The sequence below is a fragment of the Microbulbifer maximicatervae (SeqCode) genome (assembly GCF_052467955.1).
Window position 1 is genome coordinate 287,523 of sequence record NZ_CP174329.1, and the last position, 57,671, is coordinate 345,193.

A 57,671-nucleotide genomic window follows, 5' to 3' on the forward strand; every position below is an offset into this window, starting at 1 on the left:
CCAGTAACCGCAGTCCATCCCAGTAGGGGCGGAGCGGCTCCTGCAAGCCCGCCAATAACAATGTTTTGTGGTGTGGCGCGTTTCAGGAACATGGTGTAAATCACCGCATATCCGAGAAGAGATATTAAGGTTAGCCAAGCGGTAAGGGCATTTACAAAAACCAACAGGATAAACATTCCTGTCACACCCAAGATAAGAGCAAAAGCAACCGCTTTAACTGGCTCAACCCGTCCTTTCGCAATCGGGCGATTACTGGTACGAGCCATTTTTGTATCAATATGACGATCAACTAAATGATTTACTGCCGCGGCACTACCCGCACAAAATGCAATTCCCAAATTACCAAATACTAAAATATCTAGCGGCACCATTCCTGGAACAGCTAAAAACATTCCAATAACAGAAGTTAACAGCATAAGCATAACTACTCGAGGCTTAGTAAGCTCATAGTAGTCCCGCCATTGAATTTGATGTATTCCCGTGGAGTTTATGGCCATATTCGCACCTATTTTTATATTTATATACGCTTAGTATCTAATTAAGATTGGATACGGTAGTTAAACCTTCTCCCCGCTCTATTACTTCCACATCGACTACCTCTTGTTTATTTATAATGACGGCATTCATTGTGTATATTCGATAACAAAAAGTTAGCAAACTAAGAAGTAGAAGAGCTGCACCAGCATTGTGTGCCACAGCAATCCCTAATGGTAGAGACATAACAACATTTGCTATTCCCAAGCTGACTTGAAGAAGTAGTACCCCGGTAAGCCATAATGACCAACCTCTCAATCCATATCTCCAAGCTAAAACTGAAAGAATAAGTACAATTGCTGTTGTAATCAGTGCTCCAATACGATGGGCAAGATGTATGGCTGTACGTGCATCATTCTCTAATGCACCACCTAAATAATTTGGGCCAATTTGTTGAAAAATATTAAAGCCTTCTACAAAGTTTGCCTGTGGCCACCATTGGTTATGACAAGTTGGAAAATCTGGACAGGCTAAAGCTGCGTAATTAGAGCTGGTCCAACCGCCGAGTCCAATCTGTAGAATTACTATTGCAACTGCAGTCAGAGCAAGTAGCCGTAATCGCCTTATTCCCGGTAAATACCTCCCATGTAATTGTCTAGGTTTATCAGCCAACCTTTCACAGAGAATCCACAACATAGATAATGTTGCCATTCCACCTAATAGATGAGCAGTAACTACCTGCGGCCAAAGCTTCAAGGTTACCGTCCACATCCCAAAAGCAGCTTGCAGTATAATAATAATTAAAAGAATATGTGTTTGCTTAAAGGTTGGAGCTTGCCGATCTCTCCAAGCAAGATAAGTGAGTGATACAACGAATAAAAGTAAAGTTCCTGCAAAGTATCGATGAACCATTTCCGGCCAAGTTTTACTGACATCTACCGGAGAGTCCGGAAAAATCATATTGGCCGTTTTAATTTCTTTTATATCGTTCGGCCAGGTGAGATGACCATAACAACCAGGCCAGTCTGGACAGCCCAAACCAGCATCCACCAGTCTAGTAAATGCACCTAGAACAACAACTACGACAGCTAGTATACAGGCCGACCAGGTAATGATATGTCGCCAATTCTTAGGGGTTTCTTGTTTAGACACTACTGAAAATCTCCGAATACTAATCTTATTGCTCGTAGGAGTACTTCAATAATCTTTTTATATCTTTAAGTAATTGATTTCCGCTATGCTGCCGATCATAGGCCATCATTGCATAACCCTCCTGATCAACCAGCAATGCCTTGGTTGAAGTCACACCGTCATGATCAGTTTTCTGTACCAACTGCTTAAAGTTTTCATCATCCAAATTCACTATTTTTAGTTTCGGATGCTCAGTTTGTATTTGTTCTTGTCGTTTTTCATCCAAACTATCACCAACCACCAGTAGCCTCTCAACCCTATGAGCTTTTTCCCCCAGCCGAATATGAACCTGCCTACTTATATACAAGAGATCTTCACAATCTTTACCACAATCACTGTCACTTAATATTAGATAGCGCCATTTTGATTCTCCCTCTTGTGCCAGTGATTGCTGTTGTCCTTGAAAGGTGATTTTTATTTCAGTGATATCAAATGGGGGCTGCAATAATTCACCTTGATTAATCGTCTCTTTAGGCATGCCTAAGCCCGTATAGTAAACGACATAGGCAGCTGTAATTGGGAGTACGACGGATGCTAGCACTGAGAGTCCTTGAATGATTTTATTCGCTGGCTTCCTTTTGCTCAGATTTCTTTCAGGTGAAACTGGCTGACTATTTGATTTCATTTTAAAACTCCTTTTTCAAACTTCTACTCAATCTACGACGTAATCTAAAAATAATATTTGTGGCTGAATAAGCCCATAAAAGCCAGACAGCTATTGCCATCGTGAACCACTGGAAAGCATACGCTTGATGTTTTTCAGGGCCACTATTGAAAAAATTCCAATCAGTAATTAAAGCTGCACCTGAATCCGCAAACAAACGGATCGACCATCTATTGTTAACTAAGCCTATAGTCTCAATGAAATTTGAATTTATTTGTTGAATTCTATTATTAAAAACCGGGTCTAGACTAACACTCGAGGAGGATTCAGTATCGATGGGGTATAAGTAGCCCTGAAGTGATTTCACATCAAGTGAAGCTGTTATTTCAGGTAAGCTATCTCGGTCGCCAGTAGAGGGAATCCAACCTCTATTGACAAGCCAATCAGTACTTTCTGTTGAAAATACTTGTAGTACTTCATAGCCAACACGACCGTTTCTGGTTCTGTTATCCAGAAAATATATTTCCTTCTGAAAAACTCCCGCTAAAGTTACAGACGCATACTCTTGATAAGAACTTAGATTTGAGATTTCCTGCGGTTGCAGAGAGAGCCTACTCTCCACCTTTTGCATAAGTTCGACTTTCTGCTTTGCTCTATCAAGCTGCCACAATCCTAAAAAGATAAAAAGGATGAATGCACCCAGAGAAAATATCGTGATGGGCCAATTGCGAATCAGTGGTAAACTGATATCTTTCGCAGAAGCTGATGGAATATCTACTATCATGCGCAACTACATAAATAATGGAAAATAATAAAATGTGGCTAAAGATTGTTATTGTTGTCCTATTCCTTTCCGTACTTGCCAGTCTTTCAAGTGCACTTTTTTTTCTACTTAGAGATATGGGAACACCTCAATCCAAGCGCACACTCTACGCATTAGGTATTAGAATACTCCTAGCGTCACTCTTACTTCTTGCCATTTGGTACGGCTTTGAAAGTGGCATTTTGGCAAAAACGGCACCTTGGGCTGATAAATATTAAGAAAACAAAGGCTTTCTATTAATACGATAGAAAGCCTTGCCCACATTAAGCACCTAGAACATATACAAATATAAACAGCCCGACCCAAACTACATCGACAAAATGCCAATACCAACTTGCTGCTTCAAAGCCAAAGTGATCATCAGGTCTAAAATGATTGGCTATCACAGACCTTAACAACATGATCAACAACATAATTGTACCGAGTGTGACATGGGCACCATGAAATCCGGTCAGCATAAAGAATGTTGTACCATAGATTCCTGACTCAAGTGTTAACCCCAAGTGTTGATAGGCTTCGTAGTATTCTTTACCTTGTAGGAAAATAAACGCCCCACCCAATGCCACAGTGATTGCCAGTAATATATTGAAATTTTTCCTTTGATTCTTTTTCAGGAAAACATGTGCGAAGTGCACAGTTACACTGGAGGTGAGAAGTATGATGGTGTTCCATAGTGGCAAGTGCCATGGGTCTATCACATCTTTAGGCCCCATAAATTTTGCCGTTTCTCCGTTTGCTGCGGCGTCAGGAGTCACATATAGGGGCCAGCTACTTTCGAATCCCTCCCAAAGCATATTGGAAATTCCACGATCACCTTCACCACCTAACCAGGGAACTGTAAAATTGCGTATGTAATAAAGTGCTCCAAAGAATGCAGCAAAAAACATCACCTCAGAAAATATAAACCAGCCCATCCCCCAAACATATGATCTCTTTAACTGTTCACTGTTGAGCCCTGCCATATTCTCCTTGATTACGGCAGCAAACCAAAACCACAAAACTGCGGCCATCGCTAACGCACCGGTGAAGAAAATATAAGAGCTTCCTCCATTAATCCAATTTGCTGCGCCGAACGCTATTAGGAATAGACCTATCGTCGCAAAAATTGGCAGCCTGGATTGTTCGGGCACGTAATAACTGCTTTCACTAGCCATAATTTTTATCCCTCTCGCTCGGGGTCGATATCATTCTTATCGGTTTTATTGGCAAACCTTTCCGTTACATCAAACAACGTATAGGAAAGCGTTACAGTATTAACACTTGCGGGAAGATCTGGATCCACAATAAAACGTAGTGGTAATTCTGCAGTCTCTCCCGCTTTTAATTCTTGCTGGTTGAAGCAAAAACACTCTGTTTTATGAAAGTACTCAGCAGCTTTGAAAGGAACCATACTGGGAATTGCCTGACCAACCATATCCCTAGATGTCTTATTTTCTGCAATAAAAACAGTATCTTTAATTTCTCCAGGGTGTACTTTCAAAGACATTACACTCGGGCGAAATTCCCATGGCATATTTTCATTATTGTTTGCCACAAATTGCACTGTGACCAGCCTATTTTTATCAACCGCAGCTGGCACAGCTTCATAACGACCACCGGTTTTACCATTGAGTCCTGTGATTTCACAGAAGACATCGTAAATAGGCGGCATAATGAAAATTGCAAATACCAGCATGCTGGTCGCCACGGCCAGCAGCTTGAAAGTTACCTTTGCATTTGCTCCAACTTTCATAGGTCAACGTACAACCGGTGGCGTACTAAACGTGTGATATGGGGCCGGGGAAGCAACCGTCCATTCCAGTCCCTCAGGATCATCCCAAACCTGATCAGATGCCTTTTTTCCGCCCATTACAGTTCGTACCACATTAAACAAAAATACTATTTGTGCAGCACCAAACAGGAAGGCACCGATACTGGATATTTGATTGAAATCCGCAAATTGTAGTGCGTAATCAGGTATCCGACGTGGCATACCGGCCAGGCCAACAAAGTGCATTGGGAAGAAAGTTACATTGAGACCAATAAATGCCAGCCAGAAATGTACCTTGCCCATAACTTCGCTATACATATGGCCAGTCCATTTGGGCAACCAATAGTAAACACCAGCAGTAATTGAGAAGATTGCTCCAGGAACCAGTACATAGTGGAAATGGGCAACCACAAAGTACGTATCGTGATATTGGAAGTCTGCAGGCGCAATCGCTAGCATCAGACCAGAGAATCCACCGATGGCGAAAAGAATGATGAATGCAATTGCAAAAAGCATCGGGGTTTCAAATGTCATGGATCCCCGGAACATGGTGGATACCCAGTTAAAGATCTTCACTCCTGTAGGTACAGCGATCAGCATTGTGGCGTACATAAAGAACAGCTCACCAGCAATCGGCATTCCCACGGTAAACATATGGTGCGCCCATACGATAAAGCTCAGGAATGCAATTGCTGCGGTGGCATATACCATGGAGCTGTATCCAAAAAGAGGCTTACGAGCGAAAGTAGGAATAATCGCAGAGATAATGCCAAAGGCCGGCAAAATCATAATGTAGACTTCCGGGTGTCCAAAGAACCAGAACACATGCTGGAATAAAACCGGATCACCGCCACCGGCCGCACTGAAGAAACTTGTGCCAAAATGAATGTCCATCAACATCATGGTCACTACTCCGGCTAACACTGGCATTACAGCAATCAAAAGGTAAGCAGTGATCAGCCAGGTCCATACAAACAACGGCATTTTCATCAAGGTCATACCAGGAGCACGCATATTCAAAATGGTAGCGATAATGTTGATCGCACCCATGATGGACGAGGCACCCATAATATGAATGGCAAAAATGAAGAAGGTTACGCTGGGTGGCGCATATTCCGTTGAAAGTGGCGCATAAAATGTCCAGCCGAAATTAGGCGCTCCCCCTTCCATAAATAAGGTCGATGCCAACATTGCGAAAGCAAAGGGCAAAATCCAAAAACTCCAGTTATTCATTCTTGGCAGTGCCATATCTGGCGCACCAATCATCATTGGTATCATCCAGTTAGCCAACCCCACAAAAGCCGGCATAACTGCACCAAATACCATGATCAGACCATGCATAGTGGTCATTTGATTGAAAAATTCCGGCTGTACAATTTGCAAACCGGGCTCGAATAATTCAGCGCGTATAACCAATGCCATACATCCGCCGAGCAGGAACATCGCAAAACTAAACCACAAATACATAGAGCCTATATCTTTGTGGTTGGTCGTATAGAGCCAACGCTTTATACCGGGCTGAGGACCATGTGCCATTCTTAAATTCCTCCGGGCGCTTACTGCTTATTCTTAAAGTTGAGGATATCTACGGGTTGGACGGTATCACCCATCTCATTGCCGAAAGCGTTTCGCTGGTAAGTAATTACCGCAGCCAGGTCCACTTCTGATAGCTGTTCACCAAAAGCCTGCATTGCGGGGTTTACCGCGGAACCGTCGATAACGATGTCTAAGTGGCCATTGAGGGGACCGGTAGCAATTTTTGATCCAGCAATCGGCGGGAATACTCCGGGTACTCCCTGCCCGTTCGGCTGGTGGCAGGCGGCACATGTGCGTGTATAGACTTTTTCACCCTGAGCAAAAAGCTCTTCGAAGGTAAATGTCTTCGCTGTAAGTTCACGCATTTTTATGGCTTCTGCTGCACGAGAACTCAGCCAGGCATCGTATTCCGCCTGTGGCACTGCCTTCACAACAATAGGCATAAAGCCATGGTCTTTTCCGCACAATTCAGCACACTGCCCGCGATATATTCCCGGCTCCTCAATACGCGTCCAGGCATCATTGATAAAACCGGGGATTGCATCTTTTTTAACGGCTAGATCTGGGACCCACCACGCATGTATCACATCATTGGCAGTAATCAGGAAGCGGATTTTTTTCTTGACAGGAACAACCAGGGGCTCATCGACTTCTAGGAGGTAGTTAGCACCCTTAGGCTGGAGGTTATCAATTTGAGCTTTGGGAGTGGACAAGCTGGAAAAGAATGAAACATCAGTGCCACGATATTCATATTTCCACTTCCACTGATACCCGGTGATTACGATATTGAGATCTTCTTCCTCAGTATCGTAAATATCATAGAGCGTTTTGGTGGCCGGAATCGCCATCAGAATCAGGATGACGGTGGGAATAATAGTCCACACCAGCTCCACAACCGTGCTCTCATGAAATTGGGCCGCTTGGTATCCCTTACTTTTGCGGTGCCGCCACATGCTGTAGAACATGATGCTGAACACCAATGCCCCTATAGCCACACAAATCCAAAAGATCAGCATGTGTAGCTCGTAGGTGGTCTGGGCGACTTCTGTCACCCCCTGGGGCATATTAACCCCCCAGCGCTCAACGTCCTGCTCATTCGCTAACACCGCTTGTGCAGATAGCGAAGTAGCCAGCAAGGCGAACAGCCGATCAAAGCCTTTCAACATCGCCTACAGATCTCCGTGGTTGCGGGTCTCTCAGAGAAACCCGTAATTTTTATTTTGGCCACTGGCCTTCACGGATAAGCGAATTTTACCTGTATCAACTGCCTAACAGGATTAATTCCACACAAAATTTGTGGACATACTGTAGTAACACAAGACTACATACACTGGGCGAGGAGACCACCTCGCGTTACTGCCGTCAGTGCAACTTGTTATTCTTAGTAAAAGATTTTTTACTCCAGATGTCGTCGTCCGGAAAGGTACAACCAACAACCAGTTTCTTTATTTGTCGCAACTACTGCAGGTACAAAAGGAACACATCGACAAGAAAAAGTCAATCGGGATCATTTTTGAATAACGTTGTCGCTTTGTGAAAAAATTCGGTGATTAACAAATAAATTTAACCACTTTGATAGGATACTTTTCCACAAGTAGAAAAAAAGTCGCTCCAAATAGAGACATGGCAATTTATTTGGTGAAAGATGACAACTAATCAAGCATTAATAATGCTGCCACGAGAAGTATAAATCCTCGGGTTCAAGTGCCCCTGATTGCTTTTACACAGATTGACAACGATTTTTAATCTCTAATACTAAATTCTGACTGCTTCACACAACCAAGACAGATTAGTTTCAATAAGCTTGAGGATTGTCAGGCAGATCAATACAGAATCCTGTACTATCTACACTCAATAAAAATGATTTTTCCGCCAAATATTTCGTTTCGATTTTGTAAGCGTTATGAAATGAATTGCTAATAGCAGTATTGGGAGACCGATTTAGGAAAAGTAACTTATCAGCTCTGTACTGACACCATTGGTAGAATCCACCTGCACAGCTTTTCTTTTTCCGATTTCGGCTAGAAGCCAATCTATCCGTTAGTTGTTATGACTTATGCCTTCTTCTACAAAACTTGAATCCCAACCTATGTCTCGCGTCTGGAATCTGGCTTGGCCAATGATACTGAGTAATATTTCAGTGCCCTTACTCGGGATAGTAGATACCGCAATTCTTGGTCACCTCCCATCTGCAGAGTATCTATCCGGTGTAGCTATCGGGGCTAGCGTAATGTCGATGCTTTTATGGGCATTTGGGTTTCTGCGCATGGGTACTACCGGACTGGTGGCTCGGAGTACAGATCTTGGGATTCAATGGTTAGTACGTGCACTAGTATTAGCCATGGGGCTGGGAATCACTCTGTTTATTGTTGCCTCTCCTTTAATCTACTATATCGTTGAGTGGATGAATGCCAGTCAGGAAGCACAACCCCACGCACTGGCCTACCTACAAATACGTCTGTTATCTGCCCCCCTGGCTCTGGCAAACTTTGCCATTCTGGGTTTTTTTATTGGTCGACAAGATAGCCGTGCGCCTCTATATATACTTTTCGCTGCCAATCTACTGAACATAGCCCTCGATTTCCTATTTATTCTTGGCCTGGGCCTAGGGGCAAAAGGTGCAGCAGCGGCAACGGTACTCGCCGATATTTTTGCATTTCTACTGGGTCTATATCTTCTTACCAGGGTTCATGTTGATATCTGGGCCTATATACGCAAAGAAATTGGGCAGAAGAAACTTCTCCCCTGGATCGATTCATCCCCATGGATTAATCTTTTAAAGATAAATACAGACTTATTTATAAGAACCTGTTTGCTCTTGCTAACACTCACTTTTTTTACTGCACAAGGGGCAGCCCAAGGTGATAATGTACTTGCTGCAAATGCTATTCTTATACAGTTATTAATGATGACTTCCTATGCCCTGGATGGTTTTGCTCATGCTACCGAGGCCTTGGTTGGGGAATCCATGGCAAAGAGATCAACGGCTCTATTCAGAAATACCGTTCGCAGTGCAGGTTTGTGGGCCCTGGGAAGCGCTGTCCTGATTACGTTGGTACTAGTTTCAGGGAAACCCTTGATTCTATCCTTATTTACAGATATCAAACCAGTAATCCACCAAGCGGAACAGGTATATTGGTGGCTCTGTGCACTACCTTTATTAGCGGTTTGGAGCTATCAGCTCGATGGTGTTTTTATCGGTGCTGGGAAAAGTCGCGATATGCGTAATACTATGTTTATAGCCTCAGTACTGGTTTTCTTTCCCGCCTGGTGGTTTACAAGGGATTGGGGGAATGCAGGCATATGGTTCAGCTTGTTTTTGTGGATCGGAGCACGATCTTTAGGACTCATAGTATATTTTCAATACTACACTGTAACCAATTCCTGGATACGTAAATTACAGTAAAACTGTGGCAGGATATTTAGAGTTATTTTTTAATGTATAAATAACAGAATATGACAAATTTTGCGATTGAGAAATTAACTATTTCAGTCAGGATTACTCACTATCAAAATAGTAAATCTCTTATGATGCTACAAACACATTTAAAGCTATAATCTCAGGTTGGTAAATAATGAGCGGGCAAAGCAACAAATAATAAAACCCGCTCATATTTTTAATAGCTTGAAGACTGTACCTGTTTTTGCACTAGAATTTGCTTAAAATTTCCATAAAACGCTCCCTCCCCCTGTATAACAGCGCCATATAGGTCTTCAACCCTCTGCTTTAATTCTTGGCTATAAAAATATAGGCTGCCGTTTCGGACACTATAGGACTTTGGATTCTCAGCCATGGTTTTGTAAAAAAGGGATACTCTTTCCAGATAGGTATCTGCCTGCTTTTTGGAAAAATTACCTTGTTGGTAATTATCTAAAACCTGCGAACTGATTTTTTGAAGAGTTAATTCGCGCTCTTTATCTGAAAAACGAAAGGCTTTTAATTGCGTATTGATATCTCGCTTTAGGTCTTTCATATAGCGAGCTGCAGCTTCTGCTGATTCATATAGTGCGTGAATAGTCTTTTCCCGCTTCCGCAGAGCACCGCGATCTTTCAAGGTATATATATTGGAGATTTCCTTTTCGGAGAAATCGCCTAGGGGGCGAAAAATAGTGACATGTTGCAAATTGCTATTCCTTGTGAGCTTGTCACAAATCTTTATTGCATGTCTCCACTTTTCAAAAGATTCTCCTTTAAGGATTTGATCAGGTAAAGCTTTTACAGCTACTCCCAACCTATTTTCCTCTTCAATGTAAAAATCTGGATGGGCTTTCCAGTCATTTGCTTGTAAACGGAATAACGTAAGTATCCCCTGATTCACACAGCTCGCCAATAGGTAGGCAACTTGTTCTCTCTGCTGCTCTGTTTTTTTTCGATGGCGATCAAGGCCATAGAGACCTATGATCGCAACCGCAATAAAAACCACCAGTATAAAAAATATTTTTTTCACTTTTTACGGCTACTTGTGGGTTGGATAAGTTTCACTGGCTCCTCGTGAATATCTTTCTCTGTATCTTGGTTAACACGAGTAGACAGTTCTGTTGGCGCTGACTGCAATCGAATTTCATCCTTAAACCCACAGGCAACACATTCCCTATAATTTTTCCCATCCTTGTGATAGTTAATAATTTTATCCATTTCGCTACAGCGGGGGCACACAGCCCCTGCAATAAAGCGTTTTTTTACGATCTTACCAGACTCAGCCGAATCTTCTTTCTTCATCATGACTACTACTCAATATTTCATGATTGACTTATCCGTTACACAGGACTGATATTCAGCTCTTGCTGCTCGATACCAGAGTGACGCAATAGGGCATCAATTTGCGGCTCTCGTCCACGGAATTGAACAAACAGCTCCAGCGCATCACGGCTACCACCCTGTTCCAAAATACTGTGCAGAAATTTATTTCCCGTCTCTCTATTAAAGATACCATCTCCCTCAAATAGAGAAAAAGCATCTGCCGAAAGCACTTCTGCCCATTTATAGCTGTAATATCCTGCGGCATAACCACCAGCAAAAATATGGCTAAAAGCATTTTGGAAGCGGTTTTCTGCGGCGATAGGCACAACAGCAACCTCTGCTCGTACCTGATCCAGTAAAACCTGAACTTTATCGGCGGTCAATGCCTCTTCGCTGGCATGGAGGCGAAAATCAAAAAGTGCGAACTCCAACTGGCGTACTGTAAACATGGCAGACTGGAAATTTTTCGCTGCCAGCATTTTATTCAGTAAAGCTTCGGGAAGGGCCTCTCCAGTTTCGAAATGTGCAGAAATTATGGAAATAGCCTGGGGTTGCCAACACCAATTTTCCAGAAATTGGCTGGGCATTTCCACCGCATCCCAAGCAACACCATTAATACCAGAAACTGCTGCCACATCAATCTGTGTCAGCATATGGTGGAGGCCATGGCCGAATTCATGGAATAAAGTGGTTACTTCCGTGTGGGTTAAAAGTGAGGGGATATCACCTGCAGCCGGACTGAAATTACATACTAGATAAGCAATAGGCAACTGGAGTCCGTTGAGCGTGTGGCGACGACTACTTACTGTATCCATCCAGGCCCCGCCACGCTTTTTCTCACGCGCGAACGCATCCAAATAGAAACCAGCTATCTTTTCGCCATCTCTCAGCAGCCAAAAGAACTGCACGTCGGCATGCCAAGTAGCAACGCTGGTATCTTCTTCAACTGTGATTCCGAATAATTTATCCACCACAGTAAAGAGGCCGTCAACGACTTTGGCGTAAGGGAAATAGGGCCTCAATTCCTCTTGGCTGATGGCGTATCGCTGCTGTTTGAGCTTTTCTGCGGCCCAGGCCACATCCCATGGTTGCAACTCTTCAATACTGAGTTGGTCTGCAGCAAACGCTTTCAGCTCAGCCATTTCTCGTTGGGCAGCTGGCCTGGCTCGTTCTGCCAGATCCTGTAGAAATTCCAAAACCCGCTCTGTATTTGGAGCCATTTTGCTGGCCAATGACAACTCCGCATAGCTGTTCATTCCCAGTAAACTGGCCTGTTCAGCGCGCAATGCGAGAATTGCCTCCATCACTTCGGAGTTATCGTATTCACCTGCCTGGGGACCAACTTCGGATGCGCGACTAACAAAAGCCAAATGGACATCCCGACGCAGAGATCTATTTTCAGCGTGGGTCATAACAGCGAGAAAGCTGGGCCCCTCTAAGGTAATCAGCCACCCATCGAGGCCTTTTGCCTCAGCTGCATTCCGTGCAGCGGCAAGAGCAGTTTGAGGAAGCCCCTGAAGCTGAGCTTCATCATTTGTATGCCAGGTCCAGGCATTGGTTGCATCGAGGACATTGTTGGCAAATTGGCTGGATAACTCCGCCAAACGCTGACTGTTAACGGCAAACTTTTCACGGGCCTCTCCTTCAAGGCCTACACCACCAAGTTCAAAGTCTCTGACTCCCAGCTCCAAAGACTTCTTGCGTGCCTGTGGCCAGTTTACAAACTCGGGCGACTGCATTAATTGGAGGTACAGGTCGTAAAGTTCACGATTTTGCCCCTGCTTTGTCCAGTAAGCCGTCACTTTGGCTAAAGCGGCCTCATAGGGCGCCCGCCAGGGGCCACTTAGAACGCTATTCAGGTGACTGACTGGGGAGAAGGCTCGATTTAGCTGGTCTTCCGCCTGCTCCAGAGGCACCAGCGTATTATCCCAGCTGGGGGTCTCCAATCCCTGTTGAAGGGTTTGCTCACACGTTTTAATCAGTTCGGCGATGGCGGGTTCCACCTGCTCGGGCTCGAGATTATCAAAAGGCGGCAGCAGCGGGATATTCAACAGTGGATTGGACATATAAGACTCTGTGCTCGAATTAGGATAAAGCTATGATAGAGGATTCATTGTACAGGAGCTTATTTATGTCCCCACTGCGCAGCCACGATGATTCCCACGGCGAGAAGTTTCCAGAACTTGGCGACAGCGTATATATCGATCCGCAATCCGCAGTCATTGGTGACGTTACCCTGGGGGATGATTGCTCCGTATGGCCCATGGCCGTTGTGCGCGGTGATATGCATAAGATCCGCATCGGCGCGCGAACCAGTGTACAGGATGGGGCTGTTCTCCATATCACCCATGCGGGACCATTCAACGCCGACGGTTGGCCGCTGACCATTGGCGAAGATGTCACTATCGGTCATAAAGCCTGCCTGCACGGTTGTACCATCGGCAACCGGATCTTAATTGGTATCGGATCTATTGTTCTCGACGGAGCCATTATTGAGGACGATGTCGTACTGGCAGCCGGAGCACTGGTTCCGCCCGGTAAAACCCTGGAGAGTGGTTATCTCTACGTAGGCGCCCCCTGCAAAAAGGCGCGCCCCCTGTCTGACAAGGAAAAGGCTTTCTTTAAGTATTCCGCTGAAAACTACGTGAAACTGAAAGATCAGTATCTCCTTAAGCAGCAACCATAGTCACAGCCGGCTCCCCGCTATGCTTAACCTGAATATGGACCAGCTGCATATTTTTGTGCGCTCCTGTGAAGTCGGATCTTTTTCGGCGGTTGCTCGCGAAGTGGGCCGGGCTCAGTCTTCTGTAAGCAGCTTGATTCAAAATCTTGAACTCGACCTGGGGCTGACTCTATTTAACCGCGAAGGGAAATATCCCCAACCCACCGCCGCCGCTTTGGCATTACTACCATTAGCACGTCAATCGTTGGGGCAGTTGCAGCGCTTCCAACAAGCGGCAATTTCCTTCCAGCGGGGAGAGGAGCCCCAGCTCAATATATTATTTGAAGAGCTGGTAATGCCAGATCGACTCAACGATATGCTGGTAACTTTCAGCGAGCGCTTTCCGCATACTGAGCTTCAGCTCGGCAGTGTTACTGGGGAGGAAGCAGTCCAGCAGGTGACACTGGGTGAAGCCGATTTTGCCTTTGTCACCTCAAGGGATTCCTATCCCAGCTCGCTGGATACCAGTAACCTGGGACAACAGCGGGTACTTAGCCTGGCCTGCCCGGAACATCCCCTTGCCCAGAAAAAACAATCCTCATTGAATGAAGCGGCCCAGCACCGACAGATCACCACAGCACCAGAATCCCAAAGGTACCGTTGGCAGCTCTCTGCACAGACTTGGCGGAGTGATTCTCTGCTACAGGCCCTGGATCTGGCATGTAAGGGGGTTGGGTGGGTCAATGCGCCCTACGAACTGGCCCGGCCCTTTTTAAAAAGCGGCAGGTTGGTTGAGCTCAACTTAACCGGTTCTCTCAATACCTGGAGCCTCGGTGTGGATCTGCTCTGGTCCAAGCAGACGCCACAAGGCTTAGCTGCGCAATGGTTTGCCCGAGAGGCCCGGCGACTCTACGGTAACTTTTACAGCCCACCTATCGAAATATCCGATAGAAACTAATTTTTACCTATCAGGCTTTTACATAAGACTTGGCGTTGTAGGCCGATGGTCTGTGACTCAATCCGACTTGATTAGGAGCCAAACTATGTCGAAAGAGCAATACCTCCAGGAAATGGAGGCCTTCTCCCAAAAATACCGCTATGACATGGACTACTTGCGCGAGTTTCTTCAGGGCTCTCCTGAAGGCTTTGAAAAATTTAGAAATTTTCAGCCCCTATCCATGCACAGGGAGTTTTTACCTATTGATGTTTTTTGGGTGAGTAAGATAGCGGCAATGCAAGTAGCTGATTGCGGCATGTGCCTGCAACTGAATGTGCGTATGGCCCTAGAGGCTGGTGTTGAACCCCACTTGGTGAAAGCTTGTATCCAAGGCGGCAGCGGCCTGCCTGAGAACTTGCAGGACATTTTTGATTTTGCAACAGCCGTGGCCAGCTACAAAACGATCGATCCTGTTCTCAATGAACGGATAGGTGCACAACTGGATAACCGACAGAGAATCGAGCTGGGGGTCAGCGTCGCTACCGCGTCGGTCTTCCCCACAATCAAGCGGGCTATGGGATATACCCAAAGCTGCAGCCTGGTTGAGATCGAATTTAAACAGTGATGTGGCAGGCCTTGGCAACCAAGGCCTCCTCACTATTTACCCTGTAGCCGCAGCAGTGCCGATGCACCTATGCCGCCAATGGCACAAGCTAGAACGATAACCAGGGGCGTCATTTGTCCCAGTACCAGAGCACCGTAGTCATAACCTCTCTGCGGCAGAAGATACAACAGCATCAACCCTGCCGGCACCAGGGATAAGAGGAAGCCCCTTATTAACCAGGCGTTGCGCAAAGGCAACAAAAACAGCAGCCCGAAAACTCCACCCCAAACTACGCGCTGGTACAGGTAGGCATTGCTCAGGGATGGCGCCAAATCTACCCCTAGAAACTGGGTGAAGCCATACCGCCCCATGGCCCATAGCCCCACGGCATAGCAGAGCCCACCGAAACACCCCACAGCAAAACAAATCGACAGGTTTCGCACAATATCACGCACAACGCTTTCTCTCTTTTAATTATCGGTTGTCTGATTGAGGGCCCGGCGCAACTTGGCCATGATCGGCGCTGTTTCAGGACGTACACCACGCCACAGTAAAAATGACTCAGCGGCCTGCTCTACCAACATCCCAAGGCCATCAGCACTCTCTGCGCCCTGTCCACGCGCCCATTGTAAAAAAGGCGTTGGCTCGGCGGCGTACATCATGTCGTAAGCTTTACCATGACTGGCGACACAGCCTTCAGGAAGCGGCGGCAGCACACCGCCAAGGCTTGCGGAACTCGCATTGATAATCAGGTCGTAGCAGCCTCTCAATTCCTCCAGGCCGCCACCACTTAATTCGCCCAACTGGGAAAATTCTGCCGCAAGCTGTACCGCTTTTTCTGAGGTGCGGTTGGCAATATGTAAATGTGCTGGTTTTTCCGCAAGGATTGGCAGCAATGCTCCCCGGGCGGCTCCGCCAGCTCCCAGTAAGAGAACTTTCCGATCCTTAATTTCCCAGCCCAAGTTGGTACAAATATCAAATACCAGGCCGGTCCCGTCGGTGTTGTCGCCGAGAATCTTTCCACCTTCGGCCAGTGCCAAGGTATTCACCGCTCCCACTGACGCAGCCCGCTCGGTCAAGTTATCCGCCATCTCAAATGCTTGCAGCTTGAAGGGCACCGTCACATTGAGGCCACAACCACCCTCAGCAAAAAATGTTCGCGCGTAATCAACAAAGCCATCCAGAGGGGCAAGCAGTTTCCTGTAATCGATATCCTCGCCTGTTTGCGCGACAAAGGCTCGGTGTATCTCCGGTGAGAGGGAGTGCTCTATAGGGTTACCCACCACCGCATAGCGGTCACTCATGATTCCGCCCTTTTGCGCTCTCTCGCTGCCTCACGAATCTTGGCACTTTCATCGACAATTATTAAACCGTCAATTTTGAGGCCGTCGGCAGCTTCGGTGACTAAATAGCGGGTTTGTGAGCTGTACAGCTCTACCGCCTTTTCTTCCCCCTGCGGGTGTAACAAGGTCCAGCGCAAGCTCGCAAGGGTGCTGTAATTATTCAGCTCTATCACCTCGGTAACAGTGCCGAGAATCTGACAGACACCAAGGCGTCGATAAGCATTGAGGAGCTTAACCACCTGTTGGATAAACTCATCCCGTTCTACGGTGAGCTTTACGCCATCTTCCCGGTAGTAGTGCAGTGGGAAACGATAAAAGTCAGCAATCTGCTCAACATCTCCCGTTTCAAAATGCCGCCTGTAATCGAGAAACAGGGAGTTGATTCCTTCCAATCGCGATGGGTGCACAACAAACCTCCATTGTGACAAATTGCTTGGCTATACCCAGTCTCTGTGTGGCAGAAAATCAGTGTATAGCTTCTCTTCCGCAGATCCCGGCTCTGGTTGCCAGTCATACTTCCAACTCACCAGTGACGGCAAGGACATCAGAATGGATTCTGTACGCCCACCACTTTGCAATCCGAACAGAGTGCCACGATCAAAGACCAGGTTGAATTCCACATAGCGCCCACGGCGGTAGAGTTGGAATTCACGCTCGCGCTCACCGTAAGCAGTCTCTTTGCGCTTCTGCACAATGGGTAGATAAGCCTCCAAGTAACTATCGCCAACAGCGCGCATAAGCGCAAAAGCGTTGTCGTAGCCACCTTCGTTAAAATCATCGAAAAAGAGCCCGCCGACTCCCCGAGCTTCATCTCGGTGCTTCAGGTAGAAATATTTGTCACACCACTGCTTAAAGCGAGGGTATACCTCGCTGCCAAAAGGCTCACAGGCCTGCTTGGCCGTTTGGTGCCAATGTACGACATCCTCGTGATAGCCGTAATACGGGGTCAAATCATAGCCACCACCAAACCACCAGATGGGCTCAGCTCCTGGCTTTTTCGCCACAAATAGACGCACGTTTGCATGGCTAGTAGGCACGTAGGGATTGCGCGGATGAATTACGAGGGAGACGCCCATCGCCTCAAAAGAGCAACCGGCCAGTTCGGGGCGATTAGCTGTGGCTGACGGAGGAAGTCCATCCCCATAGACATGGGAAAAGTTCACGCCCCCCTTTTCAATCAGGTTGCCCTCTTCCAATACCCGGGTTCGACCACCACCGCCACCGGGCCTTTCCCAATTATCTTCGCGAAATGGTTGGCCGTCTTGTTCACTCAGGGCATCACAAATGCGGTCTTGTAGGCCGAGGAGATAGGCCTTTACTTCCTTGGTATCGATATCACTCATAGGCGAAAACTACGTCACTGTTTTGAAATTAAGCACCCGCCCTCAGTACGCGGCCACTTTGCAGATCGCGTATTTCACTGGGGGCGCTGCGGCCACCGGTTGAGCCGCCACCGACAAAGTCGAGATCGCGGCCGAAATAGCGCAGTACCTGGTATTTATTGCGGGCGGGTTGAGACCCGGCCGGGTTTGCTGAAGTGGATACGATAGCACCGCCAAAGGCGCGTGTTAACGCAGCGGTAAACGGATGATCGGTGCAGCGCAGGGCTACAGATTTATGCACCCCACAGACCCAGGAAGGAATCAGGTCCCGATGGGGTACAAGCCAGGTAACCGGGCCCGGCCAGCTGCGATCCAACTGTTCCTTTTGTCCATCACTGAGATCGCTGAGGAGGGGGGCAAAATGTGTTCTATCACCGGAGACCAGGATCAAACCCTTCTCAAGTGGGCGATGCTTGAGTTGTAGCAAGCGTCTGACAGCCAGCAGGTTATTGGGGTCGCAAGCCAAGCCCCATACAGATTCAGTGGGATGGGCAATAACACCACCCGCTGCCAGGGCGCGGGCAGCCTGTTTTACGGAAAGCGGTGAGTACTTCATTTTAACGCTAGTCTTACTTCCCTTTACGCAATTGCAAATCTTGTTTATAGGGAATGTCGAATGTCTCCAGAGCAACTTCCACTACAGGCAGATGGGAGTCCGAATCCATTGAAGTCGCAACACAAGGCTCACTCAATTCAACTCTCTTTACTATCGAAGCGGAAGGATGCTGGCAATCTAGCGGATTGCATTGATTGACACAAGATATTGCTTTATGCCCTAGCCAAGTTGCTCAAAAAACATCCATTCGCTTTTTTTCCAAGCTTAAGTACTTCATGGTTCTCGCTGGCATATTGGCGCCTAACCCTCAATTCAGCCACCACCAGCTTCCCAGCACTATCAGTCGCCGGCGCTCCCGAAATCTAGTCCTCTCCAGCTCGGGGATACCTAACGATTTTAGCTTCCTCCTATACTGGTCTTGATCTCGACTATTCTCAGATAGCGCCAAAGCCTTCTTAAAACTACGCTGATAACCCTTGGCTCCGGACTTTAGACGCGCCATTCCCAGTAGAAAATGAAAACGATGGTCTTCCTTCTTTATCGAAATTGCATCTTCAGCCTTATTGGCCGCCAATTCATACAACTCATCTTCGTAAGCTGTAAGCGCTTGACCGTACCAATAGTAGGGGTCCTCCTGTCTATAATCATGTAGTTTTACTGACAGAACATTTGCCATTTGAAGGTCACCCTGAGCCCGGAGAACTTTCTCCAGATTGCTCAACGAAACCAAGTTTGCTCCATCAAGCTTCAACGCTATAGCGTAAGAACTAATTGCTTGTTTGACCAAACTCGCTGAACGATATATGGCCCCCAAATTATTCCAAAGATCGGCTTCCTCTGGCGCCAGTAAAATTGACTTTCGAATATAAAGAAAGGCATTTTTAAAATCTCGATCTACAAGAAACTCCATAGCCAGGTTACTATAGAACTTTGCAAAAGCTTCCTTATCTTCCAACTCTTTTTGATGATATTCTGGATTGTAATCCGTAAAGTTAAAATCCAATATGCGTTGTCTACTACCAGTATCAGCTACAACATTAATGTGCTGGTAAATAAAGGTCTGTTGGCTCTCCAAATATCTCACTTCTGGAACAAAAACCTCATTGAATTTAGCATCCACTCCAAGTCCACGAATCATTGCAACTAAAAAGGCACTAAAGGCCATGCAATTTCCTCTCTGCTGATCAAAAACTTGTGCAGCATTGAGCGTGGCATCTGCATCGTAGAGAATTGAAAAATATTGACTCTGCAATTTATTTATCAGAGCATCCAACCTATCACTTTTTTTTCTGGTACTTATCGATTTTAAAAACAACCTCATATCATTATTCAATGCCAGGATATCAATATCAGGCAAATCAGAGTTACTTATAGAGGAACGCCAAAAATATGTCCCACTAAGCAACTGTTCTTCTGAAAATTCTTGAGAAATAGATATATCTGTTTTTTTTATTTGTGTAGAGCAGCCTCCCAAAACTAGAAAAATAAGGGATAAAGCTACTATGATCTTTTTCATAAGCATGCCTTTAATACAGTATTAAATACCAATCCATCAGGATATATTTTTAACACAAAAGACAAGCAAATGAATTACGTATCAAAACACCAGATTCAATTGCTGACCATCGCTAACTTGACGCCCGCGGCATAGTCCGGATGCACCTTGGAAAAGTGTGCCAATTGTCGCTGAATTATTTCATCCGGTACACCCGCCATCGCTTCTGCAATATTGTTATATAAGCGCTGTTTTTGTTCATCGTTGAACAAGTCAAAGAGCGCTCGAACCTGACTGTAATCATCATTGCCTTTGCGGTGGTCATATCTATCTGCCGCACCGGATATTGGTAACGGGGGTTCTTTCGCTTTTGGGTCCTCCTCTGCTCCAGAAAAACTATTCGGCTCATAAAAGGCATCCGGATTGCCACTGCGGATACCCGTGCTATTCATTTCACCATCCCGATAGTAATTATGGACAGGACAGCGCGGTGCATTCACTGGAAGACTCTCATAGTGAGTTCCCAAGCGGTGACGATGTGCATCGGCATAAGAGAATATACGCGCCTGCAGCATCTTATCCGGTGAGAAACTGATACCTGGCACGATATTGGATGGAGAGAAAGCTGCCTGCTCGATTTCTGCAAAATAGTCTTGCGGGTTGCGATTCAACTCCATGGTTCCCACCTCGATAGGTGGATAATCACCATGAGGCCATACCTTGGTGAGGTCAAAGGGGTTGTAGTTTGTTTTGCCGAGGTCTGCTGCGGGCATGACTTGAATCTGGAATGTCCACTTCGGGCATTCTCCGTTTTCTATTGCGCTGTACATCGCCTCCTGGTAACTCTCCCGGGAGCGCCCAATCACAGTTTCAGCTTCCGAATTGGTGAAGTACCTATGTCCCTGCTGGGTCTTGAAATGGAATTTCACCCAGAAACGCTCCCCATTGTGATTCCACAGGGAGAAGGTATGGGAGCCATAACCATTCATATGCAACGGAGATATGGGCAAACCGCGATCGGAGAACAGTATGGTCACCTGGTGGAGGCTTTCAGGGCTCAACGACCAGAAATCCCACATGGCTGTGGGGGAGCGCAAGTGAGTTCGTGGATGCCGTTTTTGTGTGTGGATAAAGTCTGGAAATTTGTAGGGGTCTCGTACAAAAAAGACTGGCGTATTGTTGCCGACCAAATCCCAATTGCCCTCCTCCGTATAAAACTTCAGTGCAAAACCACGCACATCCCGCTCCGCATCAGCTGCACCCAACTCACCGGCCACAGTTGAAAAACGGGCCAACAGTGGGGTCTCTGCCCCCGGCTGCAAAACCTGGGCACAGGTGTAGTTAGAAATATCACCAGTTACCCTCAAAACCCCATAGGCGCCCCAACCTTTGGCATGTACCGCCCGCTCAGGTATGCGCTCACGATTTTGATGCGCCAGTTTTTCGATAAGTTGATAATCTTGAATCAAAAGGGGGCCATCTGGCCCCGCTGAAAGGCTATTTTGATTATCGGGAACCGGAGCGCCGGCATCAGTGGTGAGTTTGGGTTTATCCGCCATAATTAGACTCCACTTTTGGAATCCACTGAGTATTAGCGCTGTCCCAGAACTGCGCGAATTGATCGGCGGCTACACCATCAAACAAGGGGACTCTTACTAATTCTTTCCGTAATTTCCGAGCAAGACCTTTAGAGACTCACTGGCTCCGCAGGGGTTTTAGCCAGTTTTTTCCCTTCCGTATAACGGCTGCTCTTCATTGTTAGCTGGTAAGACCCTGTGAGTTGCTCCACCAAGCCCTCTAACTCCAACTCCATCAATGCAGCCATCAATTCACCCGCCTCAACCCCGGTATCACGAGACAATAGCTCGATACTCCGAGGCCCTCCGACAAGCGCTCTGATGATATGTTGCTGAAGCTCGGGCAGTGGTTTAGCAGGGGGGAGATCACTGGATGTGGGCTCTGCAAGTAAACCGCCCAGCTGGCGAGCTACATCTGCGCTGGTTTCAACCAGTGTCGCACCTTCTTTAATCAGGTGGTGGCAACCCCTGGCCATTGGGTTGTGAATAGAACCTGGAATCGCAAAAACCTCACGATTCTGCTCCAGTGCTAAACGCGCCGTAATCAGAGAGCCTGAGCGCATCGCTGCTTCTACCAGTAATACCCCCATTGAAAGGCCACTGATAATCCGGTTCCTCCGCGGGAAGTTCTTCGCTTCAGCACTGCTGCCTATGGGCAATTCGCTGACCAAAGCACCGCCTGCAGCAAGAATGTCCTCCGCCAGGGGGCGATTATGTTTTGGATAAATACAGTCGACTCCACTACCCAAAACTGCGACCGTGGAGCCCGCTACCTGCAGCGCCCCTCTGTGAGCAGCGGCATCTACGCCCAGAGCCAGCCCGGAAGTGATAGCAAATCCGGAACCGGCCAATTCCGCGGCGAAGGCCCGGGCATTATCCAGACCCGCCACTGTGGCCCGACGGGCACCCACCATCGCTACCTGCGGTAGATTTAGAGCGCTTCTTTCACCACGAATATAGAGCACAGGCGGGGGGCGTGAAGTCTCCGATAACAGGGCGGGATAATCGGGATCGCTGTGACAAATCAGCTGCACGCCCAGGTCTGCGCAACGGGCCCGCTCGCACTTAACCCAATCGATGAGTTCACTGGCGGCAGATCGGCTGGAAAACCCCCGCCACTGGGTTTGGGCCCGCGGTGATAACTTTTCCAGAAGAGGTTGAGGAAACTGGTGGAGAGCCTCTTCGGCAGTGGCAAAGTACTCCAGTAATTGCCAGTAGCGAGCTGGGCCAATTCCCTCAAGACGCAGCAACGCCATAGTAGCGGTCAATGCATCCATGCGACTTACCATTTTCTGTTTTGAAGGTTGTGCGGCAGGGCAAACAGCAACACCTGCCGCGAGATTTTCTGGGATCGCTTAGGGGTTGCGCACCATATCCATCACTGCCAGCGGGCGACGGGCATCCAGTACCAGGGCTAGGCTCATTTTTTCAAAGGTGCGGAATACCATCAACTCACCAGCGCGGGTATCTGGGAGCTTCACCACGTCACCAGCAATACGGTCGCGTACTGTTGAACCCGCTTTGTATATCGCTAGGACGTTGCCGGGTTGCAAGCCGTCTCTGTCTCCCGAATTCAAGATAACAACATCAAACTTACCAATTTGGTTTACCCCTTCATCAACACCTACAATCACCCCATCAACCGTGACACCCGGTGCGCTAGGGTGGAACAGCGCATCAATTGAGCGCTCTTCTACGGGCATCAACCGATCTTCAAGACGAACCTCACGAGAAGTGTTACGCACGCCCATTGTCGCTATAGAAAAATTCGAGTTGTTATCCGGATTGCTATCTGGGTCCAGCTGCAACAGGTCTAAAGTACCTATGCCAAGTGCCTGACGCCCGAGGACTTCACCAGATACTGGGTCAGTATAAATAGGACCAGGGCGATAGAGCCCGTACGAAGGTAAAGGCGCCGCAAAATCACCGCGAGCGTAGAGGATATCTCCAGCACCCATCAAAATATGATTTTCTGACCCAGAAACTACATAGGGAGTCCCCTCAAAAGCACCGGGCTCTACTATACGAGTCCGCGATAAAAAAGCATTGATCGCATCCAGCGGAATCGCCGGAATTGCATCCTCAACTGCCTGGCGGCGGATCGAGGGCGACAGGCGGTTGCCATCAACCCCCGGCGACAGTTGATACGCCCGGGGGCCGCGTTGCAGCTGTAGCTGTGGTTGGCCGTCTATATAAACAAGGCGCAGGCTATCTCCTGGATAAATCAGGTGGGGGTTTTCCACCTGTGGGTTCACTTGCCAAATCTCCGGCCAGTACCAGGGTTGCACCAGAAACTGACTGGAAATATCCCAGAGCGTATCGCCCTTTTGCACCACATAAGCGTCGGGGTGACTGGGGTTCAGGCGAACCTGATCCTGTGCTTCGACACCAAGGGCAACCGCTAACAACGAGATCGCGGCCAGGATAATTTTTTTCATGGAAGCATTCCTATGCTCTTTATCGCTATAATTCTCAGCGCCGGGCCACTCCCGTGAAGGGAGCGAGACCGGACCCGGGCGCATAGCGCCAGCAAAAACAGGGGTCCACTCGGTAAATTTTGAGCGCGATCATAATGTTATCAGCGCACGTTCAACGAATACTAGAAGTTTGTCACAGGTGTTATGGCTAAACTCGAGATACTGGAATTTCCCGATCCGCGCCTGCGCGAGATCGCTAAACCCGTCGCTGAAGTGACCGACGCCCACCGCCAATTGCTCGACGACATGTTTGAAACCATGTACGCCGCGCCCGGTATCGGCCTCGCCGCTATCCAAGTCAATGCGCAGGAGCGCATTGTGGTAGTGGATATATCCGAAGACGGCAATGAACCTTACGGGTTTATCAATCCCGAAATCGAAGTGCTGGACCCGGAGATCCATCAGTACGACGAGGGCTGCTTGTCAGTGCCCGGTTTCTATGAAACGGTGGAGCGCCCGCGCAAAGTGCGTGTAAAGGCCCTGGACCGCAATGGCGAACCTTTTGCCCTGGAGGCCGAGGGATTGCTGGCGGTCTGTATCCAACATGAAGTCGATCATTTGGATGGTAAGCTCTTCGTGGATTATATCTCCCCGCTGAAGCGCAACCGCATCCGCTCCAAGCTGGAAAAGTCCCAGCGCCGCCGCGCCTGATCTGCGCCAGCCGCAGGAGCCTGGAGCTGCCGCCTTACGGCAGCTCTCCCACCCCCATTACCTGAGAGCAAGTCAGTGAATATTATTTTTGCCGGCACGCCGGACTTTGCCGCTGTGCACCTGCAAGCGCTGCTCGACAGCGAGCACAATGTCATTGCCGTTTACACCCAACCGGATAGGCCGGCTGGGCGCGGTAAGAAATTGCTCGCCAGCCCAGTGAAACAGCTGGCACTCTCCCACAATATCCCGGTGTACCAACCCCTGAGCCTGCGCGATGAGACGGCCCAGGCTGAACTCGCTGCCCTTGAAGCGGATATTATGGTGGTGGTGGCCTACGGCCTGATACTGCCGCAGGTAGTGCTGGATACCCCGCGTCTGGGCTGTATCAATGTGCATGCCTCCCTGTTGCCGCGCTGGCGCGGTGCCGCACCGATCCAACGCGCGGTGGAAGCGGGTGACAATGAAAGTGGCGTCGCCATTATGCAAATGGAGGCGGGCCTGGATACTGGCCCTGTTTTAGTCGAGAGCCGCTGCGCCATTACCGAGTCCGATAGCGGTGGCAGTTTGCACGACAAGCTGGCGGAACTCGGCGGCCCATCCCTCCTCCAGGCCTTGGCTCTACTGGAAAGTGGCAGTGCCAACCCTCAGGTACAAGACGATACGCAGGCTAACTACGCCAACAAAATTACCAAGGAAGAGGCGCAGATTGACTGGCAGCGCCCCGCTGCTGAACTGCATCGATTGATACGCGCTTTTAACCCCTTCCCAGTGTGCTGGAGCACTTATCGGGACAAGAAGGGCGAGCAGCGCCTGCGTATCTATAGCGCAGCCATCGAACAGGGCTGCCACAGTGATCAGCCCGGTACCATTATCTCCAGTGACGACGAAGGTATTTTAGTGGCCTGCGGCCGCGAGGCCCTGCGCCTCCAATTAATACAGCTACCGGGTAAAAAAGCGCTTCCCGCAGCAGAAATTTTGAAAGGCTACCGGGAGCAGTTCGCCCCGGGTACCAAACTGGGATAATTATGAGCAGAGATGTACGCGCCGAGGCCGCCCGAGTTATCGCCTCACTGCTGGAAGAACGTGGCTCGTTGGCAAGACTTCTGCCTGCCGCCGAGGACAAAGTCGAGGAGCGCGACCGCCCTCTGTTGCGGGAGCTCTGTTACGGCAGTGCCCGCACGGCACCGCGCCTGCAATTGATCGCCGCCAAGTTGCTGCGTAAAAAAGTCTCGGATATTGAGATCAATGCACTGATCCTGCTGGGCATTTACCAGCTCGAGTACACTCGCATACCCGATCACGCCGCCATATCTGCAACCGTCAATGCCGCACGCAGCCTCGGTCTGGACAGAGCGACCGGGCTGATCAATGGGGTGCTGCGCAACGCCCTGCGCAACAGTGAGCAGCTTCAGCGCAAACTGTCCGGCAATCCACAGTTCAGCTCTATGCACCCGGCCTGGTTACAGCAGCGGATTAAAGCCGCCTGGCCTGAGAAGGCGTCAGACATCTTCCGCGCCAACAATGCCAACCCACCCATGACCTTGCGGGTAAATACTGCCAAGATCTCGCGCGCGGACTATTTACAACAGCTCGATGAAGCCGGCCTCTCCGCCGAGCCCTGTACTATTTCCCCGGTCGGTATCACGCTGGTTGAGCCGGTTTCAGTCACAGTGCTACCGGGCTTTGCCGAGGGCTTGGCCAGTGTGCAAGATGAGTCCGCGCAACTAGCGGCGCTGCTGTTACAGCCGAAGGAAAATGCCCGGGTGTTGGACGCGTGTGCGGCACCTGGAGGCAAGAGTTGCCACTTATTGGAGCAGGAATCCAGCATTCAGTTGAGCGCGTTGGATATTGAGGAGGACCGCCTGGTGCGGGTCGAGGAAAACCTCGAGCGCAACGGGCAGAGTGCCGAGCTTATCTGTGCCGATGCCACGTCTCCGAATGAGTGGTGGGACGGGCAGCAATACGACCAGATACTACTGGACGCACCCTGTTCGGCAACCGGGGTAATTCGCCGCAACCCGGATATCAAACTTTTGCGCCGGGAAGAAGACATTGCCGAGTTAGTGGCTTTGCAGGGCAAGATCCTGCGCGCTCTGTGGCCCCTGGTTAAACCGGGTGGGCAGTTGCTTTACGCCACCTGTTCCAGCCTGCCGACGGAAAACAGCGAAGTCGTCGCAGCGTTCATTGCGGAGACAGAGGATGCGAGCGACAATACCCCTGAACTGCTAAACGATAAGCCCTGGGGCGAGAAACAAGTTGCCGGTATGCAGCTTCTACCCCAAACCGGCGGCGGTGACGGTTTCTACTACGCTCTGCTGAGCAAAGCTGAATAACGACGTCGCTAGTCGCGAGTCTCATCCGATATGAAAATTGTCATTCTCGGCGCCGGCCAGGTGGGCGGCTCTCTAGCGGAGGCCCTGGCCTCCGAGCGCAATGATATTGTCCTGGTGGACAGCGACGAGAAAACCCTGCGCGAACTGCGCGACCGCATCGATATCGGCGTGGTACTGGGCCACGCCTCTCACCCGGATATTCTGATGGAAGCCGGGATTGAGGATGCGGATATCCTGGTTGCAGTCACCAATAACGATGAGACCAATATGGCGGCCTGCCAGATTGCGCACTCTCTTTTTCGCGTACCCACCAAAATCGCCCGGGTACGGGCCTCTTCCTACCTGCAATACCCGGAATTATTCGATACCCAGGCCATCCCTATCGATGTACTGATCAGCCCGGAGCAACTGGTTTCAGAGTATATCTCCCGCCTGATGGAACACCCCGGAGCCTTGCAGGTGTTGGATTTTGCCGGTGGTCGGGTACAGCTGGTAACGGTTTTAGCCGTTCAGGGCGGGCCTCTGGTTGGGCACCAACTGCGCTATTTGCGCGAGCATATGCCCAAGGTAGATACCCGGGTTGCTGCGATTTATCGTCGCAACCGGCCAATTATTCCCCAGGGTGATACGGTGATTGAAGCCGGCGATGAGGTGTTCTTTATTGCCGCACGAGCAGATATTCGCGCGGTAATGAGCGAACTGCGTCGACTGGAACACGGTTATAAACGAGTAGTGATCGCCGGCGGTGGCAATATTGGTTTGCGCCTGGCCACTCGGCTTGAGAATCGCTATTCGGTAAAAATTATTGAGCAGAGCCACGAGCGCTGTGTCTTTCTATCCGAGGAGCTGTCTCACACCATTATCCTGCACGGCAGCGCCTCCGATCAGGAGCTGCTGCTGGAAGAGAGCATCGAAGATACCGATGTTTTTCTTGCCCTTACCAATGACGACGAGGCTAATATCATGTCGTCACTATTGGCCAAACGTCTGGGCGCACGCAAAGTGATGACCCTGATCAATAACCGCGCTTATGTGGACCTGGTACAGGGCGGTGAAATCGATATTGCCATCTCACCGCAGCAAAATACGATTGGCAGCCTGCTCACCCATGTGCGCCGAGGAGATATGGTCAACGTCCACTCCCTGCGTCGAGGTGCAGCTGAAGCCATTGAGGTTATCGCCCACGGTGACGAGCGCACTTCCAAGGTAGTGGGGCGCAAGATCGAAGATATCGACTTGCCCGAGGGCGCCTCGATTGGCGCCATCGTACGGGAAACGGAAAATGGCAGCGAAGTTTTGATGGCACACGATGATGTCATTGTGCAGAGCGATGACCACGTGATTGTCTTCCTTATCGACCGCCGCCAGACTCGCCATGTTGAACAACTGTTCCAAGTTGGTTTTGGCTTTTTCTGAGCAAATAATATTTTCGTTTTCCGGCGATAACGGTCTCCGCCGTCCAGATAACATTGCAACAAATAACGATAGGCTGATAGGCGCCAATGCGAATTGCGGTAATTGCGCGAGTTTTTGGAATTCTCTTGACGGTGTTCAGCCTGACTCTGCTGCCGCCGATTGGCGTATCCCTGTGGTATGAAGATGGTACTCACAGCGCATTTGTCGCAGCCTTTGTCATCACTCTGATCACCGGCCTGTTCATGTGGCTGCCAGTGCACGATTTGCGCGAAGACCTGCGCACCCGGGACGGGTTCGTAGTGACATCTTTGTTCTGGCTGGTACTGGGCAGCTTCGGTGCCCTGCCCTTTATTATCAGCCCACAGCCTGACTTGAGTATCACCGACTCTATTTTTGAATCCATCTCGGGGCTAACAACCACCGGCGCCACGGTGATTACCGGGTTGGACTCACTGCCTCCTGCCATTCTCTACTACCGCCAGCAGTTGCAGTGGTTTGGCGGTATCGGCGTAATTGTTATCGCCCTGGCCATCCTGCCGATGCTGGGTATCGGTGGTATGCAGCTGTATAAGGCAGAAATTCCCGGCCCGGTAAAAGATACCAAATTGACTCCGCGTATTGCCGAGACAGCACGGGCACTAATTGTTATTTATGTGATTCTTACAATCCTCTGCGGCATCGGCTACTGGTGGGCCGGCATGACGGTATTCGACGCCGTTGGCCATGCGTTTTCCACCGTGGCCAATGGAGGCTTCTCCACCCACGATGCCAGTATGGGTTTCTACGCCCACAACCGCGCGATCATGATTATTTGTATCGTGTTTATGTTTACTGCTGCCATTAACTTCGGTCTGCATTTCTTCGCATTTCGCAACAGGACCCTCAGCCACTATTGGCGCGACTCAGAATTCCGCTTCTACGTTATGTTGATTCTCGGTGCCGGCCTGTTGATCAGCTGTTACCTGTGGATATTGAATATCTTCTCCCCCGGCAACAGCCTGCTACACGGTTTCTTCCAGGTGGTCTCGATCAGCACCACTGCCGGATTCGCCTCGGAAAATTTCTCAGCCTGGCCAGTATTCTTACCCTACGTCCTCTTGCTGTTAGGTATTCTCGGTGCCTGCGCCGGCTCAACCTCGGGGGGCATTAAGGCGGTGCGCGGTATGCTGATTATGAAGTCCGGTATGCGCGAGCTGAATCGCCTGGTACACCCCAATGCGGTTATCCCTATCAAGATCAACCGGAAAATTGTCCCCGATCGAGTTACCGACGCTGTGTGGGGCTTCTTTGCGGTCTATGTTTCATCCTTTTTTATCCTCGCCATTATCGTCATCGCCACCGGTGAGGACTTTGTCACCTCCGTTACTACAGTAGCCTCCTGCCTGAGTAATATCGGACCCGCCCTCGGCGAAGCCGCTGCCCACTATGGTGCGGTTAATGAAGTCGCCAAATGGTTTCTTATCCTGGCGATGTTGATGGGACGCCTGGAAATTTTTACCCTGCTAGTACTACTTACCCCGGCTTTTTGGCGCCACTAACGACACAAGATGTCATGGCCACGCTAACGCGTGGCAATATTTTTTAATTTCTGCCACAGTTGCTGTTTACAGGAAGTAACTAATAAAAACAGGCTGTATGAGCAGAGATACTAGTGCGCTGCTCGGTCAACTCAAAATTGATCGGGAAACAGCGCCCGAACCCAGTTCCCCATCGCGCAAAGTTATATTGGCGGCATCTGTCGGCCTAGTTACTGGCATAGTTATAGGCCTTGCCGGCGCTTCTCTATTTGCAGAAGACAGTACACCAGTGCTCCCCCAAAGTAGCGAACCTCAAGCCAAGACTCTCAGCTTGATTCCCAGGGAGGAAAAATTTCACGAGACCATTCTTAATGCTTCCGGCTATATCACACCGAGGCGCATGGCTACGGTCTCTGCTGAAGTAATGGGCCTGATCAGTAGTGTGGATGTCGAAGAGGGAATGCAGGTCGAGGAGGGGCAGGTTCTGGCCCGCTTGGATGATGCCAAAGCGCGGGTCGCGCTGGATTTTGCCCAGGCACAAATTCAAGTGCTTCAAGCCAAGGAAGCGAGTATTCACGCGAAGTTAAAAGAGGCTGAACGCCAATATCGGCGTTTTGCCGGACTTCGAGACAAAAATTATTCCAGCAAAGCGCAGCTCACCCAAAGTGAATCCTCGGTAGAGGGGTTACGGGCAGACTTAAAAAGTGCCCGCGCCAATATTCAAGTCGCCATTCTTGAAGCTGAGAGGCAGCGAGAACGCCTGGCAGATCATATTATCCGCGCGCCTTTTGCCGGCGTAGTCACGACAAAAAATGCACAACCTGGCGAGATAGTTGCCCCCAGCTCTGCCGGCGGAGGTTTTACCCGTACTGGAATCTGTACCATCGTGGATATGAATTCACTCGAAATCGAAGTGGATGTGAACGAGGCCTTTATCGGCCGGGTCGCCAAGGGACAGAAAGTTAACGCCAACCTGGATGCCTACCCGAACTGGGACATTCCAGCTACCGTTATCGCCATCATTCCAACGGCCGATCGAGCCAAGGCAACTGTTCGAGTGCGAATAGCTATCGATGACAAAGATGCTCGAATCCTGCCGGATATGGGCGTTAAGGTGGGCTTCCTCGCAGGCGAGGCCGCAGCTCCTTAGCAAACACCAATAAAAACACAACAATATTTATAAGAGGGAATTTGAGATGTCAGAGGAAGTGTTGTTTCAGCTGAAGGATGTCAGCAAAAGTTTTACCAAGGGCAAAGAGACCATTTCCATTTTTGAATCCCTGAATATGGAAATTGATCGCGGTGATTTCGTTGCCATTATGGGGCCTTCGGGCTCCGGTAAAACAACGCTGTTAAATATGTTGGGCGGCGTCGATCAACCCAGCGGTGGAGAGATATGGTTTGACAGCGAGCGCATTGACTCCCTCAATGAAGGCGCCCTAACCCGCTGGCGAGCGAGAAATATTGGTTTCATTTTCCAATTTTACAATTTAATGCCGATGCTCAATGCCCAGCGCAATGTAGAGCTGCCGCTACTGCTGACAAATCTCTCCAAATCTCAACGCCGCCACAATGTGGAAACCGCACTGGCCCTGGTGGGGTTAAGTGATCGGGCAAAACATATGCCCAGTGAAATGTCCGGCGGGCAACAACAGCGTGTTGCCATCGCTCGCGCCATCGTTTCCGATCCAAAACTGATTCTGTGTGATGAGCCCACTGGTGACCTGGATCGTGCCACAGCAGATGAAATACTGGAAATGCTGCAATTGTTAAACCGCGATCACGGCAAAACCATCGTGATGGTTACCCATGATCCCGCGGCTGCAAGATACGCCAAGCGCACCCTGCATCTGGATAAAGGGCAATTTGTGCAGAGGGAAATAGTGGCATGAGTGATTTTTATTTGGTTTTTAAAAATATGACAAGGAAGCCCTTGCGGCTATTCCTTACTTGCTTTGCTATTTTTATCGCCTTCTTGATTTTCGGTTCGGTTACCAGCCTCAAGTCCGCATTAAATTCCAGCGTGGAATTATCCGCTGATAATCGTCTGGTGGTATTCAATAGAATTAACTTTACCCAGTCACTACCCATTGCCTATGTGCAAAAGGTTGCAGCCGTCGAGGGAGTGAAACATGTAACTCATCTCAACTGGTTTGGCGGTTATTTTCAGGAACCCAGCCGGCAGGTCGTTTCAATGGCTGTAGATCCAGAATCCTATTTAAAAGTCTATGAAGAAATTGTTATTCCCGAGGAACAAAAGCAGGCTTGGTTTAACAATAGGCAAGGGGCCTTGGTTGGGGAAAAACTCGCGCAGATTTACGGCTGGAAAGTGGGCGATAGGATTCCTTTATCCTCCAATATTTTTTCGCATAAAGATGGTGGCTACACCTGGGAATTTGTGATTTCCGGGATTTTTAAAGGGGATACGGAACAGTACGATACACGCCAATTATTGTTTCATTATAAATATTTTATGGAGACACAGACTTTCGGTGGCGACTGGATTGGCTGGATGGCACTAACAACCGATGATCCCGCCATCAATGAAAACGTCGCAAAAACTATCGATGACAATTTTGCCAACTCGCAGAGTGAAACCGATACCAGTACCGAGAAAGCCTTTAATAAAGCCTTTATTGAACAAATCGGAAATATTGGCTTAATTATTTTTTCTGTGGTGTTTACTGCCTTTTTCACCATATTGGTAGTGGTTGGCAACACTATGGCGCTAGCTATTCGCGAGCGTACCGGAGAAATTGCCGTATTAAAAACCCTGGGTTTTTCCAGCACCCGTATTTTCCGAATGGTGCTGTCGGAGTCCCTGTTAATTGCCTTTGTCGGCGGCCTTTCCGGCCTGGCCGCAGCCTGGCTGCTGGTCGAAGGGGTAAAAACCTTCCTTGCCCGCTTTTTGCCCAACTTGATTTTGGATGGGGATATCGCCCTGCAAGCCATTCTATTTATGTTGTTGTTGGGTCTGATTACCGGGCTGATGCCAGCCTTTCAGGCTCTGCGACTTAACATAGTAACTGCATTTAACCGACAACAATAAACTGGTGCCCCACTGAAACTACACAATGGTTTTCACTGGGGAAACCTTAAAGGAGAAGAAATTATGGGTTCTCTTATTGCACAAATTGTTTCGGTAACCCTGATGAATCTGGGCAGCCTGCGCCGGCGCCTGTGGATGTCACTGGCCATGGTATTTGCCTCGGCAGTTGTCGTCGCAATCCTGCTGGCGTTTCTCGCTATGGCCAAGGGCTTTGAGGCAACCATGAGTGGGGCCGGCTCCAGCCAGATCGCAATCCTGATGCGAGAGGGGTCTGCCAGTGAAATCAACTCTGTAATCCTGCAGGACCAGGTCAACCTGATTGCGGAATCGGCCGGTGTTGCCAGGGATACGAACGGCCCGCTGGTATCACCGGAGCTCTACGTTATTGTCGATGGCCTGAAGAAATCCACCGGCACCGAAGCCAATATCCCCCTGCGCGGTCTCAATGAAACCGGCATGGCCATGCGCAATAACATGCGTATGGTGGAGGGGCGAATGTTTACTCCCGGCACTAACGAAATGATTGTTGGTGAAGGGGTATTGCGTGAATTTAATGGTTTCGAAATCGGTAAAGAAGTGCGTTTTGGCAAAAACTTGTGGACAGTTGTTGGGGTCTTTTCCACAGGGGGTAATATATTTGAGAGCGAGCTGTGGGCAGATATCAAAATTATCCAAAGTCACTACAACCGCGGCAACAGCTACCAGTCAATCCGTTTGCAATTGGAGAATAACGGCGATCTCAAGCCCATTCAGGAAACCATCAAACGCGAGCCCCGCCTGAACCTGGAAGCGCAAACCGAACAGGAGTACTTCGCCAGCCAGGGTAAACAGCTGCAATATATCGCTACTTTTGGCTGGATCATCAGCTCTGTGATGGCGCTAGGCGCACTGGCCGGAGCTCTCAACACCATGTATACCTCGGTAGCGGACCGGGCTCGTGAAATCGCCACGCTGCGCGCGTTGGGATTCAGCAACTTCTCCGCGTTCTGCGGCACTATTGCTGAGGCAATGGTTTTAGCCGTTGCCGGCGGGCTTTTGGGTTCCCTAGCTGCTTACCTGTTTTTCGACGGTCTCAACACCTCAACTCTGGGAGGCAGTTTTACCCAGGTGGTGTTCAGTTTTGAGATGTCCCCAGACCTGTTTGTGCAGGGCGCCGTATTGGCGCTGGTGATCGGTTTTATCAGCGGCTTCTTCCCAGCCTGGCGCGCGGCACGCATGCCGGTTGTGGTCGCTTTCCGGCACGCGACTTAAATAATTTTATGGGGGGGGCTTCTATGAAGAGCCCCTACTTTTTCTTGCGGTAAATTTTACTCTTGCCTTCCGGCTGTTTCCTGAAGCGCTTGTATTCCCACTGATACTGCTCTGGTGCCTGGGCAATACAGGCCTCCACTCCCCGATTCATCGCCGCCAGGGAAACTTTCTGCTCATCGCTATAAATGGCCTTTTCCGCAGGAACAAATACCAGCTCAAATCCACCTTCAACGCGCTTGCCGAAACCAAACACCACATGGCAGTTGGTGCGCTGAATCAAGTTGTGGGCGAGGGTCATCGTCAGGGCCGGGCGGCCAAAGAAAGGAGCAAAATCACCGCCCATATCCGGCTCCTGATCGGGAAGTATCAGGGCAAAATTACCGGCTTTGAGAGCCTTAAGTAGCGAGCGAACCCCATGTACGTTGGTGGGAACCATCTTGCCACCGGTCACTTCCCGCCCATTGCGAATAACCGGGTCCAAGGCTTCAATTTTGGGAGGCTGGTATAGCACTGTGCAGGGAGCCAGGGTGCCTACATGCAAGCCAAAAATTTCCCAATTGCCCGTATGCGGCATCAGTACAATTGTGCCGGTCCTGCCTTCTTCACTCCCGTCGAGCAAGTGCTGGTTGCGCACTCCCACAATCGCATTCTTACTTTTGGCCCAGGGGGTGTTCCATAGGGCCGCCATCTCAAAGCCGGTCATTGCAGTACTGATCACGCTCTCTCTGGCGAGCCGTTCGCGCTGCTTTGGGTCCATGGCCGGATAGCACAACTCCAGGTTTATACGGCTCAGACGCAGCCCCTCGGAGCGCGTCCACACAGCAATTTTGCCAACGAGTAAACCAAGGCGTCCCGACCAAGACAACGGCAGTTTGCCAATGATTTTCAGTGCCCCTACTGCAAGGCGCCCTTTAATATCCACTGAATTACTTCCTATCCACAAAAGCCATTTTGAGACGGCTATCTAGTTCGAGAATGAACATTGACACCTCCGAAGCGGCTATAGCGCTTTAAGCACAGGAGCCGCTGCCGCTATAATTGCGTCCCTTTGCCCACAGCAGATACTGATCCGGAGATAGCGGTGTCCAAGCAATACGATCTCAGTACCTTTCAGGGACTCATTTTTGCCCTGCAGGATTATTGGGCGCGCCAAGGGTGCGTCATTCTACAGCCTCTGGATATGGAAGTGGGCGCCGGCACCTTTCATCCAGCGACCTTCCTCCGTGCCATAGGCCCGGAAAACTGGAATGCGGCCTATGTACAGCCCTGCCGCCGCCCTACCGATGGCCGCTACGGCGAGAACCCCAACCGCCTTCAGCACTACTACCAATACCAGGTAGTAATGAAACCATCCCCGGACAATATCCAGGAATTGTACCTCGATAGCCTTCGCGCCATGGGCGTAGATCCCGCTGTCCACGATATTCGCTTTGTTGAGGACAACTGGGAATCCCCAACCCTGGGCGCCTGGGGCCTCGGCTGGGAAGTTTGGCTGAATGGTATGGAAGTTACCCAGTTCACCTACTTCCAGCAGGTTGGCGGCCTCGAGTGCTACCCAGTTACCGGCGAGATCACCTACGGTCTTGAGCGTATCGCCATGTATCTGCAAGGTGTCGAGTCTATCTACGATTTAGTGTGGACCCGCAACCCGGATGGCAGCCCCGTCACCTACGGCGACGTTTTCCATCAGAACGAAGTGGAAATGTCCCACTACAACTTTGAACACGCCGATGTGGAGTTCCTGTTCGCGACCTTCGATCACTGCGAGCGCGAGAGCACACGCCTGATTGAGCTCGGCCTGCCGCTCCCCGCTTACGAGCAAGTTATGAAGGCCTCCCACGCCTTCAACCTTCTGGATGCGCGCCACGCCATCTCAGTGACTGAGCGCCAGCGCTATATCCTGCGCGTACGAACCCTGGCCCGCGCCGTGGCACAGGCTTACTACGATGCGCGCCGCGCCTTAGGCTTCCCCATGGCAGATGAAGCACTGCGGGCAGATATTTTGGCGGAAGACATCGAGCAAGAGGAGAAGCAGTAATGGCTCAGGATTTTCTGGTAGAGCTGGGCACCGAAGAGCTGCCGCCCAAGGCGTTACACAAATTAATGAGCGCTTTCGCCGATGGTATTACCCAGGGCCTCAAAGGCGCCGAGTTGTCTTTTGGCGAAGTTAAAGCCTACGCAGCCCCCCGTCGCCTGGCCGTAGCAGTATTCGGTTTGGCAGATAAGCAGCAAGACAAACAAATTGAAAAGCTGGGCCCGGCTGTCAAAGCCGCTTTCGATAAAGAGGGTAAGCCCAGTAAAGCCGCTGAGGGGTTCGCCCGCAGCAACGGCGTAGCTGTTGAAGAGCTGGGACGCAAAGAGACCGACAAAGGCGAGCGCCTGGCCTTTATCAGCGAGCAAAAAGGCGCTGAAACCGAATCCCTGTTAGCGGGCATTGTCGAGAAAGCATTGGCTCAACTGCCAATTCCCAAGCGTATGCGCTGGGGGGCGCGCCGCGAGGAGTTCGTGCGCCCGGTGCACTGGCTCGTCATGCTGTTTGGCAACAAGGTAGTCAACGGTGAAGTACTCGGCTTAAAAGCCGGTAACACCAGCCGTGGTCATCGCTTCCACTGCAATCGCGAGCTGGAGATCCACTCCGCCCACGACTATGCACAGGTTCTGCGCGAACCCGGCTACGTAATGGCTGACTTCGCCGAGCGCCGCGAAGCCATTCGCGCCCAGGTGATCGCCGAAGCCAACAACGTCAATGGTGAAGCGGTCATCGATGACGATCTGCTCGACGAAGTGACTGCACTGGTTGAATGGCCTGTCGCCCTCACCGGTCGCTTCGAAGAGCGCTTCCTGGAAGTACCCGCTGAAGCCCTGATCTCCTCCATGAAGGAGCACCAGAAATATTTCCATGTGGTAGATGAAGATGGCCAATTGCTGCCTTTCTTTATCACCGTGTCCAATATCGAGAGCCAGGATGCCGCCCAGGTTATCCACGGCAATGAGCGTGTAATCCGTCCGCGCCTGGCGGATGCCGCCTTCTTCTTTGAGACCGACAAGAAGACCAGCCTGGAATCACGCCGCGAGAAACTGCGCCAAATCGTGTTCCAGCAGCACCTGGGTAGCGTCTACGACAAGACTGAACGGGTAGCCGCCCTGGCCCGCACCATCGCTGAGAAAACCGGAAGCAACGGCGATTGGGCCGAGCGCGCCGGCCGCCTGTGCAAGTCGGACCTGGTTACCGAGATGGTGTTCGAGTTTGCCGATATGCAGGGCATCGCCGGCTACTACTACGCCGAAAATGACGGCGAGCCGTTGGATGTGGCCAAGGCCATGTACGAGCAGTATATGCCCAAGTTTGCCGGTGATGAGCTGCCCGCCAGCGATACCGGCACTGTAATCGCCCTGGCGGATCGCCTAGATACTTTGGTCGGCATCTTCGGCATAGGCCAACCCCCCAGCGGCTCTCGCGACCCCTTCGCCCTGCGCCGCGCCAGTCTGGGTATCATCCGCATCCTCGTAGAAAAGCGTCTCGACCTGGACCTGCGCGAGTTGCTGGAATTGGCCCGCGACAACTACCCACGCACCGCCCTGGGTGAATATGACAAGGTGGTGGAGCAAACTCTGCAGTATGTACTGGAGCGCTTCCGCGCCCGCTACGAAGATCAGGGTATCGCCACCGAAGTATTTATGTCCGTTGCCGCGCGCAAGCTGTCGCGTCCACTCGATATCGACAACCGCGTGCACGCGGTCAACGCGTTTAGCCAGCTGCCGGAGTCCGGTGCTTTGGCCGCCGCCAACAAGCGCGTTTCCAATATCCTCGCCAAGTTAGACACTGCTGTACCCAGCAGTGTCGATGAAGCTCTGTTGCAGGAAGAGGCGGAAAAGGCTCTGTTCGCCGCAGTACAGGTTGCCCGCACAGAAGTCGAACCTCTGTATAGCGATGCGCTCTTCGCCGAGGGTCTGGCCGGTCTGGCCGGCCTGCGTGAAACCGTAGACAGCTTCTTCGACCATGTAATGGTAATGAGTGACGATGAGCAACTGCGCAACAACCGCCTGGCCCTATTGGCCCAGCTGCGCGCACTGTTCCTCGAAGTTGCCGATATTTCCCTGCTGGTTCCTGCCAAGTAATGACTTGCAGAGGCGGGGTGTTAAACCCCCGCCTCGCAAATCAGGGAGATAAGAATATGGCAATTATCATTCTCGGCCGCGACGGGGTGATCAACGAAAACCCCGATAAATTCGTCAAATCCGCCGACGAATGGCAGCCCCTGCCCGGCAGTATTGAAGCGCTGGCAGCGCTCAGTCAGGCCGGCCATCAACTGGTGATAGCCACCAATCAGAGCGGCCTAGCGCTGGGCCAATTTGACCTGGATGACCTGGAAGAAATGCACGCTAAAATGCGTACTCAGGTGGAGGATGCCGGTGGCGAAATCGCCGCTATTTTCTACTGTCCCCACGGCCCTGAAGATAATTGCCGCTGCCGCAAACCCCTAGCGGGTCTGCTGGATGCCATCGAGGCTGAATTTGATACCAGCCTGCACGACTGTTATTTGGTCGGAGACAAGCTGGCAGATCTTTATCTGGCGTTGGAGAAGGGGTGTAAACCCGTTCTGGTAAAAACCGGTGCAGGTGATCAGACGTTACAGCACCTGATCGAGCAGCCCGACCCCCGCCTGGCTAACACTTCAGTATTTGTTGATCTTTCGCATTTTTCTCAGTTTTTATTATCCTCCTAAACCGCTCCCTCTCTCTTTTCGCTAGATGATTCGAGCGTCCAATATCTAACCTGGCGCACTATTTTTGCGATCAGTTGTTCACCCAGGCGCCAACTTATTGAGCTGTATGGCGCATTCCTTTAAAAGCAACTAGCGGGAGGGCGAGCCCATTGTTGTATCAGCGATTCGTGCCAAGCCAGGGATGGGTGAGGCTTGAATGACGCTCTGAACATTCCTGTCGGGGAAAAGGAGTAATGCCCCCAGCGACGAGCTCTTTTAAGCCTTTTGTTGCCGCCTGCACAAAACAATAAAAGGGATACTCCAATGAAAAGACAAATTCTTACTGCCCTGACAGCCGGTATGTTGTTATCCAACAGCCTATTTGCTGAGTCAGCCACAAGTAAGTTTGCCCCCAGTCAGGAAAAACCAAAAAAAGTTTATATTGTTCAATTAGATAGCGAGCCTCTGTCTTCCTATAGCGGTACCATCCCCGGTTTGTCGGCCACCAAACCGTCCAACCGTGGCAAACTCGATCCCCAAAGCAGCAGCTACCGGCACTATTCCAATTTCCTTCGGTCGCGGCGGGAACAAGTTCTATCCACCGTTCCCAGCGCACGCACTGTTCATGAATACGACACCGCTTTTAATGGCTTCGCCGCCGTAATGAGCGAAAAGGAAGCGGCTGCTCTGCGCGGTCGCGCCGACGTTAAAGGTGTTTGGGAAGATGAATTACTAAAGCCCCATACTGACTCCACTGCGGACTTCCTCGGCATCACAGATATGCCCAGCCCATGGCTCTGGGGGATTACGGGTGAGGATATTGTTGTAGGTGTTATAGACACAGGGATCCACCCTGAACACCAGAGTGTCGCAGACATAGCTACACCGTTACAGGGCAACCTGGGGCCCCAAGTTCCCTACGGTTCAATACCCGAGAGCTTTACTGGTGACGGTTGCGAATTTGGTAACAGTGACCAAAACCCCAACGACGCTGCGTTTACCTGTAACAATAAGCTGATCAAGGCCAAGTCATTTTCCGATGCCTTCCTGACCAACAACGAATTGGCAGATTACGAATTCCTGTCAGCCAGGGATGCAGACGGGCACGGTACCCACACCGCGACCACTGCCGCCGGTAACTATGGCGTTATTACCCCGGATGGAAAAACCCTTACCGGAATGGCGCCACGAGCCCGCATCGCGGTGTATAAAGTCTGCTGGGACGCCCCAGATCCCGACGATAGTGGTTGTTCGTCGGCCGACTCCATGGCGGCTATTGATGAAGCCGTGGCCGATGGTGTGGATGTTATTAACTTCTCGATAGGTGGCGCCAGCACCACCTTTAGTGGTGCCGATGACATCGCATTTTTATTTGCCGCCGATGCCGGCGTTTTTGTCGCCACATCTGCAGGTAACAACGGACCCGGACCCGAGACTATGGGCACTCCTTCAGGAGTACCCTGGATAACCGCAGTCGGCGCCTCAGAGGATGACCAAAGCTTCGGTTTAGCCCTACAGATATCCTCGCCAGAATCCATTTCCGGAATTTATGAGGGGCGTGAGGGCAACAGCACCGTAAGCCTTGAAGAGGTTGGAGCAGTCTCTGCTGAGGTTGTTCTCAGCGAGCCGTTAGAAGCCTGTAGCGAAGTCACTAACAGTGAGTCTTTGGAGGGCAGTATTGCTCTAGTAAAACGTGGGGGTTGCTCCTTTACCGATAAATATAATAATGCTGCCGATGCCGGAGCCTTGGCTATCGTTGTTTACAACGACGGTACTGCAGACGATCGCATCAACCCGATTACCATGTCAGCCCCTGATACCCGCATCCCCGGAATGATGATCTCGTACTACGAGGGTGAAACTCTCGCAGCCAGCAGCGAAGTTTCTGGAGTTATCGATCCGTCTCAATTGATCCCAAGGGAAGACCGCGTCGCAAACTTTTCATCTCGCGGTCAAAATGGTGGTGCGCCGGATATTATCAAGCCGGATATCAGTGCCCCGGGGGTTGGCATTATCGCGGGAATTTCTCCGGTACTGAGTGGAGGAGAACTGTTTGGGGCTCTGAGTGGCACCTCTATGGCGAGTCCGCATGTGGCCGGTGTGATGGCGCTGCTAAAGCAGGCTAACCCGCACTGGAGCCCGGCAATGGCCAAGTCCGCATTGATGACGAGTGCGCGCAATGACCTGCGCAAGTCTTACGGACCAGCGGATGCAACACCATTTGATATTGGTGCCGGTGCCATAGTGCCCCGTGACGCCTTCAAACCGGGGCTGGTTTACGATGCGGGCTTCAATGATTATCTCGCCTTCCTATGTGGCGCTGAACTCCAACCCGAGATGGTTGATAGCGCAACCTGTGATGCGTTGACGTCCCTGGGATACTCTAGCGACTCCAGCGACTTGAACCTCGCTTCTATGGGGGTCGCAGACCTCCTCGGCAGCCAGACTATCAAACGCCGGGTCACTAGCGTCGCCCCCGGCCAGCGTTGGTATTGGGCATCTATCAACGCCCCACTCGGTATCGATGTAGATATCAATCCGAAAGTACTGCGCCTCAGGGAGGGAGAGAGTGCTGAGTTTGAGGTGACCTTCACCGCCACAGAGTCCGCCGAAATGAATACCTGGGTCTTTGGTAACCTCACCTGGCAATCCGTAGGCTCTCAGATCAGTGTGCGCAGCCCAATTGCTATTCGGCCTGTTCCTCTAGCTGCACCACAGCAATTAACTGGCAGCGGCACCGATGGCAACCTCGAACTCAATGTGGGCTTCGGCTACAACGGTGATTTCCAGGTGAATGTCACTGGCCTAGCGGAGGGTGAGGCCACTACAACCACTGTTGAAGATGGCGATGTTCAAGTAATTTTCTTTGATATCCCTCAGGGAACAGAGCTTGCGCATATCGCTATGTATGATGCCGATGTGGGCGACGGTAGCGGAAATGACGACCTGGACCTGGAAGTTTATGGCCCAGCGCCAAATTATCCCGAAGTCGGTACCAGCGGCAGCGCCACTTCTGCAGAGTCAGTTTCCCTGGCTAACCCCTCTCCCGGTCAATATGCAGCCGTTGTTGTCGATTATGCGACATCCGCCGGCCCCACCAATTTCAGCTTGTTCAATTTTAATCTGAACGGGGACAATGGAAATACCGCAGTGGATGCGCCGGCTCAAGCACAGATTGGCGGAACTGGGGTAGTTTCTTTGGAGTGGATGAACATTACTCCCAATACCCGCCATCTTGGTATTTTGACTCATGGTGACGGAGAAAAAGATTTTTCCAAAACCCAGGTCATGATTAATACTCAATAGGCCTCACACGCTGATAATTGATGGTAGGAAGTGAAAGTCAAAACCGGCCGGAGTTTGGCCGGTTTTTTCATTCGCAATTGAGTGCATTCTGCTGATGAATTAAAGCGCTCGCTATGTCTGGGGATAATCGACCAAAGTGCCAAAAATTTTTTGTCTTTCGATTGATATTCACAGCAGCAGAAAGCTTATACTCCGGTAGTATCATCAATCCAGAAAATTCTTCCTAAGCTAAAAAATAAGCTTCGGTAAAAAAGAATGAGTAAGTTCAGTTGATATGCGACTTAAAACATCAATTACGTTTTACTGCACTAAATATAAATCTCCCAAATTAAATATTAACAATTGTCTGCAAGTAATTAATAACTATATTTTTAGTGAAAACGCTTTCGATATTCACTAGGCAAAATACCCTTGTGCTTTTTAAAGGCTCTTCTCAATTGCTCTTGGGATTGAAACCCACAGAGTTTTGCCACTTTATCCTGTGACTGATTTTGTTCGGAAAATAATTGGCAAGCTCGTTCCACTCTTATTTGCTCTAGAAAACGAGCAGGCGTTACGCCAAGTTCTCGCACAAAGCTCCGGGCAAAATTCCGTGGGCTCATAGCCGCTTCCTGAGCCAGCCTCTCCACCGTTATAGGTTTCTTAATATTCTGGTACATCCATTCAATCAAAGTTGCAAAACGATCGCTGTTTATCTGATTTTCCAATCGCACACTAAATTGCTGCTGTCCTCCATCTCTCTTTAAGTAAAGAACAAGAATTCGAGCCAAGTTGAGTGCCAAGCCCCTCCCATGGTCCTCCTCGATCATCGATAGAGCCAAATCAATTCCAGCAGTAATTCCGGCCGACGTATAAACATTACCGTCGCGGACAAAGATGGCATCCGGATCCACTTCTACCTGGGGGAACCCCTGCAACTCAGGAACATCCGCCCAATGCGTTGTAGCACGCCGTCCATTAAGAATGCCTGCGTTGGCGAGCATCAAGGCCCCACTACAGATTGAACCAATACGAGCAACTTTTTTCTGCTGCTCAGCCAGCCACTCCAGAACAGAACTATTGGCACAAGCGCGCTGACAGGAGTCCGGTGGCATGCCGCTCACTAACAGGGTATGAATCCCCTCAGCTTCATGAAACGGAAGGTCTATAAAAACCTTAACCCCTGTCGAAGTCGTAACCGGACCAGACTCAAGTCCCACCAACTGAATATCATAGAAATCCTGGTTGAAACGCCCTTGTTTGCGCAACTGGTCATTTGCCAAGGCAAAAACCTCTAGGGGACCTGTGATATCCAGGCTAGTTGCACCCGGGCAGACCACCATGGCGACTTTCCTAGCTCCATTTTGCGTTTGTTGGTGCTTATTCATCTCGGCAGTTTTCCACAACGGCTGGGGATAAGAATGACTTACAGGCGCCAGATTCTGCCAGTTATAGCCAGCTTAGACACCCTGTTACACCAAATTGATAGTCATTTTCTCCGGTACTGACGTATAAACTTTGACGGATATGAGTAACCCTCGGGTGACTATTGGTTCTCAAAGCTCCGAACGAGCCATACATCAGCTTGCAGGCTTGACCTTCACTTAGCTGTCCGCACAATTGGCCCCTAATTTGTACACATCAACGGAGATCCCCTTTTGGTGGAGTTAATACTGAATCGAGGCGCAGAGCGCCGACTCAAGCGTGGCCACCTATGGATTTACAGCAATGAGGTGGACACTAAGCGCTCTCCATTAAAGGGAATTGATGCGGGTAGTCAGTGCCAAGTTCACGATAGCCAGGGCAAGCTGCTCGGCACAGCCTTTGTAAATCCGAGCCAACTTATTTGTGGGCGAATAGTCAGTCGCAATTCTGACTTTTCCACAGATGCTGTTTGTGAGCGCATACAAACTGCATTTGAACAGCGCCAACGGTACTTTTCCCACCCCAGCTACCGGATGGTATACGGTGACTCTGACTGGCTTCCGGGCTTGGTAGTGGATAGGTTTGGGGATTATTTAGTAGTCCAGGTCAGCAATTGGGGAATGGAGCGCTACCAACAAACGATTGTGGATAAGTTGGTAGAGATGGTTAACCCCAAGGGCATCCTGCTGCGCAATGATCATCAGGGTCGCGCAGTTGAAGATATGCCGCTGGTACACACCGTAGCCTTTGGAGATGTACCCGAGATGGTCCCGTTCGAGGAGAACGGCGTTCCACTTCTGGCCCCGGTACACCAGGGGCAGAAAACCGGTTGGTTTTACGATCACCGGGAAAACCGCAGGCTATTGAATCGCTGGGTCAACGGCAAAAAAGTATTAGATCTGTTTTCCTACGCGGGCGGTTGGGGTATTCAGGCACTGGCCAATGGTGCGGCAGAGGTAGTGTGCGTAGACGCCTCACAGCAGGCCTTGGACTGGTGTTTGCTCAATGCGGATCACAATGGATTCGCCGGCAAGCTCAAAACCATCCAGGGTAAAGCACTGGATGTCCTCAAAGGGTTGGTCGCAGAGGGGGAGAGGTTTGATGCGATTGTGCTCGACCCACCCGCTTTTATTAAGCGGAGGAAAGATCATAAAGCCGGCTTGGCGGCCTATCGCCATATCAATGAACTCGCAATGCGTTTGTTGGCGAAGGATGGGCTGTTAGTAAGCGCTTCCTGCTCTATGCATCTGCAATCCGATGAGCTTCTCGACTGTATCCGTGGCGCCGCTCACCGCTTGGGGCGCCCAGCCTCAATTCTGGCCAGTGGTGGTCAAGGGGCCGATCACCCTGTGCATCCAGCAATTCCGGAAACCAACTACCTAAAAGCTCATTTTGTACATCTCGGGGGAAACACCAATAAGTAGGTGCTCATGAACCCCACAAGGCCCCTGTAATGACCGGGGCCTTGTTCTCAGATCGATGAGCCTACTTCAGGTCAAAAGACATACTTCATGCCTAAAGTGGCAGTGCGGGGTCGATTTGCACGGGCGCCATCTGGACTGCGACTAATAATAACCTGCTCATCCAACAGATTATCCACTTTCAGGTAACCGGTCAGGTCAGCCATGAAATCATAATGCGCAGCAGCATCTACAACCCAAAGTGACTCGGTATAATCAAATTGGTCGGTATCTCCCCGGTTGCATTGGGTATTAACACACATCTCGTCCTGATAGGCTGCAGTCAGGTTCAAACGCCAAGCAGCGCCGCTATCCAGACCCGCAGATATCGCAAAGACATTTTCTGGGAGGTATTCGAGGTTGTCGCCGGCAAGCAGGTCATTACCGTCACTATCTTCACTGATTTCTGCATCAGTAAAGGTATAGGTTGCCCGCACCGGTAGTATCCAACCGTTTGTGAGCACCCACTCACTTCCAAGCGTAGCTTCCAGCCCTTTGATTTCTGCTTCACCCAACTGGTAGGTACCACTCTCGGCACCATTGGGACATTTCACCGCCACCGAGCAGTTTTGCACAGCATTTTCATAGTCACTGTAGAAGGCAATCAATTCAGCATTCAGGCTTCCGTTATCGAAGCGAGCACCCCATTCATAGTTTGTGGATAACTCCGGCCCCTGGCCATCGGCTGCACCTGCGCCGGGAGGGGCGAAGCCACGGTGCACACCTGCCAGCAGGCTCCACTGTTCGCTTGCCTGGTAAACAAGTCCCAAGCCTGGCAGCCATTCATCCACCTGATTGGAGCGATAGCTGCCCTTCTCTGTACGCTCAGCGTCGTTATAACGCTGCTGCTCGGTCTCTATATCCTCGTAGCGAAGAACAGCAGTGAGAGTCAGCTTATCGTTCAGCTGGATATCGTCGTAGATAAAGAACGAAGTTGCATCCGCGTCTTCAACACGGTTATTGCTGCTTTCTTCAGCGGTATCGGGAATATCTGTGCTCAGATACACCAATTTGCCATCAACCTGCTCATAGTTTTCCACAGGCTGGAATCTATCCACTTCGTCTTGATGCTGGCGCACTCCAAAGGACAGCTCATGACTAACAGAAGCAGTATTAAAGCGCCAATCGGCACTTATCTGCAGGCCCTTAGCCTCGTACTCACGATTGTTGTGCTTAACACCGAAGGTGTAATCTTCAGTGCCATCCAAAACAGCTTGAGGGTCTAAAACTCCATCAACACTGCCGCCGGTATTAACAGCATCTATCAAGTCACCCTCGCTGACCTTAAACCAGTCGCGTTTAAACTTGTTGTAGTAAGCCTGGGTATGCAGGGTAAAACTGTCACTCAGTTCGATACTGTGGTTCAGCTGGATAGTGCTGTGGCGATTCTGCATTTCATCCAGGGCGCTGATACCGTATCGACGGTTCGGATCTTTCTTAAAGTCGGCATCCGTTAGGCCCAGATAACTCATGCCAGACTCCTCTTCGGAGTACTGAAGCTTGATATCCAACTGCTGGCGATAAGTTGCGTCTCTATCGGAACTGATACGACCCTTTAATAGATAGTCTTCTTTAGCAATATCTGCGCTGCCGGCACTATCGATTTCTCTGAATCCATCTGCATACTGCTGCTGTGTTTCCAACAGCCAGCCAGTATTTTCTGTACTGGCGCCATAATGAGCATGCATACGGCTCTCACCGAATTCTCCGGCCTCTAGTTGCACCATACCTTCACTGGCAGTGGGGATAGGTGTGCTCAGCATATTGACTGCACCACCCACGGTGAATGGGCCATATTGCAGAGATCCGGGGCCTTTCAACACCTCAATTGCATTCATACGGCCCGCACTGGGGAAATAATAAGCTTCTGGTGCAGAGTAAGGAGCCGGAGCCACTAACACTCCATCTTCCATCAAGGAAATTTTGGCGGAGCGTCCCCCTTGGGCACCGCGAATCCCGATATTCGGACGCAATCCGTAGCCATCTTCTTCAAGAATGTAGACCCCAGGAACTGAGCGCATCATGCGATTGATATCTACAAACTCGAACTCGGCTAACTCATCAGCATCAACCAAGTGTGCAGAGCCAGGCAATTTGGAAATAGATGAGGAGTCGCCGATTACTGTTATGCTCTCCAATTGTTGCTCGGCTAAGGTCGGCGCAGCAATAGTAGTGGCTATCGTAAAGGCCAGGGGTGTAAATGGAATGTGCTTCATGAACCCTCCAAGGATTATTAGTAACCTTGAGTCATTGTTTTTATAAATACGAATGATTGTATTTTAATATTCCCATTACACTTTATTTACATTCTTCTTTTTGTTGTTTAGCGTCACGAACTTCGCTGGTGTACCTGCAACTTTAAGGTTTTGCTTATAAGCAGATGTTTTCTAGGATCTACTCTTCGATCTGACTAGCATTGGGCTCACGTATCCGCTTCGGGTGTGCCCATGATTAGAAAGGCAAAACTCAAAGAGCTGGACAGGTTGGAGCAACTTTGGCTACATGCATCAGCGAACTCCCACCCCTCCATACCCCGCCAGTTTTGGGTGGACCGTATAGCTCAATTTCGTAAAGACTGCCGTAGTGCCACTCAATGCCTGGTTTATACCGATCGCAACAACGCTGTCGCGGAAGCCTTTATCACGCTTCTTAGTGACGGTACCGTCACCCACCTCTGTGTCAGTCCTTTATTTACCGGTTGTGGAATCGGCACTAACCTCATTTCTGCAATTCGTGACCGACGCTATCCACTAAAGGCTGAAGTACTTCGTGAAAATCTTCGCACTCGATACTTTCTACAAAAGCATGGTTTTGTGGAGGTGGAGCGCAGCTATCACGTGGAGTATGGCCAGCATTCAATCTCCATGCAGTGCCCCAGGGCATCTGCAAGATAAAATTTGCCGCACTATGCCCATTGAATAGACTTTCCCTTATAACTGAAGCTTATTGAATCACTTCTTTTTATTGTTTCTACGCGACTCTTGAACCGGGTAGCATGCCTCCCATCATAATTTTCCTGAGCGCTGAATTTTTATGGGACGCAACGCTTCCAGCCAAACTTTACAGCCTATTCCAGAACGCACCTTTCATCACGATGCGGATCTGGGGTCCATGAACCTTCGTTTCGCTGGCGCCAAGCCAAGCGAAATTATGCAGTTCACCATGGAACACGCTCAGAACCCGGTGGTTTTTACTAATTTCCGCCCATTGGCAATAGCCTTTCTTCACTTGGTTACCCGCGCCAAACCGGATATCCCGGTAATTTGGGTGGACCACGGCTATAACACCCCGGAAACCTATCGCCATATCGAAAACGTGGTCAAATCTCTCGATTTGAACCTGCGCACCTACTCACCGAAGATGTCCGCGGCCCACTACAACGCCGTTTACGGGGGAATCCCGCAGCTGGATACCCCTGAGCATGACTTCTTCTCCAGAACTGTTAAATTGGAGCCGTTTAACCGCGCTATGCAGGAATTGCAGCCGGATGTATGGCTAAACGGTATCCGCCACGACCAGAACTCGCACCGCAAAAACCTGGATATTTTCACCCAGGGCAACCACGGAACTATTCGAGTGGCACCGATGTTCCACCTGAAGGAAATCGATGTGGAAGAGTATGTTTACGAGAATGATCTTCCCGATAACGATATTTATTTTGATCCAACTAAAGGTGAGGAGCATCGGGAGTGCGGATTGCTGTTGGAAAAATAGAATGGACTACTCGGCGAGGACTAGCGTACTTCGCCTATCTCTTTAACAAGGCCCTCTATCCCAGCCGTTTATAAAGTAAATACTTTTTACGTATTTACCGAATAATAAAATCTATTACAAATAGGCGAGTCTCGACTCGCTGTATTTTTTTCAAAAAGGAGACTCTTCTATTTACTTCCGCGTAAATCCAGAAGAGTCCTTAAATTACTTATCATGCGATAGGCTAGGCGACTGCCCCTTTTGCAAGATGACCTCCTTTTTCCATATATATTTTCAGGTCCTTCAGCATTTGCTCAAATTGAGAGCCAGTCATCTTCTTCACCACAGGACTCAACACGCCTCCTAAAGCATTTAACTCCATATTTGCAGTGAAATTCACTGTTGTGCCTCCACCAACAGAGGGGCTTAATTTAAATTGAGATAAACTCTTTTTAACGGGGAATCCCGGTGGCGTATTTTTGCTTTCAACCGAGACATCCAGTTCATAGTTTTTCTCATCAAACCTTGTAATAGTTTCATCTGCGACAAGACCCGACGGTCCCTTGTTTGTCAGCACACAAACCCGGCCTTCTACACTCGCATTTTCAACAGGTTTTCCCTCCTTAGCGAAGGAGTGAGGGATTAACGTCATCCACTCGTAAGCTGTATCAAAATCAACGGCGAGGACTTTCCAGACCTCATCAATTGGGCGGTTAATTGCGATTTCTCGGTTTACTTGGGCTTCTTTCATCTCTGATCTCCTGGGTTTCTCTACGGGAGTGCTATTGACGGGAGACAGATTACCTGGACACTATATGCAACGGAATACAGCAAAATAGGACAGTGTGTTGCATAAAGAGTCCATAGATTGGGGAGATATCCAGTTCTTTATCGCGGTAGCCAGGAGTAAGAGCGCTCGCAGCGTTGCTGACGACTTTAAAGTCAGCCATTCCACAGTTTCTCGCCGTGTTGATGCCCTGGAGGAAAAGCTCCAGGCCAAGCTGTTTTATCGCAGCTCCAAAGGCTACCAGATGACGGAGGATGGCAAAGCGATGCTCGACTACGCCCAATCGGCAGAGCAGTATCTAAATGCCGCGCAGAAGCATTTACAGGGGGGGAGTAACCAGCTCTCCGGGGAAGTTCGCATCACTATGCCGGATGTAGTCGCATCGCACTTAATTATCCCCTACCTAAATGACTTCTCACGTACGTATCCAGAGATCAACGTACAGCTACTGGTTACTAGCCACGTTCTCGATTTGGAAAGTCACCAAGCCGACATAGCACTTCGTATTCTCCCCAAAGGCGACGTCGATGTTTCGGATCGACTTGTTGCTCGCAAGCTCGCCGACCTACCCAGTTGCTGTTACGGTTCTCCGGGGTATATCGAGAAATCTGTACCTGACGATGGCCACTGGCTCGGCTGGAGTGGCGATGACGCCACATTGAATTGGGCCAAAGACACGCCCTATCCACAGATGCCTTATCAGCACCAGATTAATCACGGTTTGATACAGCTAGAGGCAGTTAAGAGTGGACTGGGGCTGGCCAGGCTGCCCTGCTTTCTTGCAGATGGTGCTGAAGGAGTCGTTCGGGTCCCTGGGGCAGCCCCATCCAGCCTGCATGAACTGTGGCTAGTCTCCAACCCAGAGCACCGCAATGTCATGCGTTTTAAGGTTTTTAGGGAGTTTATCGTGAAGTTGTTTGGCCGCCTGAATGATAAGTTAATAGGCAAGGCTTAACTGTATCGACTGATATTTTTCTAAAAGCGATGGGGTGTATTGTGACTTTAGTGATGGCTCAATACTGATTTACACGCTTTTTGGCCATAATTTGTGCTGGCCACTCCCCAATGTTCTGGGAGCTAATTGTCAGAGTGGATACTTGGTAATGGGGTAATCGGTTCATCCACTCTCATCACCAAGCTTTATATTGTCGCAAAGTAAGCTCTATTACTGCCTACTTTGCGCCTTCCCTAACTTCTACTAGATAGTTACATCCTTGTAGTTGAATTCACCAACACCTCACCTTCCGCGTAGAGTTCACAACGGTCCCTTATCTGGTACTGCTTTCGCTGTTCCTCACAGGCTAGAAGAGCACTTCGGTTCGCCTCAGCTTGGGTGCTTCCGCCATCTTCGTTAAAACCTGCCACAAATGCGCCACGATAGTCCGCAGCCATTGCCAGGGCTTTGTTTCCAGAGTACTTCCTGTAAGTTGACATTAATTGACCCAAACCACTGATCTCAGGCTCGAACTTCAACCCCTCTTCCTTCTCCAACTCATCCAGCATCGACTGCAACTGTGCCCGCGAACCCTCCTCTGTAATTTGCATGAATAACGGTTGGGAGACTTTTACGAAGAGATCTTTATCTCGGTCTAGGTAAAGCTCCAGCACATACCACCAAGCGATTCCTGTTTCTCTCGGTGCACGTAAATACGCCTGCTCTAGTATTTCCGTATACTTCTGGCGGGGATACCCTAAAACTTGCATTGTGATCGCCAGTTCATGCCAGTACGCGGGTACTTCCCCACTGGCATTAACTAGTTGAACATATTTATCCCGGATACGTTTCATATTTCCAGGGTTGGGGAACCCCTCCTCCGTCAAGGCAGCCGATAGATCATTTTTTGCCTGGGCTTCAAGATACCAGGTTTCTTCGTGGTACTGCGCCGGAATAGAGTTCAAGACTTCCTCAGCTTGGGAATAATTTCCTTCGCCTGTCAGAGCAATGGCCAGTGCCGAATTTAACGATGGGCTAGAAGCCTGCTTTTCATCTGCATAGGCAATATATTTCTCTAGTACTTCGGAACCCTGCTCTGAAATTGCCATGAAGTAGGCCAGCTCTGCGACTGCGGTACTACTGTCCATCAGGTTAACGGAGGGGGATTTAACGATACCTTTATCAGAAAGCTCCCCCTCGTAATAATTGAAATGACTTCTCGACAGTTTCTTATACTGCTCATTGAGTTCTTCAAAAGTCATTCCCAGAGCTTCAGGTAGGCTCGCAATTGGATCACCGCCGGCGTTGTAAGCCTCCAAATATTCATTTAAGGCTTTATTTCTATCCGTGTCGAAAATCATCCAGTGAGCTAACATCCATCCACTGGCATAAAGTGCCTCGGTATCTCTTACATTCAGAGAGCCAGGTGTGGCTGAAAGGAGTTTATCGAGAGACAACTCTCTCGCTCGATTAAGGCTAATCGCTCGATCAACCGGTATTTTCCCAAAGCTGTACTTTGCATTTTCATCAAAATCTACAGTGGAAAATACCTCAGCAATACCTTCACTAAACCAGTAGGGGTAGAGGTGCTGGCTTCCACTGTAGGTCAAAAAATGCGCATATTCATGAAACAACGTCTGACGGGCCGGATTGTCAGGAAGGGCACGATTTCCGTTTAGGTTTAGTAATGCAAAACTCCCATAAGCAGTATTATGGAACTGTCCAATGACAGTTCTAGATGACTCACTACCACTAACTCCTTTAAAGCTGAGCCGGTCATCCAGAGCGTAAATGGTCAGCTTCTGTTGATCTGCTGAATACTTGATATATCGTTTCGCGAAAATCCGAAATCGTTCTAAGTCTATTGCCAGCTTTTCAACTTGCTTGGGGTTGTCATTGGTAACGATCCGAAAATGTTCGGTTTCGATTTCATACCATTCGGAATTCACTAATTTTTGTGTGCTTGTGCAACCGTATAAAGCTAGTGCAATCACACCACTAATAGCTATCAAACGACGAGTATCGCCGAGAATAGAAGAGATGAAGTTCCCCATAAGTCTTATGGTCCGTCTAATTTTATTTGTTCGTAGAAATAGATAAGTAGGAAGGACATCTATAATTTTTTACTTTCTAAAAATACAGCAAAAATATTGCTTGGCCAGAATTTACTAAAAATTTTACTGTTTACTTTAATTGTTTGTCAGTAATTTCAGGCTTTAACGGAAGGGTAGATACCCGATCGGCGTGACGTTTTTGATAGGGGAAAAAGATCGAATTTATCGCGAGTTACTTTAAGTGGAGTAAATCCCACAGTAATTCCCCTTTCGCGGAGTTACTGTAGGATTTTCGGAAAAATGACAATTAGACGTCGAGGTTTTCCACCGCCAATGCGTTGGTCTCGATAAAGTCACGGCGGGGCTCCACCTGATCGCCCATCAAGGTGGTAAAGATCTGATCTGCTGCGATAGCATCTTCAACGGTTACCTGCAGCATACGGCGGCTCTCTGGGTCCATGGTGGTTTCCCAAAGCTGCTCTGGGTTCATTTCTCCCAGTCCTTTATAGCGCTGAATACCGTAGCCTCTGCGACTCTCGCCCATCAGCCAGTCCATCACTTCAGGGAAGCTGCCAACAGGGTGCTGCTTCTCGCCGCGCTGGATAAAGGCACCCTCTTCCAATAGACCCACCATTTTCTCCCCCAGAGCGCAGATAGACGCGTACTCGGCAGAATCGAAGAACTCATGGTTAATCAGGTAGTCACTACCGACACCGTGGGCGACGATATGGATATGGGGCAGGAATAGGCCGCGCTCGGTGTTCTCCTGAACCGTCACTTCGTGACGACGGGTTCCACCACTTTCTTCGTCACCAAGTTTCTCCTGTAGCTTCTCACTCCAAGCTGCGACTTTCTCCTGGGACTGTAGGTCTTCCTGAGACAAGCTGGGCAGGTAGATCATGCTGCGCAGCACTTCCTCAGGGTACAGACGCGACAGACGGTCGATTGTCGCCAGTACGCTGCGGTACTCGCCTACCAGGCTTTCCAGGGAGGCACCAGAAAGCCCAGGGGCATCCGGGTTCACAAACAGCGTGGCGCCTTCCAGGGCGGCGTTGGTGAGGAACTGGGTTAGAGCGCCCTCATCCTTCAGGTACTGTTCCTGTTTGCCCTTGGAGATCTTATACAGCGGCGGCTGGGCGATGTAGATGTGACCCCGCTCGATCAGCTCCGGCATCTGACGGAAGAAGAAGGTGAGCAACAGGGTACGGATATGGGCTCCATCCACGTCAGCATCGGTCATGATGATGATGCTGTGGTAACGCAGTTTATCCGGGTTGAACTCACTCTTGCCGATACCACAGCCCAGTGCGGTAATCAGGGTACCCACTTCGGCACTGGAGAGCATTTTGTCGAAGCGCGCTTTTTCCACATTGAGGATCTTACCTTTCAACGGCAGGATCGCCTGGGTGCGGCGATCGCGGCCCTGCTTGGCAGAGCCACCAGCGGAGTCACCCTCCACCAGGTAAATTTCAGATAGTGCCGGGTCTTTTTGCTGGCAATCCGCCAGTTTTCCGGGCAGGCCGGCAATATCCAACGCACCCTTGCGGCGAGTCATTTCACGGGCCTTGCGGGCCGCCTCACGGGCTTTGGCCGCGTCGATCATCTTGGTGACGACAGATTTGGCTTCCTGTGGGTTCTCCATCAGGTAGTCTGTGAAGTGGTGGCCCATCTCCTGCTCTACTGCCGGCTTCACTTCGGATGAAACCAGCTTGTCTTTGGTCTGGGAGGAGAATTTCGGGTCCGGAACCTTCACAGAGATAATCGCGGTGAGACCTTCCCTGGCGTCATCGCCAGTGGTGTTCACCTTGTCTTTCTTGCCCAGGCCTTCCCGCTCGATATAGCTGTTCAGGCCACGGGTCAGGGCTGCACGAAAGCCCGCCAGGTGGGTACCGCCGTCGCGCTGGGGAATATTGTTGGTGTAGCAAAAGATGCTTTCCTGGAAGCTATCGTTCCACTGTAATGCCACCTCTACAGCAATGCCGTCTTCACGCTGGCTCTGGAAGTGTAGAACCTTGTTAATCGGGGTTTTGTTCTGGTTGAGGAACTCCACAAAGGCACTCAAACCACCTTCGTATTCATAGACCTCTTCCTTACCACTGCGCTCGTCCTTCAGGACGATACGCACACCGGAGTTCAGGAAGGACAGCTCGCGCAGGCGCTTGGCCAGCACGTCGAAATGGAATTCGATATTGCTGAAGGTACCCTCTGAGGGTTTGAAGTGCACCGTGGTGCCGGTGGTATCGCTGTCACCCACAACTTCCAAGGGTGCCTGGGGCACACCGTGGTGGTAGGTCTGCTCGTGGATCTTGCCACCGCGACGGATAGTCAGCTTCAGCTCCTTGGACAGAGCGTTTACCACCGATACCCCTACCCCGTGCAGACCGCCGGAGACCTTGTAGATGTTGTCATCAAATTTACCGCCCGCGTGAAGGACGGTCATAATCACTTCTGCTGCAGAAACCCCCTCTTCCGGGTGAATCTCTGTCGGGATACCACGGCCATTGTCCGATACGGAAATGGACTCATCCGGGTGGATGGTTACACGGATCTCATCACAGTGGCCGGCCAGCGCTTCATCGATGGAGTTGTCGACCACCTCAAATACCATGTGGTGCAGACCGGTGCCATCGTCGGTATCACCAATATACATTCCGGGGCGCTTGCGCACCGCATCCAGGCCTTTTAATACCTTGATACTGCTTGAGTCATAGCTTTGCTGCTCTGACATTTATTCGCTCCATTAAACTTATTGTGCGGCCGAAGCTTCGGCACTGATCTTCCCATGTTCCACGTGGAACACTTTCGGGCAATTCCAAGGGGCATCTAGTTGCCGCCAGGGGCGGCTTGTAGTGCCCTCCTCAATTCCGGTTACAAGCACCTGGCTGGCACAACGCCCAACCCAATGCGCAAAAATCTGTTGGTTACTGTCATCCAGCTCCGCCGGCAAGTCATCAACCAGGAATACTGGCATATCTCCCTGCCTACAGACTACCTCCGCCATTGCCGTGCGCATTGCACACACCAACATCTTCTGTTGGCCACGAGATAGGATATTGTGGGCCGACTCACTGGCTACGCTAAAACGAATATCCGCCCTATGGGGACCAATACGCGTATGCCCCTGTGAAACATCTGATTCCCGTGATTCAGACAGAGCGCTACGCAGGTCAATTTCTTTACGCCAACCGCGACGGTAACTCATATCGACACGGCTCAATAAGCTCTGTGGTAACTCATCGAGAAGTTGCGAAACAGTGGTCTGCAATTGAGAAAACTGAGCTAATCGCAGATCGTTTACACGCTCGCCACTAAGGGCCAACTGCTCTTCCCATACGCCGATGCTGGCCTCATCGATTTTACCACGACGCAGGAGAGCATTTCGCTGCCGCAGTGCGATTTGATAATTTTTCCACTCTTGGGCAAATAAATGTTCCACGTGGAACACTGTCCAATCCAGTAACCGACGCCGAACGCCGGGGCCACCATCAAGTGCAGAAAAACTTTCACTGTTTATCAGTTGAAGGGGCAGGCAACTAGCAAGCTGTGAGCTGGATTCCGCTGGAGCCTGGTTTACCCTGATTCTGCCCGAGCCATCTGCGAGGCGCTCTACCCCCAAGTTAAAACCTGTATCGAGCTGGGCAAAAACCGTAAGCCCACCAGTATCATGCTGAATAACCGACTTATGCAGGCGAGAGCGAAAGGAACGACCGGTTGCCAGCATATGTACCGCCTCTAACAGTGAAGTCTTGCCACTGCCATTCGCACCACAAAACACATTAACGCCAGGACCCAGCTTGAGATCCGCAGAGCAGATATTTCGAAAATTAGATAAGAGAAGACGGGTCAGCGCCACAGACACCTCCCCCAGAGTGAAGAGCGCGATGCACAGGCATCGGTTTGTTTATCGGCTACCCCACCGAGCGGGGAGGTAGCCTCAATCCATTCAAAAAAGAGCAATGGGTGGGCTGCCTTACAGGCGCATAGGCATAATCACGTACAGTGCATCACCTTCTTCAGGTTGCTGCAGCAGAGCACTGCTATTGGCATCCGCCAGACTGATACGGATCTGGTCACTGTGAATAGCACCAGTGACGTCCAGCAGATAGGAAACGTTAAAGCCAATCTCCATTGGCTCACCTACGTAATCCACCATCATCTGCTCTTCCGCCTCTTCCTGCTCCGGGTTGTTGGCAACAATTTGCAGCAGCCCCTCAGAAACCTGAAGACGCACCCCACGGTATTTCTCGTTGGAGAGAATCGCCGCTCGGGAGAAGGCCTGGCGCAATCCCTGGCGATCCGCATAAACCACATTGCCCGCGCCTCGCGGCAACACGCGCTCATAGTCAGGGAATTTGCCGTCTACCAATTTAGAGGTAAAAGTAAACTGGCCACTAACCACACGAATATGGTTGTTACCCAGCACCACCTGTGCCTGTGCATCGCTGTCCTCAAGCAAACGACCCAGCTCGAGTACGCCTTTGCGCGGCACAATAGCCTGGATAGGCGTGGAGACATCCAGGCCGGGGGCATCGCGATCGCAGAGTGCCAAGCGGTGGCCATCAGTAGCAACCGCACGCAGCTGCTGCGGGCGGCATTCAAGCAGTAAACCATTCAGGTAATAGCGCACATCCTGCTGAGCCATAGCAAAACTAGTGGCTTCTATCAGGCGGCGGATCTCGCGCTGGGAGATATCGAAACGGGTCTGTGCACTGGCCTCTTCCTGATTCGGGAAGTCCGCTGCGGGCAGAGTCGACAGCTGAAAACGGCTGCGGCCACTGCGCAGTATCAGGCGCTCACCATCGCGCTCAAACTTTAGTTCAGCACCATCGGGCAGAGAGCGACAGATATCCAGCAGCTTGCGTGCGGGAACGGTCACCTCACCTTCCATTTCTACACCGTCTACACCGAGACGGCCGACAATTTCCACTTCCAGGTCAGTACCGGTCAGGGAGAGTTCC

At 50.1% G+C, this 57,671-nt stretch carries 51 protein-coding genes (2 of these 51 cut by a window edge); 22 read left to right on the plus strand and 29 right to left on the minus strand.

Going from position 1 to position 57,671, the window contains the following annotated elements; genetic code table 11:
* The 4 genes in view from cyoE to ACJJI5_RS01200 are tightly spaced (at most 37 nt apart) and all read right to left on the minus strand, a layout consistent with a single transcriptional unit that may run on beyond the window.
* Window positions 1-497: the 5' portion of a heme o synthase gene (cyoE, locus tag ACJJI5_RS01185; RefSeq protein WP_444911858.1), read on the minus strand. It extends 397 nt beyond the left edge of the window; the window shows 497 of its 894 coding nt (coding positions 1-497); its start codon is at window positions 495-497; its stop codon lies off the left edge, out of view.
* Window positions 498-534: 37 nt separating this feature from the next.
* The gene (locus ACJJI5_RS01190; RefSeq protein ID WP_445355321.1) at window positions 535-1,626 is read right to left on the minus strand and encodes a COX15/CtaA family protein; all 1,092 of its coding nucleotides are present in this window, start codon (window positions 1,624-1,626) and stop codon (window positions 535-537) included.
* Window positions 1,627-1,651: 25 nt separating this feature from the next.
* The gene (locus ACJJI5_RS01195) at window positions 1,652-2,290 is read right to left on the minus strand and encodes a redox-active disulfide-containing membrane protein (RefSeq protein WP_445355322.1); all 639 of its coding nucleotides are present in this window, start codon (window positions 2,288-2,290) and stop codon (window positions 1,652-1,654) included.
* 1 nt (window position 2,291) lies between these two features.
* Complete coding sequence (locus ACJJI5_RS01200; RefSeq protein ID WP_444926348.1) at window positions 2,292-3,053, minus strand: SURF1 family protein; 762 nt, start codon at window positions 3,051-3,053, stop codon at window positions 2,292-2,294.
* Window positions 3,054-3,085: 32 nt separating this feature from the next.
* Between ACJJI5_RS01200 and ACJJI5_RS01205 the strand changes: the two genes are divergently transcribed.
* A complete protein-coding gene (locus ACJJI5_RS01205) occupies window positions 3,086-3,310 on the plus strand; it encodes a DUF2909 domain-containing protein (protein ID WP_413663912.1) in 225 nt (74 codons plus the stop codon).
* 45 nt (window positions 3,311-3,355) lie between these two features.
* Here ACJJI5_RS01205 and ACJJI5_RS01210 read toward each other — a convergent pair whose 3' ends face one another.
* From ACJJI5_RS01210 to coxB, 4 genes are read right to left on the minus strand one after another with little or no spacing between them, the layout of a single operon-like run.
* Entirely contained in the window at window positions 3,356-4,246 is an 891-nt protein-coding gene (locus ACJJI5_RS01210; protein ID WP_282930522.1) for a cytochrome c oxidase subunit 3, read from the minus strand.
* Between the two features lie 5 nt (window positions 4,247-4,251).
* The gene (locus ACJJI5_RS01215) at window positions 4,252-4,824 is read right to left on the minus strand and encodes a cytochrome c oxidase assembly protein (protein WP_445355323.1); all 573 of its coding nucleotides are present in this window, start codon (window positions 4,822-4,824) and stop codon (window positions 4,252-4,254) included.
* Between the two features lie 3 nt (window positions 4,825-4,827).
* Window positions 4,828-6,378 (minus strand): cytochrome c oxidase subunit I, encoded by a 1,551-nt coding sequence (gene ctaD / locus ACJJI5_RS01220; protein ID WP_282930524.1) that lies wholly within the window; start codon window positions 6,376-6,378, stop codon window positions 4,828-4,830.
* Between the two features lie 20 nt (window positions 6,379-6,398).
* Window positions 6,399-7,544, minus strand: coding sequence for a cytochrome c oxidase subunit II (gene coxB / locus ACJJI5_RS01225; protein WP_445355324.1), 1,146 nt, complete (start codon window positions 7,542-7,544; stop codon window positions 6,399-6,401).
* Between the two features lie 953 nt (window positions 7,545-8,497).
* On the opposite strand from coxB, the gene ACJJI5_RS01230 reads away from it, so the two are divergent.
* Window positions 8,498-9,784: an MATE family efflux transporter gene (locus ACJJI5_RS01230; protein ID WP_444892458.1), complete on the plus strand. Its 1,287-nt coding sequence runs from the start codon at window positions 8,498-8,500 to the stop codon at window positions 9,782-9,784.
* A gap of 211 nt (window positions 9,785-9,995) precedes the next feature.
* Here ACJJI5_RS01230 and ACJJI5_RS01235 read toward each other — a convergent pair whose 3' ends face one another.
* From ACJJI5_RS01235 to ACJJI5_RS01245, 3 genes are read right to left on the minus strand one after another with little or no spacing between them, the layout of a single operon-like run.
* Window positions 9,996-10,826: a hypothetical protein gene (locus ACJJI5_RS01235; RefSeq protein WP_444892457.1), complete on the minus strand. Its 831-nt coding sequence runs from the start codon at window positions 10,824-10,826 to the stop codon at window positions 9,996-9,998.
* On the minus strand, window positions 10,823-11,101 hold the full coding sequence (locus ACJJI5_RS01240; RefSeq protein ID WP_282930528.1) for a YheV family putative zinc ribbon protein: 279 nt from the start codon (window positions 11,099-11,101) through the stop codon (window positions 10,823-10,825). The genes ACJJI5_RS01235 and ACJJI5_RS01240 overlap by 4 nt, the downstream gene beginning before the upstream one ends.
* 35 nt (window positions 11,102-11,136) lie before the next feature.
* On the minus strand, window positions 11,137-13,185 hold the full coding sequence (locus ACJJI5_RS01245) for a M3 family metallopeptidase (RefSeq protein ID WP_445355325.1): 2,049 nt from the start codon (window positions 13,183-13,185) through the stop codon (window positions 11,137-11,139).
* A 65-nt stretch (window positions 13,186-13,250) separates the two neighbouring features.
* Between ACJJI5_RS01245 and ACJJI5_RS01250 the strand changes: the two genes are divergently transcribed.
* The 3 genes from ACJJI5_RS01250 to ACJJI5_RS01260 all read left to right on the plus strand — a co-directional run bounded on the left by ACJJI5_RS01250 (window position 13,251) and on the right by ACJJI5_RS01260 (window position 15,343).
* A complete protein-coding gene (locus ACJJI5_RS01250) occupies window positions 13,251-13,805 on the plus strand; it encodes a gamma carbonic anhydrase family protein (protein ID WP_444892455.1) in 555 nt (184 codons plus the stop codon).
* Between the two features lie 19 nt (window positions 13,806-13,824).
* Window positions 13,825-14,739, plus strand: a complete 915-nt coding sequence (locus ACJJI5_RS01255; RefSeq protein ID WP_444915095.1) for a LysR family transcriptional regulator — start codon at window positions 13,825-13,827, stop codon at window positions 14,737-14,739.
* 85 nt (window positions 14,740-14,824) lie between these two features.
* Window positions 14,825-15,343, plus strand: a complete 519-nt coding sequence (locus ACJJI5_RS01260; RefSeq protein WP_444915096.1) for a carboxymuconolactone decarboxylase family protein — start codon at window positions 14,825-14,827, stop codon at window positions 15,341-15,343.
* 32 nt (window positions 15,344-15,375) lie between these two features.
* Here the strand turns inward: ACJJI5_RS01260 and ACJJI5_RS01265 are convergent, their stop codons facing one another.
* The 10 genes from ACJJI5_RS01265 to ACJJI5_RS01310 all read right to left on the minus strand — a co-directional run bounded on the left by ACJJI5_RS01265 (window position 15,376) and on the right by ACJJI5_RS01310 (window position 24,113).
* A complete protein-coding gene (locus ACJJI5_RS01265) occupies window positions 15,376-15,777 on the minus strand; it encodes a hypothetical protein (RefSeq protein WP_282930533.1) in 402 nt (133 codons plus the stop codon).
* A 15-nt stretch (window positions 15,778-15,792) separates the two neighbouring features.
* Window positions 15,793-16,626: a shikimate dehydrogenase gene (gene aroE, locus ACJJI5_RS01270; RefSeq protein WP_444915097.1), complete on the minus strand. Its 834-nt coding sequence runs from the start codon at window positions 16,624-16,626 to the stop codon at window positions 15,793-15,795.
* The gene (locus ACJJI5_RS01275) at window positions 16,623-17,072 is read right to left on the minus strand and encodes a DUF6841 family protein (protein ID WP_413663901.1); all 450 of its coding nucleotides are present in this window, start codon (window positions 17,070-17,072) and stop codon (window positions 16,623-16,625) included. Before ACJJI5_RS01275 ends, aroE begins: the two co-directional genes overlap by 4 nt.
* 30 nt (window positions 17,073-17,102) lie before the next feature.
* A complete protein-coding gene (gene hemF / locus ACJJI5_RS01280) occupies window positions 17,103-18,008 on the minus strand; it encodes an oxygen-dependent coproporphyrinogen oxidase (RefSeq protein WP_445355326.1) in 906 nt (301 codons plus the stop codon).
* A gap of 28 nt (window positions 18,009-18,036) precedes the next feature.
* Window positions 18,037-18,603 carry an L-threonylcarbamoyladenylate synthase type 1 TsaC gene (tsaC, locus tag ACJJI5_RS01285; RefSeq protein WP_444892450.1) on the minus strand — a complete coding sequence of 189 codons (567 nt, stop codon included), beginning with the start codon at window positions 18,601-18,603 and terminating at the stop codon, window positions 18,037-18,039.
* Window positions 18,604-18,616: 13 nt separating this feature from the next.
* Entirely contained in the window at window positions 18,617-18,739 is a 123-nt protein-coding gene (locus tag ACJJI5_RS01290) for a hypothetical protein (protein ID WP_445355327.1), read from the minus strand.
* Between the two features lie 171 nt (window positions 18,740-18,910).
* Window positions 18,911-20,119 carry a hypothetical protein gene (locus ACJJI5_RS01295; protein ID WP_445355328.1) on the minus strand — a complete coding sequence of 403 codons (1,209 nt, stop codon included), beginning with the start codon at window positions 20,117-20,119 and terminating at the stop codon, window positions 18,911-18,913.
* A gap of 95 nt (window positions 20,120-20,214) precedes the next feature.
* On the minus strand, window positions 20,215-21,657 hold the full coding sequence (locus tag ACJJI5_RS01300; protein WP_445355329.1) for a catalase: 1,443 nt from the start codon (window positions 21,655-21,657) through the stop codon (window positions 20,215-20,217).
* A 128-nt stretch (window positions 21,658-21,785) separates the two neighbouring features.
* Entirely contained in the window at window positions 21,786-22,952 is a 1,167-nt protein-coding gene (dprA, locus tag ACJJI5_RS01305) for a DNA-processing protein DprA (protein ID WP_445355330.1), read from the minus strand.
* Between the two features lie 78 nt (window positions 22,953-23,030).
* Entirely contained in the window at window positions 23,031-24,113 is a 1,083-nt protein-coding gene (locus ACJJI5_RS01310; protein ID WP_445355331.1) for a LysM peptidoglycan-binding domain-containing protein, read from the minus strand.
* 183 nt (window positions 24,114-24,296) lie between these two features.
* Between ACJJI5_RS01310 and def the strand changes: the two genes are divergently transcribed.
* The 9 genes from def (at window position 24,297) to ACJJI5_RS01355 (ending at window position 34,369) form a co-directional block, all read left to right on the plus strand.
* Window positions 24,297-24,803, plus strand: coding sequence for a peptide deformylase (gene def, locus ACJJI5_RS01315; RefSeq protein WP_444895582.1), 507 nt, complete (start codon window positions 24,297-24,299; stop codon window positions 24,801-24,803).
* A 75-nt stretch (window positions 24,804-24,878) separates the two neighbouring features.
* A complete protein-coding gene (fmt, locus tag ACJJI5_RS01320; RefSeq protein WP_445355332.1) occupies window positions 24,879-25,826 on the plus strand; it encodes a methionyl-tRNA formyltransferase in 948 nt (315 codons plus the stop codon).
* A 2-nt stretch (window positions 25,827-25,828) separates the two neighbouring features.
* Entirely contained in the window at window positions 25,829-27,136 is a 1,308-nt protein-coding gene (gene rsmB / locus ACJJI5_RS01325; protein ID WP_445355333.1) for a 16S rRNA (cytosine(967)-C(5))-methyltransferase RsmB, read from the plus strand.
* A 30-nt stretch (window positions 27,137-27,166) separates the two neighbouring features.
* Window positions 27,167-28,552, plus strand: coding sequence for a Trk system potassium transporter TrkA (gene trkA, locus ACJJI5_RS01330; protein ID WP_282930545.1), 1,386 nt, complete (start codon window positions 27,167-27,169; stop codon window positions 28,550-28,552).
* 86 nt (window positions 28,553-28,638) lie between these two features.
* Entirely contained in the window at window positions 28,639-30,090 is a 1,452-nt protein-coding gene (locus ACJJI5_RS01335) for a TrkH family potassium uptake protein (protein ID WP_282930546.1), read from the plus strand.
* Between the two features lie 97 nt (window positions 30,091-30,187).
* Entirely contained in the window at window positions 30,188-31,219 is a 1,032-nt protein-coding gene (locus tag ACJJI5_RS01340) for an efflux RND transporter periplasmic adaptor subunit (protein WP_108731210.1), read from the plus strand.
* Between the two features lie 46 nt (window positions 31,220-31,265).
* Window positions 31,266-31,961, plus strand: coding sequence for an ABC transporter ATP-binding protein (locus ACJJI5_RS01345; RefSeq protein ID WP_282930547.1), 696 nt, complete (start codon window positions 31,266-31,268; stop codon window positions 31,959-31,961).
* Window positions 31,958-33,118 carry an ABC transporter permease gene (locus tag ACJJI5_RS01350; protein WP_444940347.1) on the plus strand — a complete coding sequence of 387 codons (1,161 nt, stop codon included), beginning with the start codon at window positions 31,958-31,960 and terminating at the stop codon, window positions 33,116-33,118. Before ACJJI5_RS01345 ends, ACJJI5_RS01350 begins: the two co-directional genes overlap by 4 nt.
* A gap of 63 nt (window positions 33,119-33,181) precedes the next feature.
* Window positions 33,182-34,369: an ABC transporter permease gene (locus ACJJI5_RS01355; protein ID WP_445355334.1), complete on the plus strand. Its 1,188-nt coding sequence runs from the start codon at window positions 33,182-33,184 to the stop codon at window positions 34,367-34,369.
* 34 nt (window positions 34,370-34,403) lie between these two features.
* Here ACJJI5_RS01355 and ACJJI5_RS01360 read toward each other — a convergent pair whose 3' ends face one another.
* The gene (locus ACJJI5_RS01360) at window positions 34,404-35,291 is read right to left on the minus strand and encodes a lysophospholipid acyltransferase family protein (protein ID WP_445355335.1); all 888 of its coding nucleotides are present in this window, start codon (window positions 35,289-35,291) and stop codon (window positions 34,404-34,406) included.
* Between the two features lie 159 nt (window positions 35,292-35,450).
* Here ACJJI5_RS01360 and glyQ point away from each other — a divergent pair, with 159 nt between their 5' ends.
* From glyQ to ACJJI5_RS01380, 4 genes are all read left to right on the plus strand, one after another.
* Window positions 35,451-36,407 carry a glycine--tRNA ligase subunit alpha gene (gene glyQ, locus ACJJI5_RS01365; RefSeq protein ID WP_282930551.1) on the plus strand — a complete coding sequence of 319 codons (957 nt, stop codon included), beginning with the start codon at window positions 35,451-35,453 and terminating at the stop codon, window positions 36,405-36,407.
* Entirely contained in the window at window positions 36,407-38,488 is a 2,082-nt protein-coding gene (glyS, locus tag ACJJI5_RS01370; protein ID WP_445355336.1) for a glycine--tRNA ligase subunit beta, read from the plus strand. Before glyQ ends, glyS begins: the two co-directional genes overlap by 1 nt.
* Before the next feature lie 56 nt (window positions 38,489-38,544).
* On the plus strand, window positions 38,545-39,096 hold the full coding sequence (gene gmhB, locus ACJJI5_RS01375; RefSeq protein WP_413663888.1) for a D-glycero-beta-D-manno-heptose 1,7-bisphosphate 7-phosphatase: 552 nt from the start codon (window positions 38,545-38,547) through the stop codon (window positions 39,094-39,096).
* 303 nt (window positions 39,097-39,399) lie between these two features.
* Window positions 39,400-42,381, plus strand: coding sequence for a S8 family serine peptidase (locus tag ACJJI5_RS01380; protein ID WP_413663887.1), 2,982 nt, complete (start codon window positions 39,400-39,402; stop codon window positions 42,379-42,381).
* Window positions 42,382-42,752: 371 nt separating this feature from the next.
* On the opposite strand, the gene ACJJI5_RS01385 is transcribed toward ACJJI5_RS01380, so the two are convergent.
* Window positions 42,753-43,748, minus strand: a complete 996-nt coding sequence (locus ACJJI5_RS01385) for a GlxA family transcriptional regulator (protein ID WP_413663886.1) — start codon at window positions 43,746-43,748, stop codon at window positions 42,753-42,755.
* Window positions 43,749-44,021: 273 nt separating this feature from the next.
* On the opposite strand from ACJJI5_RS01385, the gene ACJJI5_RS01390 reads away from it, so the two are divergent.
* The gene (locus tag ACJJI5_RS01390) at window positions 44,022-45,209 is read left to right on the plus strand and encodes a class I SAM-dependent rRNA methyltransferase (RefSeq protein ID WP_445355337.1); all 1,188 of its coding nucleotides are present in this window, start codon (window positions 44,022-44,024) and stop codon (window positions 45,207-45,209) included.
* Window positions 45,210-45,280: 71 nt separating this feature from the next.
* Here the strand turns inward: ACJJI5_RS01390 and ACJJI5_RS01395 are convergent, their stop codons facing one another.
* A complete protein-coding gene (locus tag ACJJI5_RS01395; RefSeq protein ID WP_445355338.1) occupies window positions 45,281-47,461 on the minus strand; it encodes a TonB-dependent receptor family protein in 2,181 nt (726 codons plus the stop codon).
* A 231-nt stretch (window positions 47,462-47,692) separates the two neighbouring features.
* Here ACJJI5_RS01395 and ACJJI5_RS01400 point away from each other — a divergent pair, with 231 nt between their 5' ends.
* Window positions 47,693-48,139, plus strand: a complete 447-nt coding sequence (locus tag ACJJI5_RS01400; RefSeq protein WP_445355339.1) for a GNAT family N-acetyltransferase — start codon at window positions 47,693-47,695, stop codon at window positions 48,137-48,139.
* Window positions 48,140-48,278: 139 nt separating this feature from the next.
* Window positions 48,279-48,959 (plus strand): phosphoadenosine phosphosulfate reductase domain-containing protein, encoded by a 681-nt coding sequence (locus ACJJI5_RS01405; protein WP_282930558.1) that lies wholly within the window; start codon window positions 48,279-48,281, stop codon window positions 48,957-48,959.
* Window positions 48,960-49,182: 223 nt separating this feature from the next.
* Here the strand turns inward: ACJJI5_RS01405 and ACJJI5_RS01410 are convergent, their stop codons facing one another.
* Window positions 49,183-49,689, minus strand: a complete 507-nt coding sequence (locus ACJJI5_RS01410; protein ID WP_445355340.1) for an SRPBCC family protein — start codon at window positions 49,687-49,689, stop codon at window positions 49,183-49,185.
* 97 nt (window positions 49,690-49,786) lie between these two features.
* Between ACJJI5_RS01410 and ACJJI5_RS01415 the strand changes: the two genes are divergently transcribed.
* Window positions 49,787-50,680, plus strand: coding sequence for a LysR family transcriptional regulator (locus ACJJI5_RS01415; RefSeq protein WP_445355341.1), 894 nt, complete (start codon window positions 49,787-49,789; stop codon window positions 50,678-50,680).
* 251 nt (window positions 50,681-50,931) lie between these two features.
* On the opposite strand, the gene ACJJI5_RS01420 is transcribed toward ACJJI5_RS01415, so the two are convergent.
* The 4 genes from ACJJI5_RS01420 to dnaN form a co-directional block, all read right to left on the minus strand.
* Window positions 50,932-52,713, minus strand: coding sequence for a hypothetical protein (locus tag ACJJI5_RS01420; protein ID WP_445355342.1), 1,782 nt, complete (start codon window positions 52,711-52,713; stop codon window positions 50,932-50,934).
* Window positions 52,714-53,020: 307 nt separating this feature from the next.
* Window positions 53,021-55,441: a DNA topoisomerase (ATP-hydrolyzing) subunit B gene (gyrB, locus tag ACJJI5_RS01425; RefSeq protein ID WP_445355343.1), complete on the minus strand. Its 2,421-nt coding sequence runs from the start codon at window positions 55,439-55,441 to the stop codon at window positions 53,021-53,023.
* Between the two features lie 18 nt (window positions 55,442-55,459).
* A complete protein-coding gene (gene recF, locus ACJJI5_RS01430) occupies window positions 55,460-56,566 on the minus strand; it encodes a DNA replication/repair protein RecF (protein ID WP_445355344.1) in 1,107 nt (368 codons plus the stop codon).
* Between the two features lie 117 nt (window positions 56,567-56,683).
* Window positions 56,684-57,671, minus strand: partial view of a DNA polymerase III subunit beta gene (gene dnaN, locus ACJJI5_RS01435; RefSeq protein WP_444895604.1) — the 3' portion only. It continues 119 nt past the right edge of the window; the window shows 988 of its 1,107 coding nt (coding positions 120-1,107); the start codon falls outside the window, past its right edge; it ends in the stop codon at window positions 56,684-56,686.

Bases quoted from the DNA above. Each gene is read 5' to 3' on its own strand.
- ACJJI5_RS01195 (WP_445355322.1), bottom strand. From the start codon at position 2,290: ATGAAATCAAATAGTCAGCCAGTTTCACCTGAAAGAAATCTGAGCAAA.
- ACJJI5_RS01200 (WP_444926348.1), bottom strand. From the start codon at position 3,053: ATGATAGTAGATATTCCATCAGCTTCTGCGAAAGATATCAGTTTACCA.
- ACJJI5_RS01205 (WP_413663912.1), top strand. From the start codon at position 3,086: ATGTGGCTAAAGATTGTTATTGTTGTCCTATTCCTTTCCGTACTTGCC.
- ACJJI5_RS01210 (WP_282930522.1), bottom strand. From the start codon at position 4,246: ATGGCTAGTGAAAGCAGTTATTACGTGCCCGAACAATCCAGGCTGCCA.
- ACJJI5_RS01215 (WP_445355323.1), bottom strand. From the start codon at position 4,824: ATGAAAGTTGGAGCAAATGCAAAGGTAACTTTCAAGCTGCTGGCCGTG.
- ctaD (WP_282930524.1), bottom strand. From the start codon at position 6,378: ATGGCACATGGTCCTCAGCCCGGTATAAAGCGTTGGCTCTATACGACC.
- coxB (WP_445355324.1), bottom strand. From the start codon at position 7,544: ATGTTGAAAGGCTTTGATCGGCTGTTCGCCTTGCTGGCTACTTCGCTA.
- ACJJI5_RS01230 (WP_444892458.1), top strand. From the start codon at position 8,498: ATGATACTGAGTAATATTTCAGTGCCCTTACTCGGGATAGTAGATACC.
- ACJJI5_RS01240 (WP_282930528.1), bottom strand. From the start codon at position 11,101: ATGATGAAGAAAGAAGATTCGGCTGAGTCTGGTAAGATCGTAAAAAAA.
- ACJJI5_RS01245 (WP_445355325.1), bottom strand. From the start codon at position 13,185: ATGTCCAATCCACTGTTGAATATCCCGCTGCTGCCGCCTTTTGATAAT.
- ACJJI5_RS01250 (WP_444892455.1), top strand. From the start codon at position 13,251: ATGTCCCCACTGCGCAGCCACGATGATTCCCACGGCGAGAAGTTTCCA.
- ACJJI5_RS01255 (WP_444915095.1), top strand. From the start codon at position 13,825: ATGCTTAACCTGAATATGGACCAGCTGCATATTTTTGTGCGCTCCTGT.
- ACJJI5_RS01260 (WP_444915096.1), top strand. From the start codon at position 14,825: ATGTCGAAAGAGCAATACCTCCAGGAAATGGAGGCCTTCTCCCAAAAA.
- aroE (WP_444915097.1), bottom strand. From the start codon at position 16,626: ATGAGTGACCGCTATGCGGTGGTGGGTAACCCTATAGAGCACTCCCTC.
- hemF (WP_445355326.1), bottom strand. From the start codon at position 18,008: ATGAGTGATATCGATACCAAGGAAGTAAAGGCCTATCTCCTCGGCCTA.
- tsaC (WP_444892450.1), bottom strand. From the start codon at position 18,603: ATGAAGTACTCACCGCTTTCCGTAAAACAGGCTGCCCGCGCCCTGGCA.
- ACJJI5_RS01295 (WP_445355328.1), bottom strand. From the start codon at position 20,119: ATGAAAAAGATCATAGTAGCTTTATCCCTTATTTTTCTAGTTTTGGGA.
- ACJJI5_RS01300 (WP_445355329.1), bottom strand. From the start codon at position 21,657: ATGGCGGATAAACCCAAACTCACCACTGATGCCGGCGCTCCGGTTCCC.
- dprA (WP_445355330.1), bottom strand. From the start codon at position 22,952: ATGGATGCATTGACCGCTACTATGGCGTTGCTGCGTCTTGAGGGAATT.
- ACJJI5_RS01310 (WP_445355331.1), bottom strand. From the start codon at position 24,113: ATGAAAAAAATTATCCTGGCCGCGATCTCGTTGTTAGCGGTTGCCCTT.
- def (WP_444895582.1), top strand. From the start codon at position 24,297: ATGGCTAAACTCGAGATACTGGAATTTCCCGATCCGCGCCTGCGCGAG.
- rsmB (WP_445355333.1), top strand. From the start codon at position 25,829: ATGAGCAGAGATGTACGCGCCGAGGCCGCCCGAGTTATCGCCTCACTG.
- trkA (WP_282930545.1), top strand. From the start codon at position 27,167: ATGAAAATTGTCATTCTCGGCGCCGGCCAGGTGGGCGGCTCTCTAGCG.
- ACJJI5_RS01335 (WP_282930546.1), top strand. From the start codon at position 28,639: ATGCGAATTGCGGTAATTGCGCGAGTTTTTGGAATTCTCTTGACGGTG.
- ACJJI5_RS01340 (WP_108731210.1), top strand. From the start codon at position 30,188: ATGAGCAGAGATACTAGTGCGCTGCTCGGTCAACTCAAAATTGATCGG.
- ACJJI5_RS01345 (WP_282930547.1), top strand. From the start codon at position 31,266: ATGTCAGAGGAAGTGTTGTTTCAGCTGAAGGATGTCAGCAAAAGTTTT.
- ACJJI5_RS01350 (WP_444940347.1), top strand. From the start codon at position 31,958: ATGAGTGATTTTTATTTGGTTTTTAAAAATATGACAAGGAAGCCCTTG.
- ACJJI5_RS01355 (WP_445355334.1), top strand. From the start codon at position 33,182: ATGGGTTCTCTTATTGCACAAATTGTTTCGGTAACCCTGATGAATCTG.
- glyS (WP_445355336.1), top strand. From the start codon at position 36,407: ATGGCTCAGGATTTTCTGGTAGAGCTGGGCACCGAAGAGCTGCCGCCC.
- gmhB (WP_413663888.1), top strand. From the start codon at position 38,545: ATGGCAATTATCATTCTCGGCCGCGACGGGGTGATCAACGAAAACCCC.
- ACJJI5_RS01380 (WP_413663887.1), top strand. From the start codon at position 39,400: ATGAAAAGACAAATTCTTACTGCCCTGACAGCCGGTATGTTGTTATCC.
- ACJJI5_RS01385 (WP_413663886.1), bottom strand. From the start codon at position 43,748: ATGAATAAGCACCAACAAACGCAAAATGGAGCTAGGAAAGTCGCCATG.
- ACJJI5_RS01395 (WP_445355338.1), bottom strand. From the start codon at position 47,461: ATGAAGCACATTCCATTTACACCCCTGGCCTTTACGATAGCCACTACT.
- ACJJI5_RS01400 (WP_445355339.1), top strand. From the start codon at position 47,693: ATGATTAGAAAGGCAAAACTCAAAGAGCTGGACAGGTTGGAGCAACTT.
- ACJJI5_RS01405 (WP_282930558.1), top strand. From the start codon at position 48,279: ATGGGACGCAACGCTTCCAGCCAAACTTTACAGCCTATTCCAGAACGC.
- ACJJI5_RS01410 (WP_445355340.1), bottom strand. From the start codon at position 49,689: ATGAAAGAAGCCCAAGTAAACCGAGAAATCGCAATTAACCGCCCAATT.
- ACJJI5_RS01420 (WP_445355342.1), bottom strand. From the start codon at position 52,713: ATGGGGAACTTCATCTCTTCTATTCTCGGCGATACTCGTCGTTTGATA.
- gyrB (WP_445355343.1), bottom strand. From the start codon at position 55,441: ATGTCAGAGCAGCAAAGCTATGACTCAAGCAGTATCAAGGTATTAAAA.